General features: G+C 58.8%; 58 protein-coding genes and 1 pseudogene (1 of these 59 only partly in view). 31 read left to right on the top strand and 28 right to left on the bottom strand.

Annotated elements, in window-relative coordinates:
• Window positions 1–84: 84 nt before the first annotated feature.
• Complete coding sequence (locus KGB14_RS12610; RefSeq protein WP_223487048.1) at window positions 85–354, bottom strand: hypothetical protein; 270 nt, start codon at window positions 352–354, stop codon at window positions 85–87.
• Entirely contained in the window at window positions 351–593 is a 243-nt protein-coding gene (locus KGB14_RS12615; RefSeq protein ID WP_223487050.1) for a hypothetical protein, read from the bottom strand. Before KGB14_RS12615 ends, KGB14_RS12610 begins: the two co-directional genes overlap by 4 nt.
• A gap of 267 nt (window positions 594–860) precedes the next feature.
• On the opposite strand from KGB14_RS12615, the gene KGB14_RS12620 reads away from it, so the two are divergent.
• On the top strand, window positions 861–1,925 hold the full coding sequence (locus KGB14_RS12620; RefSeq protein ID WP_223487052.1) for a hypothetical protein: 1,065 nt from the start codon (window positions 861–863) through the stop codon (window positions 1,923–1,925).
• Window positions 1,926–1,941: 16 nt separating this feature from the next.
• Window positions 1,942–2,295 (top strand): DUF1428 domain-containing protein, encoded by a 354-nt coding sequence (locus tag KGB14_RS12625; protein ID WP_223487054.1) that lies wholly within the window; start codon window positions 1,942–1,944, stop codon window positions 2,293–2,295.
• Between the two features lie 14 nt (window positions 2,296–2,309).
• On the opposite strand, the gene KGB14_RS12630 is transcribed toward KGB14_RS12625, so the two are convergent.
• Window positions 2,310–2,504, bottom strand: a complete 195-nt coding sequence (locus KGB14_RS12630; protein ID WP_007938782.1) for a hypothetical protein — start codon at window positions 2,502–2,504, stop codon at window positions 2,310–2,312.
• 124 nt (window positions 2,505–2,628) lie between these two features.
• On the opposite strand from KGB14_RS12630, the gene thpR reads away from it, so the two are divergent.
• A complete protein-coding gene (gene thpR, locus KGB14_RS12635; RefSeq protein ID WP_223487057.1) occupies window positions 2,629–3,168 on the top strand; it encodes an RNA 2',3'-cyclic phosphodiesterase in 540 nt (179 codons plus the stop codon).
• A 271-nt stretch (window positions 3,169–3,439) separates the two neighbouring features.
• Here thpR and KGB14_RS12640 read toward each other — a convergent pair whose 3' ends face one another.
• From KGB14_RS12640 to KGB14_RS12660, 5 genes are all read right to left on the bottom strand, one after another.
• On the bottom strand, window positions 3,440–4,537 hold the full coding sequence (locus tag KGB14_RS12640; protein ID WP_223487059.1) for a polyamine ABC transporter substrate-binding protein: 1,098 nt from the start codon (window positions 4,535–4,537) through the stop codon (window positions 3,440–3,442).
• Window positions 4,538–4,733: 196 nt separating this feature from the next.
• Complete coding sequence (locus KGB14_RS12645) at window positions 4,734–5,618, bottom strand: ABC transporter permease subunit (protein WP_223487061.1); 885 nt, start codon at window positions 5,616–5,618, stop codon at window positions 4,734–4,736.
• The gene (locus tag KGB14_RS12650) at window positions 5,615–6,496 is read right to left on the bottom strand and encodes an ABC transporter permease subunit (RefSeq protein WP_223487257.1); all 882 of its coding nucleotides are present in this window, start codon (window positions 6,494–6,496) and stop codon (window positions 5,615–5,617) included. The genes KGB14_RS12645 and KGB14_RS12650 overlap by 4 nt, the downstream gene beginning before the upstream one ends.
• 29 nt (window positions 6,497–6,525) lie before the next feature.
• Window positions 6,526–7,668, bottom strand: coding sequence for a polyamine ABC transporter ATP-binding protein (gene potA / locus KGB14_RS12655; protein ID WP_223487063.1), 1,143 nt, complete (start codon window positions 7,666–7,668; stop codon window positions 6,526–6,528).
• A 350-nt stretch (window positions 7,669–8,018) separates the two neighbouring features.
• Window positions 8,019–8,780 carry a gamma-glutamyl-gamma-aminobutyrate hydrolase family protein gene (locus KGB14_RS12660; RefSeq protein WP_223487065.1) on the bottom strand — a complete coding sequence of 254 codons (762 nt, stop codon included), beginning with the start codon at window positions 8,778–8,780 and terminating at the stop codon, window positions 8,019–8,021.
• Between the two features lie 280 nt (window positions 8,781–9,060).
• Between KGB14_RS12660 and KGB14_RS12665 the strand changes: the two genes are divergently transcribed.
• From KGB14_RS12665 to KGB14_RS12685, 5 genes are all read left to right on the top strand, one after another.
• Entirely contained in the window at window positions 9,061–10,437 is a 1,377-nt protein-coding gene (locus tag KGB14_RS12665) for a glutamine synthetase family protein (protein ID WP_050681361.1), read from the top strand.
• A 300-nt stretch (window positions 10,438–10,737) separates the two neighbouring features.
• Window positions 10,738–12,228 carry an aldehyde dehydrogenase gene (locus tag KGB14_RS12670; RefSeq protein ID WP_223487067.1) on the top strand — a complete coding sequence of 497 codons (1,491 nt, stop codon included), beginning with the start codon at window positions 10,738–10,740 and terminating at the stop codon, window positions 12,226–12,228.
• Window positions 12,229–12,280: 52 nt separating this feature from the next.
• Entirely contained in the window at window positions 12,281–13,564 is a 1,284-nt protein-coding gene (locus tag KGB14_RS12675) for an NAD(P)/FAD-dependent oxidoreductase (RefSeq protein ID WP_223487070.1), read from the top strand.
• 304 nt (window positions 13,565–13,868) lie between these two features.
• The gene (locus KGB14_RS12680; protein WP_008068184.1) at window positions 13,869–14,417 is read left to right on the top strand and encodes a cupin domain-containing protein; all 549 of its coding nucleotides are present in this window, start codon (window positions 13,869–13,871) and stop codon (window positions 14,415–14,417) included.
• A 300-nt stretch (window positions 14,418–14,717) separates the two neighbouring features.
• The gene (locus KGB14_RS12685) at window positions 14,718–15,209 is read left to right on the top strand and encodes a GNAT family N-acetyltransferase (RefSeq protein WP_223487072.1); all 492 of its coding nucleotides are present in this window, start codon (window positions 14,718–14,720) and stop codon (window positions 15,207–15,209) included.
• 169 nt (window positions 15,210–15,378) lie between these two features.
• Here the strand turns inward: KGB14_RS12685 and KGB14_RS12690 are convergent.
• Window positions 15,379–15,831 (bottom strand): annotated as a pseudogene (locus tag KGB14_RS12690) (alpha/beta fold hydrolase); the annotation flags it as partial.
• Between the two features lie 156 nt (window positions 15,832–15,987).
• On the opposite strand from KGB14_RS12690, the gene KGB14_RS12695 reads away from it, so the two are divergent.
• On the top strand, window positions 15,988–16,356 hold the full coding sequence (locus tag KGB14_RS12695; RefSeq protein WP_223487076.1) for a hypothetical protein: 369 nt from the start codon (window positions 15,988–15,990) through the stop codon (window positions 16,354–16,356).
• Between the two features lie 85 nt (window positions 16,357–16,441).
• Here KGB14_RS12695 and KGB14_RS12700 read toward each other — a convergent pair whose 3' ends face one another.
• Complete coding sequence (locus KGB14_RS12700; protein ID WP_223487078.1) at window positions 16,442–16,726, bottom strand: fructose-bisphosphate aldolase; 285 nt, start codon at window positions 16,724–16,726, stop codon at window positions 16,442–16,444.
• Window positions 16,727–17,329: 603 nt separating this feature from the next.
• Here KGB14_RS12700 and KGB14_RS12705 point away from each other — a divergent pair.
• From KGB14_RS12705 to KGB14_RS12730, 6 genes are all read left to right on the top strand, one after another.
• Window positions 17,330–17,719, top strand: coding sequence for a hypothetical protein (locus KGB14_RS12705; RefSeq protein ID WP_223487080.1), 390 nt, complete (start codon window positions 17,330–17,332; stop codon window positions 17,717–17,719).
• A gap of 15 nt (window positions 17,720–17,734) precedes the next feature.
• Window positions 17,735–18,157 carry an HD domain-containing protein gene (locus tag KGB14_RS12710; protein WP_223487082.1) on the top strand — a complete coding sequence of 141 codons (423 nt, stop codon included), beginning with the start codon at window positions 17,735–17,737 and terminating at the stop codon, window positions 18,155–18,157.
• A gap of 652 nt (window positions 18,158–18,809) precedes the next feature.
• Window positions 18,810–19,598, top strand: coding sequence for a DeoR/GlpR family DNA-binding transcription regulator (locus KGB14_RS12715; protein WP_223487085.1), 789 nt, complete (start codon window positions 18,810–18,812; stop codon window positions 19,596–19,598).
• Window positions 19,599–19,661: 63 nt separating this feature from the next.
• The gene (locus KGB14_RS12720; protein ID WP_223487087.1) at window positions 19,662–19,898 is read left to right on the top strand and encodes a hypothetical protein; all 237 of its coding nucleotides are present in this window, start codon (window positions 19,662–19,664) and stop codon (window positions 19,896–19,898) included.
• A gap of 124 nt (window positions 19,899–20,022) precedes the next feature.
• Window positions 20,023–20,244, top strand: a complete 222-nt coding sequence (locus KGB14_RS12725) for a hypothetical protein (protein WP_223487090.1) — start codon at window positions 20,023–20,025, stop codon at window positions 20,242–20,244.
• Window positions 20,245–20,316: 72 nt separating this feature from the next.
• On the top strand, window positions 20,317–20,715 hold the full coding sequence (locus tag KGB14_RS12730) for a DUF5329 domain-containing protein (protein WP_223487092.1): 399 nt from the start codon (window positions 20,317–20,319) through the stop codon (window positions 20,713–20,715).
• 15 nt (window positions 20,716–20,730) lie between these two features.
• Here the strand turns inward: KGB14_RS12730 and chrA are convergent, their stop codons facing one another.
• On the bottom strand, window positions 20,731–22,089 hold the full coding sequence (gene chrA / locus KGB14_RS12735; protein ID WP_223487094.1) for a chromate efflux transporter: 1,359 nt from the start codon (window positions 22,087–22,089) through the stop codon (window positions 20,731–20,733).
• A gap of 35 nt (window positions 22,090–22,124) precedes the next feature.
• On the bottom strand, window positions 22,125–22,976 hold the full coding sequence (locus KGB14_RS12740; RefSeq protein ID WP_223487096.1) for a CAP domain-containing protein: 852 nt from the start codon (window positions 22,974–22,976) through the stop codon (window positions 22,125–22,127).
• Between the two features lie 190 nt (window positions 22,977–23,166).
• On the opposite strand from KGB14_RS12740, the gene KGB14_RS12745 reads away from it, so the two are divergent.
• On the top strand, window positions 23,167–23,787 hold the full coding sequence (locus KGB14_RS12745; protein ID WP_223487098.1) for a cell wall hydrolase: 621 nt from the start codon (window positions 23,167–23,169) through the stop codon (window positions 23,785–23,787).
• Here the strand turns inward: KGB14_RS12745 and mug are convergent.
• Window positions 23,757–24,317 (bottom strand): G/U mismatch-specific DNA glycosylase, encoded by a 561-nt coding sequence (gene mug, locus KGB14_RS12750; protein WP_223487258.1) that lies wholly within the window; start codon window positions 24,315–24,317, stop codon window positions 23,757–23,759. The genes KGB14_RS12745 and mug overlap by 31 nt on opposite strands.
• An 11-nt stretch (window positions 24,318–24,328) precedes the next feature.
• The gene (locus KGB14_RS12755; RefSeq protein ID WP_223487100.1) at window positions 24,329–24,952 is read right to left on the bottom strand and encodes a TetR/AcrR family transcriptional regulator; all 624 of its coding nucleotides are present in this window, start codon (window positions 24,950–24,952) and stop codon (window positions 24,329–24,331) included.
• Window positions 24,953–25,200: 248 nt separating this feature from the next.
• Between KGB14_RS12755 and KGB14_RS12760 the strand changes: the two genes are divergently transcribed.
• The 5 genes from KGB14_RS12760 to KGB14_RS12780 all read left to right on the top strand — a co-directional run bounded on the left by KGB14_RS12760 (window position 25,201) and on the right by KGB14_RS12780 (window position 31,317).
• Window positions 25,201–26,337: an HlyD family secretion protein gene (locus KGB14_RS12760; RefSeq protein ID WP_223487102.1), complete on the top strand. Its 1,137-nt coding sequence runs from the start codon at window positions 25,201–25,203 to the stop codon at window positions 26,335–26,337.
• Window positions 26,337–27,830 carry a DHA2 family efflux MFS transporter permease subunit gene (locus KGB14_RS12765; protein ID WP_223487104.1) on the top strand — a complete coding sequence of 498 codons (1,494 nt, stop codon included), beginning with the start codon at window positions 26,337–26,339 and terminating at the stop codon, window positions 27,828–27,830. The genes KGB14_RS12760 and KGB14_RS12765 overlap by 1 nt, the downstream gene beginning before the upstream one ends.
• Window positions 27,831–27,849: 19 nt before the next feature.
• The gene (locus KGB14_RS12770) at window positions 27,850–29,340 is read left to right on the top strand and encodes an efflux transporter outer membrane subunit (RefSeq protein ID WP_223487107.1); all 1,491 of its coding nucleotides are present in this window, start codon (window positions 27,850–27,852) and stop codon (window positions 29,338–29,340) included.
• A gap of 23 nt (window positions 29,341–29,363) precedes the next feature.
• Window positions 29,364–30,314: an aldo/keto reductase gene (locus KGB14_RS12775; protein ID WP_223487110.1), complete on the top strand. Its 951-nt coding sequence runs from the start codon at window positions 29,364–29,366 to the stop codon at window positions 30,312–30,314.
• An 82-nt stretch (window positions 30,315–30,396) separates the two neighbouring features.
• On the top strand, window positions 30,397–31,317 hold the full coding sequence (locus KGB14_RS12780) for a LysR family transcriptional regulator (RefSeq protein WP_223487112.1): 921 nt from the start codon (window positions 30,397–30,399) through the stop codon (window positions 31,315–31,317).
• A gap of 61 nt (window positions 31,318–31,378) precedes the next feature.
• On the opposite strand, the gene KGB14_RS12785 is transcribed toward KGB14_RS12780, so the two are convergent.
• Window positions 31,379–31,651 (bottom strand): DUF2790 domain-containing protein, encoded by a 273-nt coding sequence (locus KGB14_RS12785; protein WP_223487114.1) that lies wholly within the window; start codon window positions 31,649–31,651, stop codon window positions 31,379–31,381.
• Window positions 31,652–32,042: 391 nt separating this feature from the next.
• Between KGB14_RS12785 and KGB14_RS12790 the strand changes: the two genes are divergently transcribed.
• A complete protein-coding gene (locus tag KGB14_RS12790; RefSeq protein WP_223487116.1) occupies window positions 32,043–33,323 on the top strand; it encodes a flavohemoglobin expression-modulating QEGLA motif protein in 1,281 nt (426 codons plus the stop codon).
• A gap of 130 nt (window positions 33,324–33,453) precedes the next feature.
• Here the strand turns inward: KGB14_RS12790 and KGB14_RS12795 are convergent, their stop codons facing one another.
• Entirely contained in the window at window positions 33,454–34,377 is a 924-nt protein-coding gene (locus KGB14_RS12795; RefSeq protein ID WP_223487118.1) for a LysR family transcriptional regulator, read from the bottom strand.
• A 137-nt stretch (window positions 34,378–34,514) separates the two neighbouring features.
• On the opposite strand from KGB14_RS12795, the gene KGB14_RS12800 reads away from it, so the two are divergent.
• Entirely contained in the window at window positions 34,515–35,570 is a 1,056-nt protein-coding gene (locus KGB14_RS12800; protein WP_223487121.1) for a tartrate dehydrogenase, read from the top strand.
• 103 nt (window positions 35,571–35,673) lie between these two features.
• Window positions 35,674–37,026, top strand: coding sequence for a dicarboxylate/amino acid:cation symporter (locus KGB14_RS12805; RefSeq protein WP_223487123.1), 1,353 nt, complete (start codon window positions 35,674–35,676; stop codon window positions 37,024–37,026).
• A gap of 18 nt (window positions 37,027–37,044) precedes the next feature.
• Here the strand turns inward: KGB14_RS12805 and KGB14_RS12810 are convergent, their stop codons facing one another.
• On the bottom strand, window positions 37,045–37,527 hold the full coding sequence (locus tag KGB14_RS12810) for a cupin domain-containing protein (protein WP_223487259.1): 483 nt from the start codon (window positions 37,525–37,527) through the stop codon (window positions 37,045–37,047).
• Between the two features lie 184 nt (window positions 37,528–37,711).
• Between KGB14_RS12810 and KGB14_RS12815 the strand changes: the two genes are divergently transcribed.
• Entirely contained in the window at window positions 37,712–38,110 is a 399-nt protein-coding gene (locus KGB14_RS12815; RefSeq protein WP_223487124.1) for a DUF1801 domain-containing protein, read from the top strand.
• A gap of 161 nt (window positions 38,111–38,271) precedes the next feature.
• Complete coding sequence (locus KGB14_RS12820) at window positions 38,272–39,240, top strand: helix-turn-helix domain-containing GNAT family N-acetyltransferase (protein WP_263294604.1); 969 nt, start codon at window positions 38,272–38,274, stop codon at window positions 39,238–39,240.
• Here the strand turns inward: KGB14_RS12820 and KGB14_RS12825 are convergent.
• The 3 genes from KGB14_RS12825 to KGB14_RS12835 all read right to left on the bottom strand — a co-directional run bounded on the left by KGB14_RS12825 (window position 39,237) and on the right by KGB14_RS12835 (window position 41,747).
• On the bottom strand, window positions 39,237–40,424 hold the full coding sequence (locus KGB14_RS12825; protein WP_223487128.1) for an MFS transporter: 1,188 nt from the start codon (window positions 40,422–40,424) through the stop codon (window positions 39,237–39,239). The genes KGB14_RS12820 and KGB14_RS12825 overlap by 4 nt on opposite strands.
• 61 nt (window positions 40,425–40,485) lie before the next feature.
• Window positions 40,486–41,184 carry a dienelactone hydrolase family protein gene (locus tag KGB14_RS12830; protein WP_223487130.1) on the bottom strand — a complete coding sequence of 233 codons (699 nt, stop codon included), beginning with the start codon at window positions 41,182–41,184 and terminating at the stop codon, window positions 40,486–40,488.
• 47 nt (window positions 41,185–41,231) lie between these two features.
• Window positions 41,232–41,747, bottom strand: coding sequence for a DoxX family protein (locus tag KGB14_RS12835; RefSeq protein ID WP_223487132.1), 516 nt, complete (start codon window positions 41,745–41,747; stop codon window positions 41,232–41,234).
• A 412-nt stretch (window positions 41,748–42,159) separates the two neighbouring features.
• Here KGB14_RS12835 and glsB point away from each other — a divergent pair, with 412 nt between their 5' ends.
• The 3 genes from glsB (at window position 42,160) to KGB14_RS12850 (ending at window position 45,268) form a co-directional block, all read left to right on the top strand.
• Window positions 42,160–43,068: a glutaminase B gene (gene glsB, locus KGB14_RS12840; protein WP_223487134.1), complete on the top strand. Its 909-nt coding sequence runs from the start codon at window positions 42,160–42,162 to the stop codon at window positions 43,066–43,068.
• Window positions 43,069–43,156: 88 nt separating this feature from the next.
• Window positions 43,157–44,659: an aldehyde dehydrogenase family protein gene (locus KGB14_RS12845; RefSeq protein WP_223487136.1), complete on the top strand. Its 1,503-nt coding sequence runs from the start codon at window positions 43,157–43,159 to the stop codon at window positions 44,657–44,659.
• Window positions 44,660–44,917: 258 nt separating this feature from the next.
• On the top strand, window positions 44,918–45,268 hold the full coding sequence (locus KGB14_RS12850) for a BON domain-containing protein (RefSeq protein ID WP_223487138.1): 351 nt from the start codon (window positions 44,918–44,920) through the stop codon (window positions 45,266–45,268).
• A gap of 112 nt (window positions 45,269–45,380) precedes the next feature.
• On the opposite strand, the gene KGB14_RS12855 is transcribed toward KGB14_RS12850, so the two are convergent.
• Entirely contained in the window at window positions 45,381–46,040 is a 660-nt protein-coding gene (locus tag KGB14_RS12855; protein WP_223487140.1) for a carbonic anhydrase, read from the bottom strand.
• A 194-nt stretch (window positions 46,041–46,234) separates the two neighbouring features.
• Window positions 46,235–46,702, bottom strand: coding sequence for a cyanase (cynS, locus tag KGB14_RS12860; RefSeq protein WP_223487142.1), 468 nt, complete (start codon window positions 46,700–46,702; stop codon window positions 46,235–46,237).
• 118 nt (window positions 46,703–46,820) lie between these two features.
• Between cynS and cynR the strand changes: the two genes are divergently transcribed.
• Complete coding sequence (cynR, locus tag KGB14_RS12865) at window positions 46,821–47,705, top strand: transcriptional regulator CynR (RefSeq protein WP_223487144.1); 885 nt, start codon at window positions 46,821–46,823, stop codon at window positions 47,703–47,705.
• A gap of 1 nt (window position 47,706) precedes the next feature.
• Here cynR and KGB14_RS12870 read toward each other — a convergent pair whose 3' ends face one another.
• The 4 genes from KGB14_RS12870 to KGB14_RS12885 form a co-directional block, all read right to left on the bottom strand.
• The gene (locus KGB14_RS12870) at window positions 47,707–48,009 is read right to left on the bottom strand and encodes a hypothetical protein (protein WP_223487146.1); all 303 of its coding nucleotides are present in this window, start codon (window positions 48,007–48,009) and stop codon (window positions 47,707–47,709) included.
• Between the two features lie 161 nt (window positions 48,010–48,170).
• Window positions 48,171–48,500 carry a hypothetical protein gene (locus tag KGB14_RS12875; protein ID WP_008072022.1) on the bottom strand — a complete coding sequence of 110 codons (330 nt, stop codon included), beginning with the start codon at window positions 48,498–48,500 and terminating at the stop codon, window positions 48,171–48,173.
• 575 nt (window positions 48,501–49,075) lie between these two features.
• Window positions 49,076–49,609 (bottom strand): GNAT family N-acetyltransferase, encoded by a 534-nt coding sequence (locus KGB14_RS12880; RefSeq protein WP_223487148.1) that lies wholly within the window; start codon window positions 49,607–49,609, stop codon window positions 49,076–49,078.
• 166 nt (window positions 49,610–49,775) lie between these two features.
• Window positions 49,776–51,716: a DNA topoisomerase III gene (locus KGB14_RS12885; protein WP_223487260.1), complete on the bottom strand. Its 1,941-nt coding sequence runs from the start codon at window positions 51,714–51,716 to the stop codon at window positions 49,776–49,778.
• Between the two features lie 393 nt (window positions 51,717–52,109).
• Between KGB14_RS12885 and KGB14_RS12890 the strand changes: the two genes are divergently transcribed.
• On the top strand, window positions 52,110–52,472 hold the full coding sequence (locus KGB14_RS12890) for a DUF427 domain-containing protein (protein WP_223487150.1): 363 nt from the start codon (window positions 52,110–52,112) through the stop codon (window positions 52,470–52,472).
• 160 nt (window positions 52,473–52,632) lie between these two features.
• Here KGB14_RS12890 and KGB14_RS12895 read toward each other — a convergent pair whose 3' ends face one another.
• Window positions 52,633–54,255 carry an MFS transporter gene (locus KGB14_RS12895; protein WP_223487152.1) on the bottom strand — a complete coding sequence of 541 codons (1,623 nt, stop codon included), beginning with the start codon at window positions 54,253–54,255 and terminating at the stop codon, window positions 52,633–52,635.
• A gap of 340 nt (window positions 54,256–54,595) precedes the next feature.
• A protein-coding gene (locus KGB14_RS12900; RefSeq protein ID WP_223487154.1) for a GMC family oxidoreductase crosses the window boundary here: on the bottom strand, window positions 54,596–55,476 show its 3' portion. 766 nt of this gene lie beyond the right edge of the window; 881 of the gene's 1,647 nt are visible here — the last part of the coding sequence; its start codon lies off the right edge, out of view; its stop codon occupies window positions 54,596–54,598.

A 55,476-nucleotide genomic window follows, 5' to 3' on the forward strand; every position in this document is an offset into this window, starting at 1 on the left:
GTGGTGGTGGTGGTGGTCAGCATGGAGGTTTCGGTGGTGGTCCCGGTGGTGGCGGCCCACGCTGACCCGTCATCCGCCAGCGTGTCAGAAGGTGAACGTTTGCGCCGACCGTGACGGATGCTGAGTCATTTCAGTCTCCAGCAGATGCTCGACCAGCACATCATTCAAAAACCGGAACTGATCGTTGAGCCCAACCACTTCATTACTGAAGTGGTTGGCCGCCGCCGGCATCAGCAAGGCTTCGAAGTGCTTGTCGAATACCAGCGCGACTGTTTTGCGAGAGATAACCTGCTGCGAATAGTAGTTGCTGCCGAACACCGGAAAACTCACGGCGAGGCTGACGGAATAAATCATGATTTCGGCTCCTCGGTTTGACCACTCTCCAGCACGAAGCGGGAAAACAGGGTCAGGGTGACGGCTGTCAGGGCCAGGCAGGTCAGGAGATGGATCAACATGGAGCGCCCCTCCGGTGTGGGGTTTGAATGGGGATGAGATTGATCCTGCACCTGGCGGTTTTTTTGCGGAAGGCGTTCGCGGCGATGGTGAATATCGACGTGAATGATGGTGATAACGGAAATCGGGAATCCAGCCATCCATTGTGGCGAGGGAGCTTGCTCCCGTTCGGCTGCGAAGCAGTCGTCAAACAGACGCCGACGTCCTGTCTGAACCACTGCGGTGGCAGTTTTCAGGGCCGCTACGCGCCCCAGCGGGAGCAAGCTCCCTCGCCACAAAAACAACCCGGTCTTTGACGGCGATATCACTCATCAGACGGACGGACCCCGCCCCCGACCTATACTCAAATCAGCATGCTCTTTAGCGTCGAACACTCCGTTCGGCGAAGACTGAAGGACGCCGCGATCTTGAACCTGCGTTCGCTGATCGTCGCTGTGTTGGTGATTCTGGCGGGATGCGCCACGCCCACGCGTGCCCCGGTAATCGTGGTGCCAGTGGTGGTTTCCCAGAGCACCTGGCAGCAAGTGGATCGGGAAATTATCGCCGCTTCGCAGCAGGCCACCGAACAGGCCAGAGTTTACGCCCGTGGATCCATGGAGCACTGGCGCACGCGGGTTTACCAGCAGACCGAAGAAGTCTTCATTCCGTGGTTCAGCAGCTACTGGACCCAGGAATGGATATCGATGAAGGTCAGCTGGTACTCCATCAATGCCGGGGACGAACAGGATGCGGCGGCCAAACGCCTGGCGGCTTATTTGCTGGAGCAATATCGCCAACGCGTGCTGGAACCGGTGGCGGTGGAGATCGCTCCCGACGAGATCCTCGGCCAGGCGACGGCGTTTTACGTGCAGTTGCTGGGTCAGCAACTCGAGGTTATTTCCAAACGTTATGGCGTGCCCATGGCGCAGCTCAACGGCCGTATCCAGAAAATTCCGGCGATTTCACTGGGCCCGCCGCCAGCCCGTGACGCTTCGCTGTATCAGGTGGTGCACACCGAGCAGCTGAGCGCACTGCCGGCTTATCTGGCACTCATCGACAAGATCCACACGGCGGGCGGCGAGAAGGGCATCGCCTCGACTGACGCTGGTATGACGCCGGTGGCCAAGCGTGCCAGCAAGCGCATAGAAGCCGAAATGGCCCCGCGAGGGGCGGCCGGTGCCGTGGCGGCAACCGTAGGGAAGGTGGCTGGGGCGTTGATTTCCGTGGGGGTGGCGGGAGTGCGCGCGATTATTCAGGCCAACGACCGACCCGATAGCGAGGCGCTGATCCGCAGCAGCCTGGGTAACTCGTTCGACAAGGCGTGGCTGAAGTTGGTGGAGAACCCCACCACCGGCGTCATGGCCGGAACGCTGTACATGGCCAGGCAGATCGAAGGCAGCCTGGAGGAGACCGTCGCGCCGTCGGTCGCTCCGGACGCGGGAACTGTCGATTGGAGCCACGCCGATTCGACTATCCAGCGAATCAACCCATAACCCGAGGAGAATGTTCATGGCTTACGTTGATGGCTGCGTCTTTGCAGTACCTACCGCTAACCGCGAAAAATTCAAGCAACACGCAGAATCCGCCGCCGCGATTTTCAAGGAAAACGGCGCGCTCAGCCTCGCCGAATGCTGGGGCAACGATGTCCCCGATGGCAAAGTGACCTCGTTTCCCATGGCGGTAAAACTCAAGGAAGACGAAACCGTGGTGTTTTCCTGGATCATCTGGCCCGACAAGGCCACCCGTGACGCCGGGATGGCGAAACTCATGTCCGATCCGCGAATGCAACCAGACGTCAATCCAATGCCGTTTGACGGCCAACGCATGATTTTTGGCGGTTTCGAAATGATGGTGAAAGCCTGACGGGAGCGGCAGGATCACTCCGGCGTCGGGGTAGTCCTGCAGCTTTTACGGTTACGAATCTCGCTGTCCGACGGCCGCTCTTTGATGAACTCGAAACGCGGCTCGCCTTCGTTGTAATGAACCAGCCAGCCCCATTCCAGCTCGGACTCATCCTGGCCGGGCTTCGGTGGCACGGCCCACCATGGTTCTTTGCTGATGACCTGTCGCATGACCCCCTCCCATCGATTCGGTTGCTTCAACTATAACGCGCATGCCGGCAGGTGCCAGAAATGGACTTGCTGGTGTGGTATCCCTTTGTAAAATCAAACGGTCCCCAGCCTTGAGGTGCCAGACATGAGCGATGAAACCCGTGAGCCGTTCAAGCGGCTGTTCTTCGCCCTGAACTGCGCCCCCGAACAACGTCGGGCCATCGCCCAATGGCGCGCCGCGCTGGGGCTTAACGTCGGGCGCCCGGTGCCGGCGGAAAACTTTCATCTGACACTGCTGTTTCTCGGTACGGTGGGCATGGCGCAGATAGCGGGTGTCTGCAAGGCCGCCGCCAACATCCGAACGCCCGGCGAGCCGTTGACGGTTGTGCTTGATCGACTGGAAGTCTGGCGTCGCTCCGGGGTTTTGCTGCTGGCGCCCTCGCAGGCAGCACCACCGTTGCTGCGGTTGGTGTATGCGCTGGAGCAGGCCATGCTGCCGTTCGGCTTTGAAGACGCCCGCCGGGAATTTCGTCCGCATTTGACCCTGATGCGCGACTACCGGGCGCCGGTCCCCGAATCCGTTACGCCGCCAGAGTTTTTCCTGCGTGCTGACCGCTTCACGCTGTTCGAATCCCATAAAGGCCGGTACCGGGCGCTGGCCGAATGGCCGCTGGTCTCTGCATAAAAAAAGGCGCCCGAGGGCGCCCGAAATTCACCTTGACCGAGGAAGCCAGGTGAGGCCGTTCTTCTTCAGAGGAGTGCAGCGGTGGTAAGGCGCTGCGTGAACGGAAAACAAGAAAGCGGTAATTGATGTTGGATGTGATGGCCTCATCGCGAGCAGGCTCGCTCCCACAGGGGATCGGCGCCATCAACAAATCCGTGCTCCACCACGGACTACTGTGGGAGCGAGCCTGCTCGCGATAGCAATATCAGGTTCAACAGTGATGTCGAGTGAATCACTTACCGAGCTTCACCCGCGTCCAGCCCCGGGTCATCACCCGTTGTGTAGCAATCGGCATGTCAGGAATGGCATACAGCGTCGCCATCACCGCTTGCGGCGGGTAGGAACCCGGGTCGTCGCGGATCGCTTCATCCACCAGTGGCGTGGCCGCCGAGTTGGCGTTGCTGTAGCCGACACTGTTGGTGACTTCGGCGATGATGTCCGGGCGCATCAGAAAGTTCATGAACAGGTAGGCATTGTCGACGTTGGCCGCGTCCCGTGGGATGGCGACCATGTCGTAAAAGCTGCCAGCGCCTTCTTTCGGGATGCTGTATTCGATCTTGACCGTGTCGCCGGCTTCCTTGGCGCGAGCCTTGGCTTGCAGCACGTCGCCTGAATAACCGACGGCGACGCAAATGTTGCCGTTGGCCAGGTCGGAGATGTATTTCGATGAATGGAAGTAAGCCACCGACGGGCGAATCTTCATGAACAACGCTTCGGCTTCAGCGATCTGCGCCTTGTCCCGGGAATTTACCGGGTAGCCCAGATAGTGCAGGGCGGCCGGGAGCATTTCCGTCGGCGAATCCAGGAAACTGATGCCGCAGGCTTTGAGCCTGGCGGCGTTTTCCGGTTTGAACAGCAAGTCCCAGGAGTTCACCGGCGCATCAGTGCCCAGCACTTCCTTGACCTTGGCCGGGTTGTAACCGATGCCGATCGAACCCCACATGTATGGGAAGGCATGGCCATTGTCAGGGTCGCTGGCAGAGGCGTTTTTCAGCAGCACCGGGTTGAGGTTTTTCCAGTTCGGCAGCTTCGATTTGTCCAGCGGCTGATAGACCCCAGCCTTGATCTGCTTGGCCAGGAAACTGTTGGACGGCACCACAATGTCGTAGCCGGACTTTCCGGCTAGCAAGCGTGCCTCAAGGGTTTCGTTACTGTCGAACACATCGTAGGTCACGCGGATACCGGTCTCGCCTTCGAACTTTTTAACGGTGTCCGGGGCGATGTAATCCGACCAGTTGTAGACGCGCAGTACCTTGTCATTGGCCTGGGCACCGGTAGCCATTGCGCCCAATAAGGACAGTGTCAGCAGAGTCCTGCCAAACATTTTCATCGGTACAACTCCATTTTCTTTTTATAGAACACAAAGTCTGTGGCGAGGGGGCAAGCCCTAATGCCGGTTGTAGGAGCGAGCGATGCGGCGATCCGACTTGCCCGCGAAGAACGATGACGCGTAATACCTGAAAAAACGCGGTGCATTCTTCGCAGGCAAGCCTCGCCCCCACAGGTTCTTCGTCTTTACCAAGGCACTAGGCCGTCGCTTCGACTCGTTGGTTTTTCGGTTGCTGCCAGGATTCGCTGGCGGTCTGGTCCATGGCTTCCTGGATCGCTCGTTTGCGCGTGGCTTCGGCCTTTCGGCTGAAGTACCAGACCATGAATGTGACGATCGACACCGCCAACAGAATCAGACTGGCCACGGCATTGATCTCAGGCTTCACGCCCAGACGCACCGCCGAGAACACTTCCATCGGCAGCGTCGTCGAGCCCGGGCCCGAGACGAAACTCGCCAACACCAGGTCATCCAGCGACAGGGCAAACGACATCATGCCGCCGGCCGCCAATGACGGCGCGATCATCGGAATGGTGATCAGAAAAAACACCTTGAGCGGACGCGCGCCGAGGTCCATGGCCGCTTCCTCAATTGACAGGTCCAGCTCACGCAAACGCGCCGAAACCACCACCGCCACATACGCTGCACAGAACGTGGTATGAGCAATCCAGATGGTGATGATGCCGCGCTCCTGCGGCCAGCCGATCAACTGCGCCATGGCCACGAACAGCAGCAACAGCGACAGACCGGTGATCACTTCGGGCATCACCAGTGGCGCCGTCACCAAACCACCGAACAGCGTACGGCCCTTGAAGCGCGTCACGCGGGTCAGCACAAACGCTGCCAAGGTGCCCAACACCACTGCCGCAATCGCGGTGTAGCAGGCGATTTCCAGCGAGCGCACCACCGAGCCCATCAGTTGCGTGTTGTCGAGCAGGCCCACGTACCACTTCACCGACCAGCCGCCCCATACCGTCACCAGTTTCGAGGCGTTGAACGAGTAAATCACCAGAATCAGCATCGGCAGGTAGATAAATGACAGGCCGAAAATCAGCATGAACTTTGAAAATCCGAAGCGTTTCATCCCCGTCCCTCCATCTCTTTGGCCTGGCTGCGGTTGAACAGCAGAATTGGCACAATCAGGATCGCCAGCATCACCACCGCCAGGGCGGATGCCACCGGCCAGTCGCGGTTGTTGAAGAACTCCTGCCACAACACGCGGCCGATCATCAATGTTTCCGGGCCGCCCAACAGTTCCGGAATCACGAACTCACCGACCACCGGAATGAACACCAGCATGCAGCCGGCAATGATCCCGTTCTTGGCCAGCGGCACGGTGATTTTCCAGAAGTTGTTGAAGTTGCTCGAACCCAGGTCCGACGCGGCTTCCAGCAAGCTGTGATCGTGCTTCACCAGGTTGGCGTATAGCGGCAACACCATGAACGGCAGGTAGGCATAGACCACACCGATGTACACCGCGGTGTTGGTATTGAGGATCTCGATCGGCTGCGACGTGAGCCCGGTCCACATCAGGAACGCGTTGAGCAAACCGTTGTTGCTGAGGATGCCCATCCACGCATAGACGCGGATCAGGATCGCAGTCCAGGTCGGCATCATGATCAACAGCAGCAAGACGTTTTGCGCTTCCTTGCTCGCCTTGGTAATTGCGTAGGCCATCGGGAAACCGATCACCAGGCACATCAGCGTGCTTAAAAACGCGACCTTCAACGAACCGAAGTAGGCCGAGATGTACAACTCATCTTCGGTCAGCAACCCGTAGTTGCCGATGTTCAGCAACAGCTGAAATTTCTGTTCGGCGAAGGTGTATATCTCGGAGTAGGGCGGAATGGCCAGGGCCGCTTCCGAGAAGCTGATCTTCATCACCAGGAAGAACGGCAACAGGAAAAACAGGCACAACCACAGGAACGGAATGCCGATGACCAGTTTGCGGCCGCTGGGCACCAGGCGCAGGAATTGCTGATTGAAGGTTCTCATGAGCGCAGTACCACGCCGCTGTCGTCTTCCCACCACACGTAGACCTGATCGTCCCAGGTCGGTCGGGCGCCACGGCGTTCGGCGTTGGCCATGAACGACTGGACGATCTTGCCGCCGGGCAGCTCCACGTAAAACACCGAGTGGCCACCGAGGTAGGCAATGTCATGCACCTTGCCTTCGGACCAGTTGTAACGGGTCTCGGGCTTGAGGGTGCTGACCAGCATTTTTTCCGGGCGGATGGCGTAGGTGATCGACTTGTCCTGCACCGACGTACTCACGCCGTGGCCGACGTAGATCTTCTGTTGCAGATCGGGACTGTGAATGATCGCGTGACCTTCCAGATCCTCGACCACGGTGCCGTCGAAGACGTTCACGTTGCCGATGAACTCGCAGACCATGCGGCTGACCGGCGCTTCATAGATGTCGACCGGGCTGCCGATCTGGGCGATCCAGCCCAGGTGCATGATCGCGATGCGTTCGGCCATGGTCATGGCTTCTTCCTGGTCGTGGGTCACCATCACGCAGGTCACGCCGACGCGCTCGATGATTTGCACCAACTCCAGTTGCATCTGCGAGCGCAGTTTTTTATCCAGCGCGCCCATCGGTTCGTCGAGCAACAGCAGCTTCGGTCGCTTGGCCAAGGAACGAGCGAGGGCGACACGCTGGCGCTGACCACCGGACAACTGATGAGGTTTGCGTTTGGCATATTGGGTCATGTGCACCAGCCGCAGCATCTCTTCGACGCGGGCGTCGATTTCGCTGGCGGGCAAACGGTCCTGCTTGAGGCCGAAGGCGATGTTCTGCGCCACCGTCATGTGCGGGAACAGGGCGTAGGACTGGAACATCATGTTGATCGGCCGTTCGTACGGCGGCATGTCGGTGATGTCGACACCGTCGAGCAGAATCCGCCCTTCGGTCGGGCGCTCGAAGCCCGCCAGCATGCGCAGCAGCGTCGATTTACCCGAGCCGGAACCGCCGAGCAGGGCGAAGATTTCGCCTTGATGGATCTCCAGGGACACATCGTCCACGGCGGTGGTTTCGTCGAATTTCTTGGTGACTCGGTCGACTTTCACCAACACCTTTTTCGGTGCCTGGTGACCTTCAAGAGCCTTCCTGTAGATGCTGGAGGCGTTTGCCATATGAAACTCCCAACAGGTTTCAGTCGTCGGGCCAACGCGGCCTGACTTAAGAGTGGATTGCAACCCGGGCCGGGCGATGCCAACGCGACCCCTGTAGGAGCGAGGCTTGCCCGCGAAGACGGTGTATCAGTCGACATCATCGTTGCCTGACACACCGCCTTCGCGGGCAAGCCTCGCTCCTACAGGGATTTGCGTTTACCCGTACCGGAGGGCTTATTCGGCGCCGCCGTCCTGGCTGCCTGGTCGTACTTGTTGTTATTGCGGTTCATCTATTACGTGAGCGACCGGCGCGCAAAGGCACGCCCGCCAGACTCACGGGGGCAGTTAAATCGTTGAATGCTTTTTTGAAGTCAGCGCGTATTACGCAGCGCCACCCGTTGCCGGCACGCTTGGCCAAACGCCTGGAAAATACTCAAGTAAGGGGGATTCGAAAGCACCTGCCATTCCGGATGCCATTGCACGCCAACAGCAAAGGCCTTGCTATGCTCGACGGAAATCGCCTCGATCAAACCATCCGGCGCGACAGCTTCAGCGCGCAGGCCGGGAGCGAGCCGGTCGATGCCCTGGCTGTGAATCGAATTGACCTGAAACACCTGCGGCAGGTCCAGCGCTTCGAACACGCCGCCCGGTTGCACATTCACCGCATGGGCCGGTGCGTATTGCACGGCCAGGTCCGGGTGATCCGCTTCGCGGTGATCGAGGTAGCCGGGCAGCTCATGCACCTTCTGATGCAGGCTGCCACCGAACGCCACGTTCATTTCCTGAAAGCCCCGGCAGATGCCAAGCACCGGAACACCGGCGGCAATGGCTGCGCGCAATAAGGGCAGGGTGGTGGCGTCCCGCGCCGGATCGTGATCCGTGCCGGGGGCACTGGCCGGGCCTTGATAGTGGAAGGGTTCCACATTCGACGGCGAGCCGGTCAGCAACAGACCGTCGAGCTGCGCGAGCAGGTCATCGATTTCGGTCAGATCGCCTAAGGAAGGAATGACCACTGGCAACCCCAAAGCCGCGACGCTGACAGCACGCAAATACTTGTCGCCGCTGACGTGGTAGGGGTGCAGGCCAATCTGTTTGATGCACGCAGTAACGCCGATCAATGGCTTGAATGCCATTTTTATCACCTCGAAGTTTCACACTTGAACGAGCTTTTCCGGAGCTTAGCCTTGTTGATTTTAATTAACAACTCTCATGTAAAAAATTCTAAACGCCGCACATCCTATCTTCAGGATTTACGCGGTGCGCAAGACTGATATGGCACTCTCGCTCCCAAAAAAGGCCAGAAAATAAAGGTTGAAAGGCCAAGTGTTCGCTATTGACTTCACTTTGCCTTTCGGATTGACTGGGCTCGTGAAAGGGTAGTGAACATAATAATTAACAGCTAATAGGTGCATCATGTCGGTCCCTCTGCGTGCCGTTCAACTCAACGAAGCAAACGCATTCCTTAAGAAATATCCTGAGGTTTTGTACGTCGACCTTCTGATTGCGGATATGAACGGTGTGGTGCGCGGCAAGCGCATCGAGCGCACCAGTCTTCATAAGGTTTACGAGAAAGGCATCAACCTCCCGGCGTCTCTGTTTGCCCTGGACATCAACGGTTCTACGGTGGAAAGCACCGGCCTGGGTCTGGACATCGGCGACTCGGATCGCATCTGCTTTCCCATCCCCAATACCCTCAGCATCGAACCCTGGCAGAAGCGCCCGACCGCGCAGCTGTTAATGACCATGCACGAACTCGAAGGCCAGCCGTTCTTCGCCGACCCGCGCGAAGTCCTGCGTCAAGTGGTGAGCAAGTTCGATGACATGGGCCTGACCATTTGTGCAGCCTTCGAACTCGAGTTCTATCTGATCGACCAGGACAACGTGAACGGTCGTCCGCAATCGCCACGCTCGCCAGTGTCCGGCAAACGTCCGCACTCGACTCAGGTGTATCTGATCGATGATCTGGACGAATACGTCGACTGCCTGCAAGACATCCTCGAAGGCGCGAAAGAGCAGGGCATTCCTGCGGACGCCATCGTCAAGGAAAGCGCCCCGGCGCAATTCGAAGTGAACCTGCATCACGTCTCCGACCCTATAAAGGCCTGCGACTACGCGGTGTTGCTCAAGCGTCTGGTGAAGAACATCGCCTACGACCACGAGATGGACACCACCTTCATGGCCAAGCCGTATCCGGGCCAGGCAGGCAACGGTTTGCACGTGCACATTTCGATTCTCGACAAAGAAGGCAACAACATCTTTGCCAGCGAGGATCCCGAGCAGAACGCCGCACTGCGTCACGCGATCGGCGGTGTGCTCGAGACCCTGCCGGCGCAGATGGCGTTCCTCTGCCCGAACGTCAACTCGTACCGCCGTTTCGGCGCGCAGTTCTACGTACCGAACTCGCCAAGCTGGGGCATCGACAACCGTACCGTGGCAGTGCGCGTGCCCACCGGTTCGGCGGATGCCGTGCGCATCGAGCATCGTGTAGCCGGCGCCGATGCCAACCCGTACCTGCTGATGGCCTCGGTGCTGGCCGGTATTCACCACGGCCTGACCAACGAAATCGAACCGGGCGCCCCGGTGGAAGGCAACAGCTACGAGCAGAACGAGCAAAGCCTGCCAAACAACCTGCGCGATGCCTTGCGTGAGCTGGACGACAGCGAAGTCATGGCGCGCTACATCGACCCGCTGTACATCGACGTGTTCGTGGCGTGCAAGGAAAGCGAGCTGGCCGAGTTCGAAAACTCCATCTCCGACCTTGAGTACAACTGGTATTTGCATACGGTTTGATGGGCCAGGCACCTGTCAATCGAGGATGTGGATATCGGCACCTCTTTGATGACGGGTGAATAACCCCGTAGGAGCTGCCGAAGGCTGCGATCTTTTGATTTTGGCTTTTGACATCCATGAAGCTCCCCGAAGATCAGGATCAAAAGATCGCAGCCTTCGGCAGCTCCTACAGGGGATTTGTATGGTTCATGAAAGCAGCGACAACACCCATCAACTGTGGGAGCGGGATTGCATTTCAAATCTTTAACTGACTGTCCGTCAGTCCAACGACCACCTATTCCTCTGCGTAGAGTCACAACCATGACAAACACTCGCAGCGATTGGGAGCAACGCTTCCAGTCCCTCACACTAGAAGGCCGCGCATTCATCGACGGCCAATATCGCCCGGCACTCAGCGGCGATACCTTCGAATGCATCAGCCCGGTCGACGGCCGCTTCCTGGCGAACATCGCCAGCACCGACGAAGCCGACGCCAATGCCGCCGTGCAGGTTGCACGCCGCACATTCGAATCCGGCATCTGGGCCAAGCTGCCCCCGGCCGAGCGCAAGCGCATCCTGATTCGTTTCGCCGATCTGATTCTGCAACACCAGGAAGAACTGGCGCTGCTCGAAACCCTCGATATGGGCAAACCGATCAGCGACTCGATGAGCATCGACATCCCGGCGACCGCCAATGCGATCCGCTGGAGCGCCGAAGCCATCGACAAAATCTACGACGAAGTCGCCGCCACGCCGCACGATCAATTGGGCCTCATCACCCGCGAACCGGCAGGCGTCGTCGCCGCCATCGTGCCGTGGAATTTCCCGCTGATCATGGCCAGCTGGAAGTTCGCCCCAGCCCTGGCGGCGGGCAACTCGTTCATCCTCAAGCCTTCGGAAAAGTCACCGCTGACGGCGATCCGCATCGCGCAATTGGCCCTCGACGCCGGCATCCCCAAAGGCGTGTTCAACGTCTTGCCAGGCTTCGGTCACACCGTCGGCAAGGCGCTGGCGTTGCACATGGACGTCGACGTGCTGGCCTTCACCGGCTCGACCGCGATTGCCAAGCAACTGCTGATCTACGCCGGTCAAAGCAACATGAAACGCGTCTGGCTCGAAGCGGGGGGGAAGAGCCCGAACGTGGTGTTCGCCGACGCGCCGGATTTGCGCGCGGCAGCACAAGCGGCGGCCGGTGCGATTGCCTTCAATCAGGGCGAAGTCTGCACCGCCGGCTCGCGCTTGCTGGTGGAACGTTCGATCCGCGAGCAGTTCATTCCGCTGCTGGTGGAAGCACTGCAAGCGTGGAAACCGGGGCATGCCCTCGATCCTGAAACCACCGTTGGCGCGGTCGTCGATCAGCGCCAACTGGACAACGTGCTGCGCTACATCCAGGTCGGCAAAGACCAGGGCGCGCAACTGATCGCTGGCGGCAGCCGCACCCTCGAAGCCACCGGTGGCCTGTACGTGGAACCGGCGATTTTCGACGGCGTGACCAACGCCATGACCATCGCCCGGGAAGAAATCTTCGGCCCGGTGCTGTCGCTGATCACCTTCGACACCGCTGAAGAAGCCCTGGCGATTGCCAACGACAGCATCTTCGGTCTGGCCGCCGGTGTCTGGACCAGCAACCTGAGCAAGGCCCACACCTTCGCTCGCGGCTTGCGCGCCGGCAGTGTCTGGGTCAACCAGTACGACGGCGGCGACATGACCGCGCCGTTCGGCGGGTTCAAACAGTCGGGTAACGGTCGGGACAAATCGCTGCACGCGTTCGACAAATACACCGAACTCAAAGCGACCTGGATCAAGCTCTAACACTTTTACAGCGGCGGTGGCCGGCACATGCCGGCGGCCCTCGGAGAAATGTATGAAACAAGCACATGTAAACAGCTACTACGCCGCGACCCGCAATCAGATCGGTGATTACCCGATTCTTGAAGACCTGGTGGAGTGCGACGTCTGTGTGATCGGCGCCGGCTACACCGGCCTGTCCTCGGCGCTGTTCCTCAGCGAAGCGGGCTACAGCGTCACCGTACTGGAAGCCGCCAAAGTCGGCTTTGGTGCCAGCGGTCGCAACGGCGGCCAACTGGTCAACTCCTACAGCCGCGACGTCGATGTGATCGAAGAACGCTACGGCGACAAAACCGCCGAAGTCCTCGGCAGCATGATCTTCGAAGGCGCCGACATCATCCGTTCGCGCATCAAGGAGTACGACATCAAATGCGACTACCGCCCCGGCGGTATCTTCGCAGCGCTGAACAAGAAACAACTCAATGGCCTGGCTGAGCAAAAGAGCAGCTGGGAGCGCTACGGCAACAAAAACCTGAGAATGCTCGACGCGGCTGACATCAAGCGCGAAGTCGGTTGCGACAACTACGTCGGCGGCCTGCTCGACATGCAGGGCGGCCACATCCACCCGCTGAACCTGGCCTTGGGCGAAGCCGCCGCGATCATCAGCCTGGGCGGCAAGATCTACGAACAATCCGCCGCCGTGGACATCACCTACGGCGAACCGATCACCGTGCGCACCGCCAAAGGCGTGGTGCGGGCCAAGTACCTGCTGATCGCCGGCAACGCCTACCTGCCTCAAGACCTCGACAACCGCGTTACGCGCAAAAGCATGCCCTGCGGTTCGCAAATCGTTGTCACCGAGCCGTTGTCCGAAAAAGTCGCCCGCAGCCTGATCACCCACAACTACTGCGTCGAAGACTGCAACTACCTGCTCGACTACTACCGCCTCACCGCCGACAACCGTCTTTTGTACGGCGGCGGCGTGGTCTACGGCGCCCGCGAGCCCGACGACATCGAACAACTGATCAAACCAAAAATCCTCAAAACCTTCCCGCAACTCAAAGACGTGAAAATCGACTACCGCTGGACCGGCAACTTCCTGCTGACCATGTCCCGCATGCCGCAATTCGGCCGCATCGAAAAGAACGCCTACTACATGCAAGGCTACAGTGGCCACGGCGTGACCTGTTCGCACCTGGCCGGCAAACTGATCTCGGAAATGATCCGCGGCGACGCCGAACGCTTCGACGCCTTCGCATCGTTACCGCACATGCCCATGCTCGGCGGCCGCACCTTCCAGGCCCCACTCACCGCCATGGGCGCCGCGTATTACGCACTGCGTGACCGATTCGGTATCTAAGCCAGGCGCAATCCCTGTGGGAGCGGGCTTGCCCGCGATGAGGGCGGTACAGTCAACATTGATGGCGCCTGACACACCGCCATCGCGGGCAAGCCCGCTCCCACAGGTTTCGTACATGGACGGACAACTATCGTTCGCCTATTCGATTTATCTGCCGTTTATCGAACCTGCTGAGCAACACCAACAAACGTGATTTAATAGCCGCCTTTCACGGTTCCGGGACGGGAAACGGCGTAATCCGCGGCCACCAGTCGCCCGCCACCCACCCCCATTACCCCTTAAGTATTCTTCGCATAAGGCTGTCATGGACACGGGCTCACGACTCAAATTAGTACGCGAAAGCTACAAACTGTCCCAGCGCGAGCTGGCCCGGCGTAGCGGCGTCACCAATGCCACCATCTCCCTGATCGAACAGAATCGCGTCAGTCCTTCCGTCAGCTCCCTGAAAAAACTGCTCGAAGGCATCCCCATGTCCTTGGCGGACTTCTTCACCTTCGACCAACCGCCGCGTGAGCACCAATACGTGTTCCGCGCCAATGAACAGCCGGATCTCGGGCGTCATGGGTTACGGTTGTTGCTGATCGGGGCCTCGGTGCCGAGTCGGCAGATGCGGCTGTTGCGCGAGCAGTACGCGCCTGGGGCGAGTTCTGGCGAAGAACCCATCGTGCATGCTGAAGGGGAGGAGTGTGGGCTCGTAACCCGTGGCACGGTTGAATTGACTGTTGATGGGCAGATTAGTGTGTTGAATGCCGGGGATGGGTATTACTTTCCGACGACGCTGCCGCATCGGTTTCGGAATATTGGCCAAGACGAAGCGGAAATCATCAGCGCCAACACCCCGGCTAACTTCTGATACCGATAGCGAACATCAAACCTGTAGCAGCTGCCGTAGGTTGCGTTCGGCTGCGAAGCAGTCGTAAATCCGGGTACTGTTCCTAATCATTCCGCTCCACGATTGACAACCCGGATCATCCAAAACACTATCGGCCCATGACCTACACACGCCACATGAACATGATGTGCACGTCCATGACCGCTTCCGGCGAGCCATGAGGTCATGCGTTCACAGGATTTGACGTAATTACCCAAGGCCCCGCCAGAAATGGACGGGGCTTTTTAGTTCTCCGTCCACCGATGGCTAACGGAGAATGAAATGTTCGAGATTAGACGCGCCACGCACAGCGATGCCCAAACGGCATTCGACATTCGCCTTCAAGCGATACGGCATCAATGCATCGGTGCCTATACCATGGAGCAAATGCTGGTCTGGACGGCAGGAGCAGCCAGGGACGGGTATAGCGACCTGATGGATAAACACTTTTATCTGGGCTGTATTCAGGGTGAGCCGGTGGCGACAGGAATGCTTGATCTGGAGAATTGCGAAATCGGCGCGATCTTTGTCCTCCCGAGTTTTATGCAACAAGGCATCGGCTTGAGAATCCTGAACCACCTGGAATACCTGTCGCGGGAGCTGGGGCTGAAAGAAGTCAAATTGGACGCTACGTTGAACGCAGCTGATTTTTACCGGCGATGCGGTTTCGTCGGTGACGAACGTGCTATTTACCATTCACCTTCCGGGCTTCAGTTGGCTTGTGTGCCTATGGTGAAGGGGCTTTTGCCTTTAACTGGGGAAGCGAGAGGTTAAAAACAGATCATGAAAAACCCGCAGTGATGTGGGTTTTTTGCTTGAAATTTGCTTATGGCTCTTTCCGGGGGATCCGTTCAATCAGTGCTTGAAGGATTCACATTAGTCGCGCAGGTCGCAGTTGTTGATATTCCCGCAACCGGCATAGGCCTACTCGCTAAGCCCCCTGTCACTGCGCAATAAAGTCCCGAATCACTCGAATAGTCTCTGTCGGCGCTTCTTCCATCAACCAATGTCCCGCCCCCGGAATCACCACTTCCGTGACCTTATCCGCAGCATTACGCATCACGATCGCTTCATTGCTGCCAAAGGATTTCTCACCCCCGATGGCCAGCACCGGCATCGTCAGCCGCGTCGCCATCGAAGCCTTGTTGTCCACCTCATCCTGACGAATGCTGCGGAACTGAGCGAAGGCTGCGCGCATGGCACCGGGGCGGGCATAGAGTGAGGCGTAGGGCTGACGGGTTTCTTCATCCACCTTACTTGGATCGCCCGCGAATTCGTTCCAGAACCGGTTCAGATAGATGCGCTCACGACCGGCGACCAGGCGCTCTGCATCCGCCCCGCCAAAGTCGAAGTGCCAAAGCATCGGTGAGCGGACAATGTCGTTCCAGGGCGCTACCCTCGACGAATAGTCAAATCTTTCGCTTTGTTCAAAACGGCACAGCGATTGCGGCCTGACCCCGTACCCGCTCTTTGAGAATATCGCGCATCAATGATGGCATTTTGGGTTTCAGGCGGCTTATGCTGTTTGAAACCACTTCATCAGGGATGAACCATGAAAAAGGCGACACTGGCGCTGGTACTGGCCCTCATGCTTAACGGTTGCGCGACCTCGCACTACACGAGCGGTAGAGACTTTCCATCAGCGAACGTCCCTAGCATTGTCAAAGGAAAAACTACGGCAAACGATCTCAAAGTGCTTTTTGGCGAGCCCTTCGCCAAGAGCCCGGTCAACGAGACTGACGAAAAGTGGGTCTACACCTACGCTAATGGCTCTGCTCATGCTCAGAGCTATGTCGTTACCATGAAAGTTACCACCACAGGTACGCAGAAAACTTTGGACGTGCTGATGCGTAACGATACTGTAATCAACTATACCTTCACTGAAGGGCCTGCTCCTGGCAGCACCACGGCTACAGAATAGTTTCCGAGGTGAATGGGCTGCCAAGTAAGTGATAAAAAACCCGCAACAGTGCGGGTTTTTTACGGCTGAAATATGGTCGCAGGCCTTAAGGCGTATCAAACCCACGCTGCTCAATCACCCGAAACACATCGCTTACATCCTGAACCATGATCCTAGCAATATTGGTGACGGTGTTGATGTCGTGCTCGGCGTAGTCCGGCAGGCTGGTGCAGGCCATGAGGTTGAGGTATTTGAGGACGGCGCTGAGGCGTTCGCTGAGGCAGTTGTGGAGTTCGCGCAGTGGGGCGTCGGCGTCGATGAGGAGGACGGGATGGTCGGTGGCGAAGTGGGACATTGGGGCGTAATGGCGGAGCGGGGTATTCGTACTCATAAGTAAATCTTCCTCGAATCTGTAAGAAGAGCTACTCCCGTTCGCTGCGAAACGAATGGGTGGTAGCTATGTGCGGGTTCGCAGACCGAGGATACGAGGAACCCGGCAGACCCGAAGATCTCCCACACACAGCCACCATAAAACGGAGTACGGGCGCGTTTGTGCGACCGTTGCTGGTTATGGGGTGCAAGGTTACTACACGTATCGTCAGGGCTGCGAAACCCTATCGCTGAATTCGCTCAGTGACAGACCCACTCTAGGCAGCGATTTTGATAGCCGCAACCGGGCTGTAGGACCACGCGCGGTCACTGTGGCGAGGGGGCTTGCCCCCGTTCGGTGGCGCAGCCGCCGCAAAACCGGGCGTTGCGGTGTGTCTGAGGAAACGGGCTAACAGGGTTTGGGGCTGCTTCACTGCCCAGCGGGAGCAAGCTCCCTCGCCACAATCGGTTATTTCCTACGAGATTTTCGGACTTCAAAATCCTCGCCGCGTGTTCATCGAACGATCAGGCGCGGGTTATTCGGTGGTGAGGACGCTTGCTTCCGTTCAGCATCACCACCGTCGTAGACTGAAAGCCAACGGCAAATCAAGGATGGAACGCGCCCATGATCGAAATCGGCAACCGCAACAACGCCCCCACGCCGCAGCACAAAACCCAGGACATCTACCTCTTCCACATCGACCTTTCCCGCCCCGACAAGCCTTTTGGCTTCGAGCAGTCCATCGGTGGCGGTCATTGCAAGCAGGGTGGGGCGGCGTGGTTGGCGCGGTCGGAGCTTGAGGCCTGGCCGGGTGAGTGGCGTCTGCATTTGCAGAAGTCCGGTTGTAGCTGGGTCGCTGAGCTGGTTGAGGGGCATCCGGGTGTCGATCAGGCGACGCTGGTGTCGTTGATTCTCGAACGCCACGCCGAGGGCGCGAAGCCTGTGGGGCGGTGGAAAGCGATTGCAGGGTGGTTCAAGCGCAACATTCATTTCACCGGCCGTTACGGCGTTTAACCCAAGGAGAATCCCATGAGTCAGACACTGGAACGCGCCATTGCCATCGCCGCCGCGGCGCATGAAGGGCAGGTGGACAAGGGCGGCGCGCCTTACATCCTGCATCCGCTGAAAGTCATGCTGCGGGTGAACACGCTGGAAGAGCGCATCGTCGCGGTGTTGCATGACGTGGTCGAGGACTGCGGCATCAGCTTCGACGATCTGCGTAATGAAGGTTTCAGCGAAACGGTGCTGACGGCGATTGCGTCGGTGACCAAGGTGCCGGGCGAGTCCTACGAGGCGTTCGTCGAGCGCGCGGCGCAGAACCCGATCGGGCGGGTGGTGAAACTGGCGGATCTGGAAGAGAACAGCGACTTGTCGCGGATTGCCCAGCCGTCCTGGGAGGATCTGGAACGCGTTGAGAAGTATCGGCGGGCGATGGGTGTGTTGCGCTCGTAGAGTGAGCGTGGGTTCGAGTGCCGATCGCTACGGGATTTTCGGACGTCAGGGTCAAAGGATCGCAGCCTTCGGCAGCTCCTGCACCGGAGCAGTGGAAGTCCATCCCGCGGCGTTAGTATTTTTCCGTTCTGCTGTCATTCCCCTTGAAGAGAATCGGTCTAAAAAGCCCGGCCCGGGCATCGAACGGTTTGCTATTATGAACATGTAGGTGAAGACGCAGACTGATGCGCAAAGGGATAACGAGGAGGCGTGGGGCGCGCTCCCAAGGGTACACGGTTAGAAAGATCTCCGCGCTGAGATCCAGCCCTTATGCCGTGTGAGGCAGAACAGCCTAAAGCAAAAAATTCTGTTCTGTGAGAGGCCCGATAAACCTTGCAAGCCAGAGACCAGCACTGGCCACCTACTCGATTTCCAAAGCCCGCCTTGTGCGGGCTTTTTCGTGCTTGCGGTTTGGTGTGATGCCAGTCAGTCAAGCACAATCCATGTGGGAGCGAGCCTGCTCGCGAAAGCGGTGTGTCAATCGACATCAGTGCTGGATAGGCCGCCGCCTTCGCGAGCAGGCTCGCTCCCACAGGTTCTGCACTGCCATGCCGGTTGTGTTCATTGAGGTGATTGACTAATCTCGCACAAACACGCAAAAACAGGCATAACCATGCACGCCGAGCACTCCTCAATCGAACTCCCACAGCTGCGCCGTCAGAAAATCCTGCTGATCCTCGAACGCGACGGCAAGGTCATGGCCTCCGAATTGAGCCAGCACTTCGCCGTGTCTGAAGACACTATTCGCCGGGATCTGTCGGAGCTGGCCAGCGCCGGGCTGGTTCAGCGGGTGCACGGTGGGGCGTTGCCGCGGCCCAAGGACACAGGCAAGGATTATTTCACCCGGGTCGGCGAAACCGATGAGGTGAAAACCCGGCTGGCCCAACTCGCCGCGCTGCGGGTCAAAAACGGCCAGATCGTGATTTTCGATTCCGGGAGCACCACGCTGCAGATCGCGCGCTCGCTGCCTTCTGACATCTCCATCACGGCCGTCACCGCATCGCCGATGATCGCGATCACCCTGGCCGAATACGTTGGCATCACGGTGATCGTCGCCGGTGGTCAGCTCAATCCCGCGACGATGTCTTCCAGCGGGCATGAAACCCTGCGATTGATCGAGAGCATCAAGGCCGACCTGGTGTTCACCGGGGTCTGCGCCATTCATCCGGAAGTCGGTATCAGCTCGCTGCATTTTGATGAAGTGCCGGTGAAGCAGGCGATGCTCGCCAGCGCCTCTCATGTGATTGCCGTCACCACCGCGGACAAGTTGGGGGCCGTGGAGCCCTTCGTTGTCGCGCCTTGCAACCGTGTGCATACGCTGATCACCGAGCGTCATGTGGCCTCGGGCGATATCAAGGATTATCAGAAATGGGGGATCGAAGTGGTGCAGGTGGACGCTTGAAGAGCGTCATGCGCTCAGCGCTGCATGGGTTACGCTGATAGCAACGACGGGAGGAATGCAGCCATGACTGAGCGCCATATGATCCACTCGGAAACACTGTCGAACGGATGCAGCATCGAGGTTAAAGCCGAGATTTTGAGAGACGGCTCACTGAAGATGTTCATCGGTGTTTACCGACCGGACGGCTCGGCCATCGTTGAGGACAACCACCCGTCACCGCATCTGCTGGACATGGAAGCCGCGCAGGAGTGGGCCATCGAAAAAGCCAAAACCATCGGCAACAGCCAAAGAACGCTATAAGGCCCGGCGACAACTGAATCATTGATGGGCTGGAAGGTCGTATCTGTGGGTTTGAACGCACTGCGATTGAATTCGCGGGTAGCGTCACCTCATCCCCGCAGCTCTGACCTTTTAGGATGTTCAAATGAAGCGCACCGCGATAATGACCCTGGCCATTGCAAGTACCCTCCTGCTGGGAGGTTGCTTTCCTCACTGGGAAGATGAAGACAGGTACGATCGGGACCACCGCCGTGAATACCGTCGCGACCATGATCGAGGCTATGACCAACGTGATGATCGAGGGTATGACCGCGATTACGACCGTCGTGATGATCGCCGTCGTTACCGCGATCGGGACGACGATTGATACGTACCCGCCAGCCTTCAGAGCAGTGGGCAACACTGCTCTGATCTCCTGTTGGTCATGCGAGGTATCACCATGCTGATTCTGACTCGGCGCATCGCGTGGCCCCTTAGCCAATGGCTGCTCGCGATGGGCATCGGTCTGATCGCCATGATGCTTGATGCACAGGCGCAAACCCCACCTCAAGCCACTCAGGAAATAAACAGCTTGCTGGACTTTGTCGAGCACAGCGAATGCCGGTTTGTGCGTAACGGAAGCGAATACGCAGGCCCTCAGGCCCGGGCGCATTTGCAGAAAAAGCTGACGTACCTCGAAGACAGAAACAAGATAAACAGCGCAGAAGATTTCATCGAGCTGGCGGCCAGCCAAAGCAGTATGAGTGGCCGCGCCTATGAAGTGCGTTGCCCGGCAGGCGTACAACCGGCGAGCCTCTGGCTGAAGATCGAGCTACAGAGGCAGCGGCAACTTCATTGATTGTGTATTGATCCACTAGCGCAGCAGATGCACCGCCAGCCCGATCAACGCGCACCCCATCAGCACCTCGATCACACCCCGCTTGAAGCGGAACAAGGCGATGGCCGCTGCAATGGCGATCAGCGCCGAAGGCCAGTCCAGATGGCCGCCGAAACCGTTGGGCCAGAGCACGTGGTAGCCGAAAAAACACGCCAGATTAAGAATCACGCCGACCACCGCCGCGGTAATTGCGGTCAGCGGGGCGGTGAACTTGAGTTCGTTGTGCGTCGACTCCACCAGCGGACCGCCAGCCAGGATGAACAGGAATGAAGGCAAAAAGGTAAACCAGGTCACCAGCGTGGCGGCGAGGGCGCCGGCCAGGAACAGATGATCGGGACCGAATACCGGGTGAACATAGGCGCCGATAAAACCGACGAACGCCACCACCATGATCAGCGGCCCAGGCGTGGTTTCGCCGAGCGCCAGGCCATCGATCATCTGCGTGGGTGTCAGCCAGCCATAGTGGCCGACAGCGCCCTGATACACATAAGGCAGCACCGCATAAGCCCCGCCGAAGGTCAGCAATGCCGCTTTGGTAAAGAACCAGCCCATTTGGGTCAGGGTGCCTCCCCAGCCGAACAGTGCGATGAGAATCCCCATCGGCAACGCCCACAAAGCCGCACCCACCAGTAACAGGCGCAGCAATTTAAAACTGTTGAAGCGGGCATGTTCGGGAGGCGGTGTGTCGTCGTCGATCAACGCCGGGCCGAAGGATTTTTTCTCAGGGCCGTGGCCCCTGGTCTGGAACCCTTCAGGCGCCAGACGTCCGCCGACATAACCGATGATCGCGGCGCCCAGCACAATCAACGGGAAGGGCACATTGAACACGAAGATGGCGGTGAATGACGCCGCGGCGATTCCCCACAGCCAGTTGTTTTTCAATGCCCGCGAGCCGATCCGGTGGGCCGCCTGCACCACAATGGCGGTCACAGCCGGCTTGATCCCATAAAAAAGACCGGCCACCACCGGCACTTCGCCAAAGGCGATGTACACCCAGGACAACGCGATCAGGATGAACAGCGAAGGCAGCACAAACAGCCCGCCGGCAATCAGGCCGCCCCACGTCCGGTGCATCAGCCAACCGATGTAGGTCGCCAGCTGTTGAGCTTCCGGCCCAGGCAGCAACATGCAGTAGTTGAGGGCATGCAGAAAGCGCCGTTCCGAGATCCAGCGTCGGCGCTCCACCAACTCCTGGTGCATGATCGAGATCTGTCCGGCCGGCCCGCCGAAGCTGATGAAGCCGAGCTTCAGCCAGAACAGAAACGCTTCCCGCAGGCTGATGGCCTCAGGCTTCGACAGGTCCTGTTCGACGGTCGAAGAGGGGGCTTTATTCAAATGACGATTCCTTTTTCAACGGTCGATTCAAACCTTCACGGCGTCCCGAACATCGCCGTCCAGTAAATGCCCGCGTCACTCTTCGGGTCCACTGCATAAGCCGCACCCAACTCGCGAAATTGCGGGTTCATCAAATTGGCGCAATGGCCCGAGCTCGCCAGCCAGCCATCGACCACCTTGCGCACCGTGTCTTGCCCGGCGGCGATGTTCTCACCGACCTGCTGGCCGGCATAACCCGCCAGTTCAGCCCGATCACCCGGTGTGCGGCCGTCGCGGTCCTTGTGATCGAAAAAGTTATTGTTGGCCATGGCCCGGCTGTGGCTCTCGGCTGCTGAGCCCAGTGTGGCGTTCCAGGTCAGCGGCGTCGTGGCGGCAAAGGCTTGGGTGCCGCATTGGCGCGCTTGCGTGCGGGCGCTATTCATCGCTTCGAGCAGCTTCTGCCCCTGCGCCTGCCAATCGCCCAGACGCCCGCTCAACAGAGGCCGCGCCAGCACGATGCGCCATTCACGGCCATCGCGACTGACGCCAATGTCGACGAATTGCGGGTCCAGCACCACCCGGCAAAAGCTCTCCTGAATCGCCTTCATGGCGGACGGCGCATCACGCGGGCCGGACAAGCTGATCGCCTGCGCGTTGGCCATCTGATAAGCCGTGCGGGCCAGCGCCTGCTGCAGGTCGCCGATGCTGTTGGCGGGTAGCACCAGTCGCGGATCGCTTGCCAGTGGTGGCAGCTCCAAAGACGCCTGGCCGCCGCAGCGCTGTACCTGACTGCGGTAAACGTTGATCGATTCGACCAGTTGCGTTTCATCGGTCGCCGCTGCGGTGACGCTGAACACCAACCCCAATGACAACACGGCAAGATGCAAAACGGATGACAGGTTGCGCATGAAAATCTCCCTTGAGCGGACTGCGCCCATGATGCGCGATTTCCCCCCTCTCGACGCAATGCCTTTTCGCCTCGACATGCAGTTTATTGTCAGGCGACTGAAATGATTTGTGGCGACTACAATCAAGCCAGATCAGTGCTGCAACATTGCTGTTTCATTGCTCAAGCCAGTTTCATCGGAAGGATCGATCATGCGATTAAAATGGGTACTCACCTGCTTCGCAATCATCCTTGTGCACGGACAGGTGTTGGCAACTGACCAGGAGCAAAAAAAGGAAGTGGCTGAAGACAAGGCGCAGGTCCTGGAACAGAAGGCAGCAGAGAAGGGCAGCGAACTTCCGGTGCCCAAGTCCGAGGTCATCACCCCCTCCGAAGTGCAGGCGGTCGATCCGGCAGGCGCAGCCCCTCTGGAGGATGCAATCACCTGCCTGGCACGCAGCATCTATTGGGAGGCCAAAGGTGTGGCAGGTGCGGACATGGAAGCCGTCGCCAGCGTGGTCATGAACCGGCTGGGCCATGAGGGATTTCCAGACACCATATGCGCGGTGGTCAAGCAAGGTTCTGAAAAGCATGCCTGCCAGTTTTCGTGGTGGTGTGACGGGCGTCCGGATCAGGTAAAGGAGGACGACGAATATACCATCGCCAAGGAAATCGCACGCAAGGCGCTCAACAAGCAACTCACGGACCGCACCCACGGCGCTTTGTATTTCCACGACAGAACGGTGAAGCCCGACTGGGCGAAGAAATACACCAGGACGGCCGAGACTCGGAAGTTTCTGTTCTATAAGCCAGGTGGCGACACGGCGCGGTAGGTGGGGCTGTCTGTTGGCGGATGCTCGCCGGCTGCTAAACAGAGTTGACGGTATGCGCTAACGAGTTGATCAAGCGTGAACGCGCGATTTCGCCCACTCGGATTGGGCAGGACCCATACCGAGGCATTACCGAAGGTTTTTGACTGAAGCCCCCACATCACTTCTCGTTGGCCGGATAACGCGCAATACGCCGCTTTACCGAGAAACGCCACGAAGCGTGGCGCATAGCGCGTGATCTTTTGTTCAAAATCCGCGGCGGCAGCGATGAACTCATCTGAAGACAGCTGATCTGCACGCGCCGTAGGCCGTTCAACCACTGCCGTTAATCCACAGTGATGCAGCAAGATCGTCCGATCATTTTCCGGGCGCACCTCTTGCGGCGTAAAACCGGCGAGATGGAGCGTTCGCCAGAAGCGATTGCCCCTGCCCGCAAAATGATGCCCTTGGGTGGCAGCCGTCATGCCCGGGTTGATGCCACAAAAAATCACGTCTAGATGCTCGGCAAGAATGTCTTCGAGTCTTTCGCCCACCATAAAGCCTCTCAACCGCAGATCACGTTGACCGCATTGCGTGCAAGTTCGGTCAATTCAGCGCGGGATTTGCCTGCCCGCGCACGTATCGAAATGCTGTGCAGCAAGGAGGACGCAAGTACAGCCAGGGCAGCCGGGTCGGCATCGCTGTTCAACTCACCGGAATCGATGGCCGCTCGCAGACGCGTTTCGAGATCGGCGTCGAGCCTGCTGAGTCGATCCGAAAGAACCTCGCGTATTTCAGAATCCTCAACGGCTTCGGTCGTCGCCGTGCCGATCGCAAAGCAGCCACGCGGTTGGCCCTCACCCGAGAAGTAGATCGACAACTGCCCCTCGTAGAAGCGCATCAACGCCTCACGCAATGTCAGAGCGTTGTCTGTCAGCGCCTCATGCATGGCCGCCGCGGCAAACGCCCAATACTGCTCAAGCGCCTTGATATAGAGCGCGTGCTTGTCACCGAATGCGGCATAGAGGCTGGGGCGATTCATGCCGGCCGCCGTGGCGATGCTATCCAGAGACGCGCCGGAATATCCGGTGTTCCAGAAAACACCCAGTGCCTGCTGCAGCGCTGTCTGCGGGTCATAGGCGCGAGGGCGGCCGCGGCTTTTCGCGGCGGTAATCTTTTTTTGTGCCATGTCGTACAAAATCCTTGATGAAAGGAGGGCTGGTCGATATTCTTACATCATCGCACAAAAATAAGGAACCAAAAATTCCTTGGCTTGCAGGTTTGTTGTAGCGGAGCTCGAACTGGGTATTGCGGCGACGAAACAGAGGCGGCGGAGCGATCCTCCAACCGCGCACGGGCTTGACTTCTCACAGCAATGACATCTGGGTCGCAGGCGGTTTTGCAGGCCCGATTTCCCGGTTAAAGGTGTATTCGATCATGACCAAGCAGTTCGACATCTCAGCGACACAGACCTTCGAGCACCCAGGGCCGAACCAGGCTGTCACGCCCCCAAAGAAGCCGTTCAAAGAGAAATTGCGGCCACTCCTTATGGTGGGTGTTCCGCTCCTCTTTACTGCGGTTGGGTACGCACACTATGTGGCGGGCGAGCCCTATGTTTCGACCGATAACGCCTACGCCCGGGTGGCGAAGGCATCGATCAACGCGCGCATTTCCGGACAAGTCGTCGAAATCGCGGTCGAGGATAATCAGCCTGTTCGCAAGGGGCAGGTTCTGTTTCGGGTCAACCCGGAGCCGTTCCAGATCGCGGTTAACCGTGCAGAAGCACAGTTGAGCGTCGCGCGGCTTCGCATCGATGGGCTCAAGGCAAGCTACCGGCAGCAGCAGGCTGAACTGCAATCGGCCAAAGAGTCGGCCGATTTCGACCAAAGGGAGTTTGCCCGCAAGAAAGCGCTGGTCGCCAGTGAGTTTGTCTCGCGCGCCATTTACGAGCGTGCAGACACAGACCTTAAAGTTGCCCGGCAACGAATAGCATCGGTCGAACAGCAGATCGCCAGTACGGTCGTTGCCTTGAACGGTAATCCCGACATCGAAGCCGATAAACATCCGACGGTTCGTGAGGCCAAGGCTCAGCTCGACGAGGCTCAGCTTTATTTCTCGTACACGACGGTGTATGCGCCGGACGATGGCATCGTGACCAAGGTCGACGATTTGCAGGTGGGCAACTACCTCAACAGCGGTGCGCCAGCCTTCGCTCTGCTGTCTGATCGGCAGATTTGGGTTGAGGCCAACTTCCGCGAAACGGAGGTGACCCACATGCATCCTGGCCAGGAAGCGACCGTCAGTATCGACACTTATCCTGATCACGTATTCAAAGCCCACGTGACCAGCATGAGCCCGGGTGCCGGATCGGACTTCGCACTGCTGCCGCCCGAAAATGCGACTGGTAACTGGGTCAAGGTCGTCCAGCGGGTACCGGTTCGCCTCGAGCTCGATGAGGTGGATGCTGCTCTGCCTGTTTTCTCGGGTACCAGTGCGACGGTCAGGGTCGATACCGGGTATCGCACGCCGTGGTGGCATCCGCTCAAGGCGCTGTTGACCGCAGGTAACTTCTGATGAACGCCAACGCTGCTGGAACCCCGGGAGCGGAGGGTGCGCGTACGCTGAGGTACGCCGCGCTGTTCGTGGCCTATATGCAGTCTGCGAACCTGCCTCTGCCGAATTCGGTACTCAGGTTTATTCAGGGCAGTTTGTCGATGACCGACGATCAAGCGGGTTGGGTATTTACCTCGTACCTCGCTGCGAGCGCCATCACCCTGCCGATTGCGCAGTGGCTCGCCGGGCGCTATGGCTTGAAGCTTGTTTATCAAGCGGCACTGGCATTCTTTGTCCTTGGCTTGCTGCTCGCTACACAGGCAACGACCCCGCTGGAGTTCGTAGGTGCGCGCATTATTCAAGGTGCGGCGAGTGGCGTGCTGGCGCCTCTCTCGATGGCGATTGCCATGGAGACATTGCCACCTGCGCGGCGTGGAACATTGGGTTCGGTGTTCACCGCCATTGTGCTCTTTGGCATCGCCAGCGCCCCGAGCATCGGTGGTTGGGTCAGCGAGCATTATGGATGGCGCTCGATGTTCGACATCAGCCTTGCGCCGTCGGCGTTTGTCTTCCTCGTAGTGACGCTGTTGCTTGCCGAGAAAAAGGCCGAGAAAAGTCCTCCTTTTGACTTCTTCGGTGTCGGCACCTTCACGCTGGGAATGATCGGGTTGCAGATGCTCCTCGACCGCGGTGAACGCCTGGACTGGTTTGCCTCGCCCGAGATCTGGCTGGAAGCGGTCGCCTGTGCCGTGGGTCTCTACCTGTTCGTTGTGCATGTGCTGACCGCGAAGGTGCATTTTCTCAACAAGAGCTTGTTCAGAGACCGCAACTTCGTGCTGTCGACGATCATCTTTTTCGCACTCGGTTTCGTGCTGTTGCCGACGATGGCACTGACGTCCCCGATGCTGGATGAAATTCTCGGCTACCCACCTGCCACCACGGGCTACATGACGATACCGCGAGGTGTGGGACTGGTAGGTGCATTCCTCCTGATGGGCCGTGTTCCCGCGCGTATCGACTCGCGACTCTTCGTTGCGGCGGGCGTGGCGCTGGTGGTGTATGCCAACTGGCTGATGGTCGGCTATTCGCCGTTGATGGACGGGTGGCCCGTGGCGGTGGCCGGTGCACTCCAGGGGATTGGCCTGGGTGTGTTGATGCCGGCGATCAGTAAGGTGGCGTTCAGCACGCTTGATCCCAGGTTCCGCCCGGAAGGCACCGGGTTTTTCAATCTGGCCCGTGTTTACGGAAGCACCATCGGCGTTGCGGTCGTGCAAATTTTCTTCTTCAACAATACGCAAGCGATGCACATGGCGCTGGGCAGCCATCTGACGCCGTATCGCGCCGCCGGGCATGCCGTGCCGACGTCCCTGCAAGCACTGGCGGGACTCAACGAAATGATCACCGGCCAGGCCGCTTTTATCGCAGTGATCGACCAGTTCAAGGTTCTGATGGTGGCGATGCTGGTGGTGAGTCCACTGGTTGTTTTTCTTCGCAAGCCCGTTCCGGCCAATTAGTTTTCGTGGAGTGTGCCAAATGAAATCCAATGCGCTTGTATTCTTCAGACAGCTGTTCCAATCGAAGGCCGGTATGGTGTCGGCGCTGATGTTCCTGTCCGCCTGCACCGTCGGCCCTGACTTTAAAACGCCCGCGGCAAGCTCGTCGCAGCACTATGACCAACAGGCCGAGCAGCGTCTCGGCCAGAGCGGCAACAAGCCTGGTGAGCAACACATTGACCTCGGCAAGAAGGTCAACGGTGACTGGTGGTCTGCCTTTCGCTCGCGCAAGCTCGATGAGGTTGTACGTCGGGCAATCGACGGCAATCTTGAGCTCGTGGCTGCGGATGCCACGATCCGGCAAGCGGCGTCCTCGGTCGCTGCGGCGGAGGGTGCGTTTTATCCGCAGGTCGATTTTGGCGCTCAGGCTGGACGCCAACGTACACACAACACGCCCGAGCCATCCGTCTCCAATTTCTATGCGATTGGGCCACGGGTCGGCTTCGACCTTGACGCTTTCGGCGGTAACAAGCGACGGGTCGAACAGCAGCAAGCGTTTACGGATCTTCAGAAACATCGATACGAAGCGGCGTACCTGACCCTGACCGGCGATGTCGCCAGCCAGGCGTTGTTGGTTGCCTCTGCAAACGCGCAGATGCAAGCCGTCGAGAAGCTGCTCGCCAATGACGCAAAGAACCTCGAACTCGTGCGGATGGCGCACGCCAATGGCAGCACCACGCAGATCGATGTTTCGCTGGCCGAGACGCGCCTCGCTCAGGACCGCACGCTGTTGCCACCCCTGGCTCAGCAGCGTGATTCGGCGCGTCATGCTTTGTCGATTCTGACGGGCAAAGGCCCTGGCGACTGGATCGCGCCTGAGTTCGATCTTGCCGAGTTTGTATTGCCGGCAAACGTGCCAGTCAGTCTGCCTTCTGAAATGGCCCACGATCGGCCGGATGTGCTGCAAGCAGAGGCTGAACTGCACATGGCGAGTGCCGCCGTGGGAGTAGCCACAGCGAACCTCTATCCCCATGTAACGCTGTCCGCGTCTCTCGCCCAGGCCGCTTCCGGTAATGGCGGTGCCGCACTTTGGGGCTTCGCTGCGGGGCTGGCGGGTCCGATCTTCGATGGCGGCACACTCAAAGCTGAACGTCAGGCCGCAGTCGACGGCTACAAGGCAACGCTTGCTGGCTACCAGCAGACCGTTATCAATTCGTTCGGTCAGGTCGCAGACACGTTGCAGGCAATCAATCATGACGCCGAGGCAAACCTGGCGCAGGAGGACGCGTTACGAGCGGCCGAAACGAGTTTTCGGTTGAACCAGCAAGCCTACGCGCAAGGCGAGAACAGCATTCTCCAGGTGCTGGAAGCGGAACGTGCCTATGAGCAGGCGTTGCTGGGTCAAATCAGAGTGAAGACGGCGCAGTATCTCGACACGGTGCGGCTGTATGTGGCACTCGGCGGTAATTCCATTGGCGTTTTTGAGCAACGAGTTGCCAGTCGCGAAGAACAGAAACCTTCGTATCAATAGAGCCAGACATTGGAGTAAACGATATGCCTTACGAATCATTTCACGATTCACTTCGCGATACCCGATTCCCTTTAATACATGGGGCAGGTGAGATGCCGGCCGTTGGATTCGGCACCTTGTTCCGGGACCTGAGCGTCACGATGCAAGCGGTTAAGGAGGCGCTGGGAGCGGGCTTTCGCCATTTCGACTGTGCAGAACGCTATCGAAATGAGGAAGAGGTTGGCGTTGCCATAAGAGAAGTTCTGGAGGCAGGCAAGATACGGCGAGAGGACGTGTTCATTACGACGAAACTATGGAATACCAACCATCGTCCCGAGCGGGTCAGGCCGGCGTTCGAAGCAAGCTGTCGACGACTTCAAGTTGATTACATCGATTGCTATTTGATTCATACCCCCTTTGCCTTCCAGCCTGGCGATAACCAGGACCCAAGAGACGAGCAGGGGCAAGTCATCTACGACTCGGGCGTGACATTAATGGAGACTTGGAGGGCGCTTGAGCGCCTGGTGGATGAAGGCCGGTGCAAGTCCATCGGCTTGTCTGATATCACGTTGGAGACTTTAAAAGAGATTGTGGCTGTAGCCCGGATAAAACCTGCCGTGGTGCAGGTCGAATCCCATCCTTATTTACCTGAATGGGAACTGCTTGAGTTTTGTCAGCAGCATGGGATTATCCTCCTTGCGTTCGCGCCACTCGGGCACGGCATGGAACCGAACGTGCTGGAAGACTCCGTGATTACCGGGGTCGCCAAGCGCTTGCAGAAGACTCCGGCTCAAGTTGCATTGGCCTGGTCTGTACAGCGAGGCGTCGCTTTCCTGACCACTTCTGCGACGCCGGGCCACATCAAGGAAAACTTTGATATTTCGACTCTGCCTCAAAGGGCCATGCATGAAATCAAGGACGATATTACGACCCGGGTGCGATTCAACTCGGTAGTGGAAACCGGCGTACCTGGATTTATTCCGCGAAAGAAGTGACCCATGACGAGGGGCGGTCTTATGCAAGGCCGCCCCTTTTATCCATCCCCCCTTGAGATGAAACGATGGACATTTTCAAACCATGCGTTTTTTCATTGCTGTCGCTCAGAGCGGCAGCTTTACGGCGGCGGCTGAGATATTGGACACCACGACAACTAACGTTTCCAAAGCTGTTTCCAGTCTGGAGGCCAGGCTTCAGACGCGTCTGATCAACCGGACGACCCGACGCCTGGTGTTGACCGAAGCAGGTGCGCGTTATTTGCAACGATGCGAGAAGATTCTGGACGAGGTACGTGAAGCCGATGAGGAAGCGGGTACCGCTCATACCCTGCCAGTTGGCAGGCTCAAGATTCATGCGATGGCAGCCATCGGCACTCATTACGTCATCGATGCCATTGCCCGGTATCGGGAGATTCATCCCTCGGTCATGTTTGATTTGACACTGACCAATCGGCTACCTGACTTGCTCGAGGAAGGGTACGACATGTCGATTGTTCTAGCGCGGGATCTATCCGATTCGGGGTTTGTCGCTCAGCGGCTCGGCATCACCTACAGCATTCTCTGCGCCTCGCCGGCGTACTTGAAGAAACGCGGAGTCCCCGATTCTCCAGGTTCCCTTGGTTCACATGATTGTTTGAGAATTGTTAATACGGTAATGCCCGTTAAAAACTGGGTATTCGAGGGGCCTGATGGTGTGGAGACCGTCAACATTCCATTGTCTCCCTTTCACGTCAATACGGCCGATGCCATGACCATCGCCATAAAAAACGGGATGGGCATCGGTATTCAGCCTATTGCGTCTGCCGTCAGTGGCCTCAGGGAGGGCACATTGGTACGTGTATTGCCAGAGTATCATTTTGAGGGATTTAATTTATTTGCAATATACCCATCACGAAAGTTCGTGGATGCAAAAATCAAGACGTGGGTAGATTTTCTTAAAAGTTATATTCCAGAATTATTGGCGTGCGATGAAGAAATCGCAGCTTCAGCAAAGAAACTATAACAACGTTAGTAAGTGGGTGTTGCAGGTATGGAGTGTCGACCCTCCATCATCCACACAGCGTTCAACCGTTTGAACATCCAGTTCCCATGACTTGATACTGAAGGATATGTTGCTGGCCATGAGAGTCTTCATACGTCATTTGCGCTGGAACCGGCCCGCACTGGTCCGCAATGTCTGTAACGTTAATGACTTTTTTGATGTCAAGTTTCGTTTCGTAAGTATAGGTCTCAACAGGTATCGAGCGGGTCGCGGTAGTTGAATGGCTCTCGTCTGCAAATGCCTGTGCGCCTGCACTGCCAAGAGCAACAATAACTGCAATTTTTAAAATATTCATTATCTTCACCGTATTGTCTAAGGTTTACGCTGCGTCCGAGATGATCGTAAAACTCACATCGAGTTTTCAGGTTTTTACCTCATGAGCTAGTTGATATTTAATCCATTTGCTCACTGGGTAGAGACGATGCTAAGTGTTTATCTCTGCCCCATATAGCGGCTCTCTGGACAAACACTGTTGACGGATTTCGCATGAATGGAGGGCTTCAAAAAACTGACGATTCATTTAGTGGGCGTTTGCAGCCAATCGCATCAGGGCCGTGCCAGGATGGCCAAGACCGTGCATCCCGAAGAACACAGAGAAGCCTGGTTCAGACTCAACCTGTCGCAACGCCGTGCTTGGACAACGACTAGACTTTTTGCACTGACCCTCGTCTCCCAAGGAGGTTTCTGTGAGCGCCGCCGCCCTGTCCGAACTCGATGCCGCTCTGCCAGGTTTGGCCCGCAAGATTCGCGTGCTGGATGCCCTGGCCTGGCCGGATGGGGTCGAGGAAGTATTCCTGACACGTTGGCGCACCGGGCATGCAGAACTGCCCAGGGTCGAGCTGCGCCCGCGCGAGCACGGCGCGGACATCGCCGCCCTGGAAGCCTTTACCGACCGCTGCGATGAGGGGCATCCGGCCGGGCGCTACCTCGCCATGACAGCGCGTAGCTATGCCACGGCCGGGCGCATGCTGGGTGCCATTGGCACACCCGCTTTCACTCAGTACTCGTCAGCGCTGTACCGGCGCCCGGACTTCTACTACCCAAGCCAGAAACTGAGCATGCTGGACGCGGCCAGTTTCTTCCTCAAGACCACCGACGCCCTGCTGGGCGGTGCCCGGATTCCACCGAGCCCGGCCGAGATCCCGGCCGAGGCCTTCGCCGCCTGGATGCAGCCGGAACTGGATGGCTTCTTCGGCCCGGGCCGGATCACGGTCGTGCTTGATCCCACCCTGGCCGCCAAGGCCATCGCCGGGTCGAGCCGTATCCGCTTGCGTACCAGCGCCCTGTTCTCGGAACTCGACAAGAGCCAGTTATTGCAACATGAGGCCTTCGTGCATGTCGCCACGGCACAAAACGGCGCGCTCCAGCCCAACCTGAAAAGCCTGGGTCTGGGAGCGCCACGCACCACCCAGACTCAGGAGGGCATCGCGACCCTGGCCGAGCTGTTCACCGGCAGCATGGACATCAACCGCCTGCGCCGCCTCGCCCTGCGCGTGCTCGCGGTCCAGCAGGCGCTGGATGGCGCCGATTTCATCCAGGTATTCGAAGGTTTTCTGGCGGCCGGTCAGTCGCAAGAGGAGTCCTTCCGCTCGACCCAACGGGTCTTCCGCGGCACCGACCTGCGCGGTGGTTCGGCGTTCACCAAGGATGCCGCCTACCTGACCGGTTTGCTCGGCGTCCATACCCTGCTGCGCATCGCAATCCGCGACAACCGGCCGGAACTGGTGGGCCATCTGTTTGCCGGGCGCCTCAGTCTGGGTGATACCGTCCTCCTGGCCCCGCTTTTCGAGTCCGGCTGGCTCCAGGGGCCGATTCATATCCCGGCCTGGGCCGCCGATCTGCGCCGGCTCGCCGCCAACCTGGCCTTCTCGGCCTTTATCTCCCAGATCAAACTGGATGTGCTCGATCTGGAGGTGCTCATGGCCTTCGCAGACGAGCATGAAGCCGATGCCAGTGCCTTGGCTTGAAGCTAAGGCGGCGTAATGACCTCCACCGCCCGCGGTGGACTTGTATACCGACGGGAAGGTGCTTTTGGCTATTTACAAAACAGGCAGGTGTGTCCGCTCCAGGCCGAACGCTACCCTCAGCCAACACTATTCAGTCGAGCGAAGATTCCGGTTCGTCCAGATGATCGATGTGCTTGAAGCGCTCGACCAGAAAATCGATCAGGCTGCGCACTCGCGCCGACAGGTGCAATTGTTGCGGGTAAACGGCATAGACATCGGCGCGGGTCGGTGTCTGATCCTCCAGTACCAGGCGTAAGCGCCCACTGCGCACGTAACGGGCGATGTCCCATTCGGCTCGAAGCAGAATCCCGTAACCTTCCAGCGCCCAATTCAGGGCCACTTCACCGTCGTTGCAGCCTAACGCGCCGCGCACTTTGATGTTTTGCGTGCGCCCGCCGTTGGTGAAGCTCCACACGCCGTAGGGCGTTTCGTTTTGTCTCAGGAAGATGCAGTTGTGTTGTTGTAAATCCGCCAAACGTTGCGGCACGCCATGCTTTTCCAGGTACAGCGGCGAGGCACATAGCAGGCGGCGATTAGATGCGATCTTGCGTGCATGGAAGGCCGCGTCCGGCAGGGTGCCGAAACGAATGCCCAGGTCAAACCCGTGAGTCGCCAGGTCGAGCGGGTGATCGCTGATTTCCAGCTGTATTTCCACCTCCGGGTACTGCGCGAAGAATGCGCCCAATGCGGGGCCGATGTAGCGCCGACCGAAGCCCAGCGACGCGTTGACGCGAATCAGGCCTTTAGGGGTTGCCCGGCTGCTGCTGATCAACTGCTCGACCTCATCGATCTGCGTCAGGATGCGGGCGGCATGGGAAAAATACAGTTCACCTTCCGAGGTCAGGCTCATTGAGCGCGTGGTGCGGTTGACCAGACGGATGCCGAGTCGTGCTTCCAGCGCGGTCAGGCGTTTGCTCACCGCCGGCGGTGTGACGCCCAGCTCTCGAGCCGTCGCCGCGAGGCTGCCCTTGTTGGCCAGCAGGTAGAAAAAAGACAAATCCAGTGTCTGACTCATTGGTAACTCAAATTCATCTATGTAGTGATTTGGAGTAACTCACGCTCATTTGCTCACTACATATACTCCGCTCACACCCTGATTGAACACCCCCGTTCGACAGGCACAACAAGAACGTGACGAGAGTGGAGTTAACGATGAGTGCATACAAAATTGCTGCAGTTCCCGGTGATGGTATCGGTGTTGAAGTGATCGCTGCTGGCGTCGAGGTACTGCAAGCCTTGTCGAAAAAATCCGGCTTCGAGCTGGATTTCAAACACTTCGACTGGAACTCGGATAACTACCTGAAAAACGGTTACTACATCCCGGAAGGCGGGCTGGAAGAACTGAAAACCTTCGACGCCATTTTCTTCGGCGCTGTAGGTGCACTCAACGTACCGGATCACATTTCGCTGTGGGGCCTGCGTCTGCCGATCTGTCAGGGCTTCGACCAGTACGCCAACGTGCGTCCGGCTCGCGTGCTGCCAGGGGTTAAAAGCCCGCTGCTCAATGGTGATCAGATCGATTGGGTCGTCGTGCGTGAAAACTCCGAAGGCGAGTACTCCGGCAATGGCGGTCGAGTCCACCGGGGCCTGCCTGAAGAAGTCGCCACCGAAGTGTCCGTGTTCACCCGCGCCGGGGTCGAGCGCATCCACCGCTTCGCCTTCGAACTGGCGCAGAGCCGGCCTCGCAAGCACCTGACCATGGTCACCAAATCCAACGCTCAGCGTCACGGCATGGTGTTGTGGGACGAGATTTTCTACGAAATCGCCAAGGACTTTCCGGACGTCAGAATCGACAAGGAACTGGTCGACGCCGTGACCACGCGCATGGTGCTTAAACCGTCGACGCTGGACGTGATCGTTGCCACCAACCTGCACGCCGACATTCTGTCCGATCTGGCCGCCGCATTGTCCGGCAGCCTGGGCATTGCGCCGACCGCCAACCTGAACCCCTCGCGAAAATTCCCTTCGATGTTCGAACCGATCCATGGTTCGGCTTTCGACATCACCGGCAAAGGCGTCGCCAACCCGATTGCGACGTTCTGGACGGCGGCGATGATGCTCGAACACCTGGGCGAAGCGGCCGCGGCGAAACACCTGATGTCGGCCATCGAGGCGGTGACCGAGAGCGGTCTGCATACCCCTGATCTCGGCGGCAACGCCACCACCCGCCAGATCACCGATGCGGTCATCGAGTTGATCAATCGCTGATGTTTATCGATTCAAAGTAGTACTGCGGCACAACACCGAGGGGCTGATCACCGATCAGACCCCTTGGCATTTCCTGACAACAATAAAAAATCAGGGCCCTGTCATGAAAAGAATATTTGGCAAACTCTACGTACAAGTGCTCATCGCCGTCATCCTCGGCGCCATCGTCGGAGTGCTCGTGCCCGAAACCGGAACAGCGCTCAAGCCCTTGGGCGACGCGTTTATCAAGCTGATCAAAATGCTCCTTGCCCCGGTGATCTTCCTGACGGTAGTCACGGGTATTGCGCGCATGGAGAACATGAAAGAGCTGGGTCGCGTCGGCTTTCGTGCGCTGATCTATTTCGAAGTGGTATCCACCCTGGCGCTGGTCGTCGGGCTGGTCGTTGTCGATGTGTTCAAGCCCGGTGCTGGCATGAACATCGATGTCGCCACGCTGGATACGTCCAGCCTGGCCACCTACACCTCCGCCGTGAAGCATGCGTCGTTCATGGACTTTGTGATGAACATCATCCCCGACACCATCGTGGATGCCTTCGCCAAAGGCAACGTGCTGCAAATATTGCTGTTCTCCATTCTGCTGGGCATTGCCCTGGCGCATGTCGGACCTCGTGCCAAGGCGTTCGTCGACACGCTGGACAGCCTGATGCAGGGTATGTTTCGCATCGTCAACATGGTCATGCGTCTGGCCCCCATTGGTGCCTTTGGGGCGATTGCCTTCACCATCGGAAAATACGGCTTTGGTTCGCTGTTCTCACTCGGCAAGCTGATGGCCTGTGTTTACCTGACTTGTGCTGTATTCGTGATTTTTGTACTGGGCCCAATCTGTCGCTACAGCGGCTTCAGCCTGTGGAAGTTTCTGAAATTCATCAAGGAGGAACTGTTCACCGTGCTCGGCACCAGCTCTTCGGAGTCGGTACTACCGCAGATGATTTCCAAGATGGAAAAGGCCGGTGTTTCCAAACCCGTCGCCGGCCTGATTATTCCTTCGGGCCTGACCTTCAACCCGGACGGGCAGGCGATTTATTACACCATCGCTGCCATCTTCATCGCGCAGGCAACGAACACCCCGCTGACCCTGATGGATCAGTTGATCGTACTGGCGGTGCTGATGTTCACATCCAAGGGATCTGCCGGTGTCACCGGTTCTGGATTCATCATTCTGGCGGCAACGTTATCGTCCCTCGGCACCATTCCGGTGGCGGGCATGGTGCTGCTCTTGGGCGTCGACCGGTTCATGTCGGAAGCGCGCGCGATCACCAACACCATCGGCAACGGCGTCGGGACAATGGCCATTGCCAAATGGGTGGGGGCGCTGGACACGGTAAAGATGCACAAAGCGCTTGACGGGGAGGGCGTAGAAGAGAAGCGCGAGAGGGTCCAAGCGGACATTATTGCTGTCCCTTCATCGACGGACAGTACCCGGTTGCCGGATTTCAAAAGCGTTTCTCAGGGGTGATATTTCTGGGGCGGGACGCTACATTTTGCTGTTCCTGGGGTCGTCCGCCGGGTTGACGTAGGTGATCCCCCAAGGCCCCGTGCCGTGGAGTTGGAGTACGGTTTCCTGTTCTCGACTGGCGCCGTACATCGACATTCCGACGGGAATGATCAGGGTGTCACCCGGTTGATAGGCCTTGGCACGTGCCGGATCGAATTTATCTCCGGTGGCGAAGTAGAAGATGCCCGAGATAACGGTTACGCGTTCGGTCACGGGATGGGTATGCACGCCGATTTTTGTATTTGCTGGCAGCTTCAAGCGCAGGGTGAAGGGCTCGGCGGCTTTCAGGTCACCTTCAATCACTGCGATCATTGCGCCAGGCCCTATCGACGGCGCGGCTTTCCATTTGAGTTCGGATGAGGTGGCGGCAATGAAACCTGCTTCCTCGGCCAGGGCGGTAGGTGCCAGGAAGGCTACGCTGACCAAGGTCAACAGAGCAGCGATGGCTTTATGGGAACTCATCATGGTTTCCTCATGTTGGGGGCATATCGCAGCAAAGTCAGCAGAGCTTGCGCGATCACGTCATATACGATGACGGTAGCCGAATGCTGGAGTGCGGATATATCCATTGTGAACAGCGCTATAACGCACAGATATGAACTATGGGCTGTACGTTTGATGACCACCCTGAGGAGTGACAACCATCATGAAGAAGATCGACACAAAGGAAGATGAGGAGGGAGGCACTGTCTCTGAGTTGATAGACGCAAAAATCCAGACGCTGAGTGACTGGCGGGGCGAGACACTCGCGCGGGTTCGGATGCTCATCAAGCAGGCCGACCCCGACGTGGTCGAGGAGTGGAAGTGGCGAGGGGTTCCGGTGTGGTCGCACGCCGGCATCATTTGCACTGGCGAGACGTACAAGAGCGTCGTGAAGATGACCTTCGCCAAGGGCGCCTCGCTGGAGGACCCTTCAGGCCTGTTCAACGCCAGCCTCGACGGCAACACCCGACGCGCCATCGATCTCCATGAGGGCGAGAGAATTGATGAAGACGCCTTGAAGACGCTGATTCGCGCCGCGGTGGCGCTTAACTCATCGACATAAACAGACCCGTCGGCGAGCCCGTTTCGATCAGCGGCAGCAATCGCTCAATTGACGATTATTTGGTTGTGCTATACAACTAACTGATCGTTTCGTTCGAGGTGCTTGCCGTGACCCATTCCCAATCAGACCTGATTAACCAAGTCCGCTCGGCGTCACGTCTCATGGTACGAGAGTTGGGGTTCATGCAAGCCACCCTGGCCGCGACGGACTATCCGCCCTCATCCGTTCACACGATCGTGGAAATTGGGGCGCGGGATTCGCTGACGGCAGGGGAGCTTGTGGAGCTGCTCGGCCTGGAAAAATCCAGCGTCAGCCGTATGGTGCGCAAGCTCATTGAGGCCGGCGAGATCGAAGAAATCCCGCACGAGGATGACGCGCGCTCCAAGAAGCTGCGACTCACGGCGCAGGGCCAGAAGACCCTGCGAGCCATTGATTCATTCGCCAGGGAACAGGTGAGCGCCGCCATGACTCACTTGACCGGTGAGCAACAGCGGGTGGTGAGTGAGGGCATCGCCAACTATGCCGTTGCTCTGCAAGCCCGGCGACTGGGTACAGAGCCGCGGCCCACGGCGCCGCTGGACATCGCTCGGGGCTACCGACCCGGAATAATCGGTCGAATTGTGGAAATGCATGCCGATTACTACGCAAGGCATGCGAACTTCGGCCAGCCGTTTGAAAGTCTGGTTGCGTCAGACATGGCGGAGTTGATGGGGCGTTTGCACAATCCGCGCAACGAGGTCTGGGTGGCCTTGGATGGTCAGCGAATTGTCGGCTCCATCGCGATAGACGGCGAAGGAGAGGGCGGCGAAGCGATTCTGCGCTGCTTCATTCTTGATGACTCGGCGCGAGGCAAGGGCGCAGGCAAACGCTTATTGGCTGAAGCAATGAAGTTCTGTGATGAATGGGGCTTTTGTGCCACGCGGCTCTGGACGTTCAAAGGTCTTGATGCGGCTCGCAAACTGTATGAAGACGTTGGTTTCACGTTGGAGCAGGAGCAAGAGGGGCAGCAATGGGGGGTGAAGGTTATCGAGCAGTGTTTTGTCCGGCCTGCCCCTGCAAGTGCAAGGCCCACACATGGCAGCATGCCGATTGAGGATTTGCAGCATGGCTTCGCAGCGGATGAGGACTAGGGCTTACGTACAAGAAGCAACACCAACGCCACGGCCGCCAGCCCCGCCCCGACGATGAAGGTGCTGGCCGAGCCCGAGGTCTCCCACAGCGCGCCGGCGAGCACACTGGCAATCAACAGGCACACACCGCTGATTAGATTGAACAGGCCGAACGCCGTACCCCTGAGATGTTCGGGGGCGGTATCGGCAACCAGCGTCGCGAGAATGCCCTGGCTGAAGCCCATGTGCAGCCCCCACAGGGCCACGCCCAGCAGCATGCTCATGATCGAGTTCGCTTGCGCCAGTAACAGGTCTGCCAGGATCAGCAATCCCATGCCGACACACAGCAATTTGGTGCGGCTGATCCGGTCGGACAACCAGCCGGCAGGGTAGGCGGATACGGCATAAAGCAGCGACATGACCACCATCACCAGCGGCACCCAGGTGGCCGTCAGGCCGACTTGCTGCGCTTTCAATACCAGAAAGGCCTCGCTGAAACGGGCCAGCGTGAAGAGCCCGCCAACGATCACGACCCACCAATAACTGCGTGAAAAATCCCGCAGAACCTTCCAGTGAATCGGCGAGCGAAAGGTGTGGTCGCCAGCGACAGTGGTCGGCTCTTTGACCCCGCCGACAATCAGCGCCACCGATATCACCGCCGGGATCACGGCAAACCACAACACCAGATGGATCTGCCCGAGCCAGAGCATCAGCACGATAGCCATGACCGGGCCAAGAATGGCCCCCACGGTGTCCATCGACTGGCGCAAGCCAAAGCAGGCGCCGCGGATTTCGGCAGGTGCCACGTCGGCAACCAGCGCATCTCGCGGCGCGCCACGAATGCCTTTGCCGATGCGATCAAGAAAGCGCGCGGTGAACACCACATCCACCGAGTGCGCGAGGGGGAAGAGCGGTTTCGACAAGGCTGCCAGACCATAGCCCATCAACAGCAGGCCTTTGCGCCGGCCGATGAAGTCGCTGATGGCGCCGGAGAATATCTTGGTCACCATCGCGGTGGCCTCGGCGATGCCCTCGATCACGCCGACGGTCAACGCGCTGGCGCCCAAGGTGGTGACCAGAAACACCGGCAGCAGGCTGTGCACCAGTTCTGAAGACAGGTCCATGAACAGGCTGACGAACCCCAGGGCCCAGACCGTGGAAGGGATGCGCAGTGAGGCTGGTCTGGGTGTCGAGAGGTTGTCCATATTGGGTTCTGCAATTGAATGCTCGCCGATGGTTTATGTCGCAAATCCCGACTTTCAGCCCTTACAGGTTCTGACTCAAGAACAGCAACGTATTGCTATGGGCCTCAACCGCCGCCCGCTGGTTGTAGCTGTCACGGTGCGAGCAGTTGAAGCCATGTTCGGCTCCGGGATAAACCTGGATATCGACGTCGTCGTTGAACTCGAAACGCTCGGCGATTTGCTTCACCGCCTCGATGGGGATATGGCTGTCCTTTTCGCCGAAGTGCATCAGCATCGGAATCTTGATTTCACCGGCGCGATCCAGTTGGTTCTGAATACCGCCGCCGTAGTAGACGATCGCTACATCCACGAAACCATTGGCCGCGGTGTTGTACGACAGCATGCCGCCGAAGCAGAAACCGATCGAAGCGATTCTGCCGTCCAGCCCTGGCTGCGCCTTCAGGGTGTCGATGGCCAGTTTGATGTCGGCCTGCGCTTTGGTAACGTCGGTGGCGTTCATCAGCTCGACGGCGCGTTTCCAGCCAGCTTCGTCGTAGCCCAGTTCGATACGGTGGCCGTTGCGCCAGAACAGATCCGGAGCGATGACCAGGTAACCATCGGCGGCGTACTGCTCGGCGACCGAGCGGATGTGCTCGTTGACGCCGAAGATTTCCTGAATCAGTACGATTCCCGGACCTTTACGGGTGTGAGGGATGGCCAGGTAAGCGCCGAATGTGCCTTCGGCGCTGGTGATCTCGATCCATTGGGTGGTCACGCTCATGATGGCTCCTTTACATAAGTTGTGTAGGTTATCGAGACGCTGGCGTATCAGCGGTGACTGCGCCGCCAGAAGTATCGAGCCAACAACGCATCCACGCTGAGCTTGCCGGCTCCCGAGAGCAACAACGGCATGAGGGCGGCGAGGTAGATCAGCGGCAGTTTGAAATTGCCGTGGCCTTTATTGCTGATGGCATAACCCTGGGCAAGTTCACTCAATGTAGACCAATCGGCTGGCCAGTGAACGGCCGCGGTCGCGACGACCGTGACCACGATCAGGCTGATTGCCGAAATGCGTGTTCCCAGGCCCACCAGCAGGGCGAGGGCGCCGATCAGTTCGGCCCACATTGCCAGTTCCCAGTTCAGCGTGGCCGGCACATGGTTGAAGGGAAACGGCAAGTTGTTCTGGATGTCGGCGAACCAGTTCTGGCCGTTCCACTTCTCCAGGCCTGACTCGAAAAATTCCCAGGCCAGAAACACCCGTAAGGTCAGGGGCGCGATCCAGCTGCCGGTACGGTCGAGATTCAGGTGCAGGCCTTTGACGGCCGATGAGAGAGAGGTGTTCATGGGCGTTATCTCCGGGATTTGATCGGCGGGGGGCCAATCGACAGGTGCATTTCATCGAACCGGTGTATCTGCGGTGTGTCGCTGGCGCGGTGTTTCGGGCGGTTGGTGTGTCGGGAGCGGGGCTGTACACACTCTGATACGTGGCTTCGAGCCGAACGCAAGATCAATGTGGGAGCGACCTTGCCCTGCAGTTGAACGACGATCGCCGAAAACTCTTGCCGGTGGTCGGCAGACGGCAGGAGTGTTTCAATCGGGTGTGTGGGCGGTATGTCCGAAAGGTCACCCGGCGCAAGTTCATGTATCCCGGGCCGCGACAGATACATTCCCATATAAAACTGTGATCCGGCGTCGACCTGCGGCGTCTAGCGACAGTGTCCCCGCAATCCCATGGGGCGAGACTTCGGAACCCGGCATGCAAGCGCTGTTGAACGAGATCCTTGACGCAGTCCGACCGTTGATCGGTCAGGGCAAAGTGGCTGACTACATTCCCGCCCTCGGCACGGTGCCGGCCAATCAGTTGGGCATTGCCGTGTATGGCAACGACGGCGAGCTGTTCTGCGCGGGCGATGCCGATACGCCGTTCTCGGTGCAGAGTATTTCCAAGGTGTTCAGCCTGGTGCAGGCCATCGAGCATTCCGGCGAAGCGATTTGGGAGCGCCTGGGCCATGAGCCGTCCGGCCAGCCGTTCAACTCGCTGGTACAGCTGGAGTTCGAGCGCGGGCGCCCACGCAATCCCTTCATCAATGCCGGTGCGTTGGTGATCTGCGATATCAACCAGTCACGCTTTGCCGCGCCGGCGTTGTCGATGCGTGATTTCGTGCGCCGTCTGTCCGGCAACCCGAATGTCATGGTGGACGGCAAGGTTGCCGAGTCGGAATACCAGCACCGCGCGCGCAACGCGGCCATGGCTTATCTGATGCAATCGTTCGGCAACTTCCATAACGACGTCGAAGCCGTGCTGCGCAGCTACTTCAGCCACTGCGCACTGCGCATGAGTTGCGTGGATCTGGCCCGGGCGTTCTGCTTCCTGGCCAATGACGGTTTCTGCAAACACAGCGGTGCACAGATCCTCAGCGCCCGCCAGACCCAGCAAGTCAACTCGATCATGGCCACCAGCGGGCTGTACGACGAAGCAGGCAACTTTGCCTATCGCGTCGGGCTGCCGGGCAAGAGCGGCGTGGGCGGGGGCATTGTCGCGGTGGTGCCGGGGCAGTTCACCGTGTGCGTCTGGTCCCCGGAATTGAATACCGCCGGCAACTCCCTGGCCGGGATGGCGGCGCTGGAACTGTTGAGTCAGCGGATTGGCTGGTCGGTGTTCTAAGGCGGTGTGGGCGGGCGTTGATAATGACGCTCCGGGAAATTTGCTATACATTTTCCGACCGCCCCCCCCTGCATGGTGAAACCGATTCATGTCTCTTGCGCTCGAACGTCTAGTCGCTGGCACGCCGATCCCTTTTGCCGGTAATCGTGTCACAGTCGTCAGCCCCGAACTGGCGGCGCGCTTTCAGCCCGGTGACCATCTGCTGGTGGAGCAGGTCAGCGGCGAATTGTTGCTGATCCCGGTGGCGGACCAGCAAGCGGCGGCGGTCGCCATCGAGCGCGCCGAAGTGGCGTTCGCTGCGATGTCCAGCGTTTCGGATCACGCCATCAGCGAGTTCTTCGATCGCTTTGCGCAACGCCTGGAAACCCCGGAATGCTGGGCCTTGATTGCGGCCGCTAACCTGGCCGATATCGAGCGCGCCAAGGCGCGCGGGCGTTCCACCACGCGATTGCTGGCCGATGAGCGCATGCGCGGCGACATGATCGCAGGCCTCAGGGCCTGGCGCGATGCACCGGCCACGCGGGGCAAGGTGGTGAGTTGCGTCGAGCACGACGGCTGGAAAGTCGAGCAAGTGGTCTCGCCGCTGGGCATCGTCGCGTTCGTGTTCGAAGGCCGGCCGAATGTCTTTGCCGATGCCGCCGGTGTATTGCGCACCGGTAACACGGCGGTACTGCGCATTGGCAGCGATGCATTGGGCACCGCCCAGGCCATCGTCACCCATGCATTGAATCCGGCATTGAGCGATGCCGGGTTGCCAACCGGCGCGGTGTCATTGGTCGAAAGCGTCAATCACGCCGCCGGTTGGGCAATGTTCGCCGACCGACGCTTGTCGCTGGCCGTGGCCCGTGGTTCGGGGCGTGCGGTCAGCCAGCTGGGCAGTATCGCCCAACAGGCCGGCACCGCCGTCAGCCTGCACGGCACCGGTGGCGCATGGCTGATCGCCGACAAACACGCCGATGCCCAACGCTTTGCCGCCGTGGTGCGCAACTCGCTGGACCGCAAAGTCTGCAACACCCTGAATGTTTGCCTGATCCACCGCGACCGCGTCGCCGAACTGGTGCCGTTGTTTCTCAATGCGCTGCAACAGGCCGGCACGGCTCGGGGCCAGGGCTGCAAGTTGCATATCGTCGAGGGTAGCGAGCAGCATTTGCCAACTGATTGGCAGACCGCGAGCGTCGAGGTGTACCGCGCTGATGGCTACCGGACCGAAGCGTTGGCCGAGCCGTTGCCCGAGGATCAATTGGGTCGCGAGTGGGAATGGGAAGAAACCCCGGAAGTCAGCCTGAAGATCGTCGACGACCTGGACCAGGCCATCGCCTTGTTCAATCGCTACAGCCCGCAATTCACCGTGTCGTTGATCAGTGAAGATGCACAAGCGCAGGAGCGTTTCTACAACGCGGTCAACGCGCCTTTTGTCGGCAACGGGATTACTCGCTGGGTCGACGGGCAGTACGCGCTGAACAAGCCGGAACTGGGGCTTTCGAACTGGGAGAGCGGCCGCCTGTTCGCGCGCAGCGCGATTCTCTCGGGGGATGGCGTGTTCACCATCCGCAGTCGCATGACCCAGACGGATCTGTCGGTCAAACGCTGAGACGGCACTCCAGAACAGCCGCGTAAACCTGTGGGAGCGGGCTTGCTCGCGAAAGCGGTGTGTCAGGCGACATCATAGTTGAATGTGCCGCCGTCTTCGCGAGCAAGCCCACTCCCACAGGGTATTTATCGCTCTTAGATCTTATCGGCATCAGGGACAGTCCCCCGACCGCAGGCAACGGCCGCACTATACTTAATGTGTGTCCGTGTCTGCGTGGGGACGGGCAGTGCATCTGATTACGTGAAAGAGGGTTGCGCCATGAAACTTAACTCCTTTCAACATTACTCTCATGATCTGGAATCGGTCGTTCACGACGCGTGGATTACCACCAGAGTGAAGTCGGCCCTGGCATTGGCCGACTCAACCCTTGGCCTGCATGTTCATGTCAAAACCCATGCAGGCAGGGTCGCATTGAGCGGTCGCGTCAACACCCATAGACAGTGTGAGCATGCTGTTACTCTGGCCCGTTCGGTTCAGGGTGTCGTTGACATCGACGCCAGCGAATTGCTCACTCACGTGTTCACGCCGGGCAGTTTTCCAGAAGCGCCCAATGCCGAAGAGTCTTCCGAGCGTCGGTCACAATCGTCTACAAAGATTGACGATAAATGACAGTGGCGATCATGTGAGTGTCACCTTCCCGGTCGGGAACTGAAGACGGGCGTAGTCGCGCGCGTGCCCACTTTGTAACGCTGCGCCAAGCCTGGTCGGGCGGGTGAAGCCTTCAGGCGGCTTCGACCGCCTGACCATACACCGCACAGGTGTCCGGGTGCTCGGCCAGCGACACGAAGTTGCGACGGCTGGCATCCAGAGCATCAACCGAACCGGTCTCGATGTCATAAACCCAACCATGCAGATTCAGCAGGCCCTTTTCCTGGGCCAGACGCACGCTCGGGTGGGTCTGGATATTCGCCAGTTGGGCGATGACATTTTCCCGGACCATCGAATTCACCTTGGCTGCAGCGCTGGCGTGCGGGCGGGATTCGTTGATCACCTTGGCCGACTCGGCGTGCTGCAACCAGCCACTGACGGCGGGCAAGTGATCCATGCATTTGCACTGGGCGATGGCGGTCATGGCGCCACAGTCCGAATGCCCGCAGATCACGATGTCCGTCACGCCCAGTACCGCGACCGCATATTCGACCGTGGCCGACACACCGCCGGGATGCGGGCTGTAAGAGGGCACGATATTGCCGGCATTACGCACCACGAACAGTTCGCCGGGCTCTTGCTGGGTCAGCAGTTCCGGCACTACGCGGCTGTCGGAACAGGTGATGAACAAGGTGCCGGGATGCTGGGTGGTGGCCAGGTGCTTGAACAGATCGGTACGTTGTACAAAGGCTTCGTTCTGAAACTTCAATAAACCTTCGATGAGCGCTTTCATGGCTGATTTCCTTGCAACGAATGAGGGGGGCTAATGCCAGTTAGCTAGGCACAATCCATGTGGGAGCGAGCCTGCTCGCGATGACGGCGGTACATTCGGAATCAATGTTGGCTGACCCTCCGCCATCGCGAGCAGGCTCGCTCCCACAGGGGGGCAAATTCTTAACTGACTGGCATTAGTCGGTGCGGGCTATTTCAGAAAGGACGCAGCGGCAGGAATTTACCGTCCAGGGTAATCACCGCGCGGGAACCACCTTCCGGGTCTTCAACTTTCTTCATGTCCAGCTTGAAGTTGATCGCGCTGATGATGCCGTCGCCGAATTGCTCGTGCACCAGGGCTTTGAGCGTGGTGCCGTAGATCTGGATCATTTCGTAGAAGCGGTAGATGGTCGGGTCGGTCGGGACACCCGAGAGGCTGCCGCGCAGCGGAATGATTTGGAGGCGGGCGACGGCGTCGGCGTCCAGCTCGAGCTTCTCGCCTATCACCTTGGCGGCGGCTTCCGGCAGCGGATGTTGGCCGAGCAGGGCAGCGGTGACATAGGCCAGGCCCAGACCGGTGCCGTCAGTCAAATCCTGCCAGGACAGATTCTTGCGCGCCTTGGCATCGAGAATCGAAGTGGTCAGGGCCAGACTGAGGTCCTGGTAAGCGTGGGACTGTTGCATGGTGTGACTCCTATCGGTTGTGGCTGGAAAGTGGAGCCATCTTCGGTCGAGTAATCCATAGCGTCCAAGACCGATATACAATGCTTTACATAAGTCCTGCCTATAGATGGTGTACCCCATGCTGCTCCGACATCTGCGCTACTTGCTGGCGGTCGCCGACCACGGCGGCTTTACCCGTGCGGCCGAAGCGTTGCACGTCTCCCAGCCGACGCTGTCCCAGCAGATCCGGCAACTGGAGGAAACGCTGGGCGTGAGCCTGTTCGACCGTACTTCGCGCACGGTCAAACCGACCGACGCAGGGCAGGCCTACATCGAATGCGCCCGTCGGGTGCTGGTGGAACTTGAAGCGGGGAAACGCGCGCTGCATGACGTGAAGGACTTGTCTCGCGGCACTTTGCGGCTGGCCATGACACCGACATTCATGGCGTACCTGGTTGGGCCGCTGGTGCGCGATTACGTGGCGAAGTTTCCGAACATCCATCTGCAGATTTTCGAGTTATCGATGGATGACATCGAGGCGGGGCTGGTCGATGACTCGCTGGACATCGCCATCGCCTTTACACCGGTGAGAAGTCCCGACATCGAGTGCCTGCCGGCGTTTGTCGAGACCTTGGGCGTGATGGTCGGGCACAGTCATCCGTTATACGAGCGCCGGAGCCCGCTATCGCCAAAGGAGGTGGCGCAACTGGAGTTCGCGTTGCTGACGCCGGACTTCATCACCCGATCCTCCATCGACGGGTATTTTCGGCAACAGAACATCACGCCCAAGGTGGCGATCGAGGTGAACTCGGTGAGTACGCTGTTGGAGGTCATTCGCCACACGCCAATGGCCACCATCCTCCCGGAACCCATCGCCACTGCGGAACGGGCATTGCGCCGGATTGAATTACAAGGCGAAGCGCCCCGGCGCGACGCGGCGTTGTTGCGCAGGAAGAACAACTATCACAGTGCCGCGTCGGTGGCGTTCGCAAACCTGGTGATGGCCGGCAACGCCATCGCGTAGATCAATCATCCACGGACTGGCAGATGCCATTGCCGCCTTTCTTGCTGGTGTAGGTCACGGCAACCGAGTCGTCATCGGCGATGCTGATCGAGATCGTTATGTCCGGCCCCTTGGCCTCGAAAAGGCGATCATTGATCATTTTGATCTCGGCTTCTTTGCTGTTGATCATGACCGGACCATCCTGGTCGGCGTGGACCATGATTTTCCCGGGGCAGTCCACATCGAAGGCAGGAACGCCGGGCACGCTGTTCGCATGAACTGCACTCGCCAACGCCAGTAGCATGAATGTCAGGATTCTTTTCATCGCAAGCCTCCATTGAATAAACCGATCTCCAGCGCTCTGTTAACCATAGCTCTGTTCCTTTGACTGAGTGGTGTCGCAGGTGTCGCAGGCAAATAAAAAAGGCCCCGCTCGATGACACGAGCGGGGCCTTTTATTGATGGCGGTAAATCTTTTGTGGGGAATCAGTACAACCGATCAATCACCCGAACTTCATTCTGGTTCTGCATCGATGCCCACGCCTGTTTCAGCGTTTGCAGCACATTACCAATGAAGTCCTTGTCGGCCGCGGCTTTCTTGCCGACATAACCCTGGCCACGACGGTACATCTTCAGTCGGGCGAGCAGGTTCTGGTTGTTCCGGTCGAACTCTTCTTCGTGGGCATGGGGCGACAGGCAGTCGATATGAACCTGGCCCGATTTGCTGATCCACAGAATGTGGCTGTCCTGGCTGTCTTTTTGCGCAGCGAACAAGCGAGCCAGTTCATCGATAGTAGGTTGATTGTTCAGATTCATTGTAAGCCCCTTGACCATTTGGTGATCTTTCAAAGTTGATTCGCTAATACAGGTAGCCCATCGGTTAGTTGATCCCTGGCACCGAAACCAGGACGTCAGCGGTCAGCCGTCAATACGACGGGGTCCCGCATCTGTTGCATGTAGTCGTGTTGAATAACTGCTACGCAATAGCGTCACAACGAAGAGAAGCAGCGAAAACCTGGAGGCCACTGCCGACATTTTCAGGGTCGGCCACAAGCTTCATGAGGATTGATCGCCAGCGCTTCTCGCCCTTGTACTGGACGTTCAGGCCAGGTCAGCTTCTTCAATCTGCCTTGTGGGCAGCGTGTATCCGGGAAAAACAGCTCGGCGGTCAGACGAGCTTGCTCAAACGTGTTGCCTGTACTCCCGATCGGGGAGACGTCTGCATCATGCAAGGGCAAATCGGAGGCGTCAACGGTTTTGTAGTGATTATTTTTGTTCACTACATATTGTCGGACAAAGTGGTTTTGGAATTAGAAAGTCAGGTGTGGCTGGCTGTGGCGTCGTTGAAATCGTCAAGATCGCCGCATCGCTCGCTCCTACGGGACTTACGCTTACCCCGCAGGAGCTGCCGAAGGCTGCGATCTTTCAAAGTGGTAAACGGTGCATGGATAACCGTCGATCGGCAGGTGATGCAGGGTGAACTCGCCACCCGTGAAATCAGGTATCACCTTGGCCCAGAACAGTCGCGCAGGCTGGTTGGCATCGATGTGGAAAATCTGCCATTGACCGAGGAAGCGACTCAAGAGGGCAGAGACGACAAACTTCGCGACGCCTTGGCCACGAAAGCGTCGACTGACAAAAAAGTAGCCGATGTTGTGCTCGGCGCCGACGATATGGGTTTCATTATCCACGGTCACGAAACCGGCAAGCTCCCCGTCAACCTTGATCAGAAAAGGCCGGGTTGCCGGGTTGCGCCAGTAATCCAGTTTGGGCTGGATATTGAAGAGGCCATGTTCGCCGAGTTTCAGCGGCAGCCATTCGCTGAAGTCGTACATGTAGAACTGCATCAGGTTTTCGATGGTTTCCAGTTCGTCGCGATGAGCAACGTGCAGTTCTATCGAGGGTTGGCTCCTGATTGTCGTCATGGTCGTACCTTTTCAGGAAGCAGGGCTGTTGCCTGATGCCAATCAGTGTAGGAGCTGCCGAAGGCTGCGATCTTTTGATCTTGATCTTCCAGCGCCTTTCAAGACGCCAAAAGATCGCAGCCTTCGGCAGCTCCTACATGTCCTCTTCATGCCCTTAGCCTTTGTTTCAACTTGGTTTCGCCGCGCGTTTGGTGCCGGTCGAGGGCTTGCGTTTGGCGGGTTTGCGTTTGTTTTTCCACGGTGTGGCGCCTCGTCCGGCCGGGCTTGCCGGCCCACTGATGGTCAGGTTCAGGCCGGCGCAACGGGCCACCTGTTTGCTCATCCACGCGGCCTGTTTGGTGACGAATTCTTCCAGGCTCATTTCACCGCTCTGCACCATGTCCAGGGCCTGTTCCCAGATTGCCGTGGTGCCGGGGTCGGCAATGGCGCGCGGCACGGCATCGATCAGGCTGAACGCTGCCGGCGTCGCGGCCAGGGCCTTGCCGTTCTTGACCAGATAACCGCGGTCGAGCAGGCCCTGGATGATCGAGGCGCGGGTGGCTTCGGTGCCGATGCCGGTGGTGTCCTTGAGCTTTTGCTTGAGCAGCGGATCTTCCACCAGTTTGGCGACGTTCTTCATCGCCTTGATCAGATCGCCTTCGGTGAACGGCTTGGGCGGCTGGGTCCAGAGGTCCTTGAGCTTCACGTCGGCCACCGCGCAGTCACGCCCTTCGGCCAGTGCCGGCAGGGTTTGCGGTGCCGGTGCTTCGCGGCCCTTGGCAGGTGCGAGGGCTTCGGGCAGGGCGCGTTTCCAGCCGGGCTCGACAATCTGCTTGCCCACGGCACGCAAGGCTTCACCGGCACAGTCGAAGTCGGCCTGGGTCCGGTCGTACTCATGATTGGGCAGGAACTGCGCCAGGTATCGCGCACGAATCAGGGTGTAGACCGCCCGTTGTTTGCCCACCAACCGGTCGAGGTTTTTCGCCGCCGCCGTGGGGATAATTCCGTGGTGAGCGCTGACCTTGGCGTCGTTCCAGGCCCGTGAGCGGCGCTGGGGCTCCAGATAGTCGTGCAAGGCGTTCAGGGCCGGGTCGGCCTGCCGCAGCGCCGCCAGAATACCCGGGGCTTCGCTGTGCTGACTCAGAGGCAGATAACCGCAGTCGCTGCGCGGGTAGGTGATGACTTTGTGGGTTTCGTACAGCGCCTGGGCGATGTCGAGGGTTTCCTGAGCACCGAGCCCGAGCTTCTTCGAGCAGACTTCCTGCAGGGTGCCCAGATCGAACGGCAAAGGCGCGACTTCGCGCATCCGCTCGGTGCGCAGTTTAATCACCCGAGCGCTCGCCGCACCGCTAATGGCGGTCGCCGCTTTCTGAGCCAGGGCCTGATTCAGACAACGGTCCTGATCGTCGCAAGCGTCCGAAGCGGCACGCCACTGGGCGGTGAACGCGGTGCCGTCGTGCAGCAGTTGCACGTCGATAGCCCAATAAGCCACCGGGATGAAATCGGCGATGCTGCGGTCGCGATCCACCACCAGGCGCAGGGTCGGCGTCTGCACCCGACCGACCGGCAATACGCCCTGATAACCGGACTGGCGCCCCAGCAGGGTGAACAGCCGACTCATGTTCATCCCGATCAACCAGTCGGCCCGGGAGCGCCCCAATGCTGAATGATAAAGACTGAACGTCTCGGCCCCCGGCTTGAGCGCCGCCAGTGCCTTGCGGATCGATGCATCGTCCAGCGCCGACAGCCACAATCGCCGGATCGGCCCGCGATAACGGCAATGTTCCACCAGTTCCCGGGCGATCATCTCGCCTTCGCGATCGGCGTCGGTGGCAATCACCAGCTCACTGGCCTCGCCGAGCAAGCGCTTGACCGCCTTGTACTGGTTGGCCGTGCGCGGTTTGACGGTCATCTTCCATTTTTCGGGAATGATCGGCAGATCCGCCAGCACCCAGCGCTTGTAACGCGCGTCATAGGCATCCGGCGGTGCGGTTTCCAGCAGATGGCCGATGCACCAGGTCACCGTGACGTCCGTTCCCAGCCAGCAGCCATCGCCCCGGCGCCTGGCGCCGAGCACGGCCGCGATGTCTTTGGCCTGGGAAGGTTTTTCACAGAGGTACAGCCGCATAACCACCATCATCGATCAGTGTTCGAGAGGTGCACAGAATGGCGGTTGATGAGCGATGGAGCAATCATTATCTGTATGGATGTACAGCTTTAGCTGTTGCCGTTGATGACTGTGGTCAATCCACCACGATCAACCTGGCGCCAATGGCGGTGCCAACCTGGAGACTCGCGCCGACGACACGTCTATGGTTTCAACTCCAACGCCAAGCGGGATTTCGACAGCACTGGCTCTGCGAGCAAGCATGCACCCGTTCGGCTGCGAAACCGTCGCGTCGCCGGAACATGCGTTATACCTGATGGTTCCTGGTAAAGGTGTGTGAGGGCTATGCTGCCCATCGCGAGCAAGCCTGCGCTCCATATTGGATCTTCGCCGTTGTAACAGAGGAGCTATCCCATGAAAGTCCCAGGTCCCGGTAATCCCATCGCCATCACCCCTCAACCCGGCTGCGTGGTGGTGAAGTTCCATGGCATTCAAGTGGCGTCGTCCACTCGGGCGCTGGTCATGCATGAGGCCAATTATCCTCCGGTGTACTACATCCCGCGGGAGGACATCGCCGAGCAATATTTCGCCCGCACCGACCACACCAGCTATTGCCCGTACAAGGGCGATGCCAGCTATTTCAGTCTGCAAATCCCCGGGCATGAAGGTGCCAATGCGGTGTGGAGTTATGAGCACCCGAAGGTATCAGTCGCGCAGATTGGCGGGTATGTGGCGTTCTATCCCGAAGAGGTCACGTTTGAGGTGCTTGATACCTGAGGTGCGCAAAGCATTGTGGTGAAGGGGCTTGTTGCCTGAACGCAATCCATGTGGGAGCGGGCTTGCTCGCGAAGGCGGTGTGTCAGACAACATAAATGTCGACTGACACTCCCTATTCAGCCCGCTCCCGAAGATAAGCCTGCGCTAGAGTTACGTGTCGTCAGTTCTTGTCCAGATCCACATTCTTCGTCTCACGCAAACACATCATCCCCACCACCAGGCTCAACCCGGTAATCACCACCGGGTACCACAGCCCATAGAAGATATCCCCGGTATACACCACCAGGGCAAACGACACCGTTGGCAGGAAACCACCGAACCAGCCATTGCCGATGTGATAGGGCAGGGACATGGACGTGTAGCGGATGCGGGTCGGGAACAGTTCGACCATCAGCGCCGCCAGCGGGCCATAGCACATGGCGGAGATGATGATCAGCGCGACGATCAACGCCACGATCATCGGTTTGTTGATCAGTTGGGTATCGGCTTGTGACGGATACCCGGCCAGGGTCACCGCGCCGCGCAGGGCGGCCTCGTCGTAGCCATCGATTTTCACCTCGCCGATGCTGACCTGCACGCCGCTGCCGGCCGGGGCCGCTTCGCTGTTGTAGGGCAGGCCCTGTTTGACCAGGAAGGTTTTGACCTTGTCGCACGGGCTATCAAATTTGGCCTTGCCCACCGGGTCGAACTGGAAGGTGCAGGTGGCCGGGTCGGCCAGCACGGTGATCGGTGCCTGGCGGCTGGCCTGGTCGATAGCCGGGTTGGCGTAATGGGCCAGGGTCTTGAAGATTGGGAAGTACAGCGCGGTAGCCAGTAACAGGCCGATCATCAGCACCGGTTTGCGCCCGACCTTGTCCGACAGCCAGCCAAAAAAGATGAAGAACGGTGCGCCGATGATCACACTGACAATCAACAGGCTGTTGGCCAGGGCCGGGTCCATTTTCAGGAACTGGGTGAGGAAGAACAGCACGTAGAACTGCGCCGCGTAGAAGGTCACCGCTTGCCCGGCATTGATGCTGAATAGTGCAATCAGCACCACTTTGAGGTTTTCCCACTTGCCGAAGGAATCGCGCAGCGGCGACTTGCAGAGTTTGCCTTCCTCTTTCATTTTCACGAACGCAGGCGACTCATGCAGGCTCAAGCGAATCCAGGTCGAGATGCCCAGCAGCACGATCGAAAACAGAAACGGAATGCGCCAGCCCCAGACTTCGAACTGATCACCGGTGAAGTAACGGCAGCCGAGCACCACCAGCAGCGACAGCAGCAGGCCGAGGGTGGCGGTGGACTGAATCCAGCTGGTATGGAAACCGCGTTTGCCGATCGGTGCGTGTTCGGCGACGTAAGTGGCCGCGCCACCGTACTCACCGCCCAGCGCCAGGCCCTGAAGCATGCGCAGCACCACAAGAATGATCGGCGCGGCGATGCCGATACTCGCGTAGGTTGGCAGCAAGCCGACGCAGAAGGTCGCCAGGCCCATGAGGACGATGGTCGCGAGGAAGGTGTATTTACGCCCGATCATGTCCCCCAACCGTCCGAACACCAGTGCACCGAACGGCCGCACGATGAAGCCGGCGGCAAACGCCATCAGCGCGAAGATGAACGCCGTGGTGTCGTTGACCCCGGCGAAAAACTGTTTACTGATGACCGCCGCGAGGGCGCCGTAGAGAAAAAAGTCGTACCACTCGAACACCGTCCCGAGGGACGAGGCAAAGATGACTTTCTGGGTTTCCTGAGTGGTGCCGGCGCTGCGGACAGCTTCTAAAGATTGAACATGTTCTGACATATCGGTATCCCTCACAGTGATTGTTTTTGTTGTTCCACTGTCGGCGCCAGCCTTGTGGGCGGGTGCCGCTACTATCGATGTATCGGGTGTACCCCTTCCCCGTAGGAGCTGCCGAAGGCTGCGATCTTTTGATCTTGACCTTCCAGCGCCTTCAGACGCCAAAAGATCGCAGGCTCCGCCAGCTCCTACATGGACTGTGTTCGGCTCGATCAATCGGATGTACTCCTTCCCCCGTAGGAGCTGCCGAAGGCTGCGATCTTTTGATCTTGACCTTCCAGCACCTTCAAGGACGCCAAAAGATCGCAGGCCGCACCAGCTCCTACATTGATTGCGCGTTGCTTCAGGCCGGTGTGGTCTGTTGTTTTTCGGGGGGCACGCTCCTTGTGTTGGGGTTGAGGATCAATTGCGCGGCTTTCTCGGCAATCATCAACGTCGGCGAGCAGGTGTTGCCCGAGGTGATGCGCGGCATGATCGAGGCGTCGGCGATGCGCAGGCCGGGGATGCCATGGACGCGCAACTCGGCGTCGACCACCGCGTCCGCATCGTTGCCCATCCGACAGGTGCCCACCGGGTGGAAAATCGTTGTGCCGATCCGGGCGGCGGCTTCGTGCAATTGTTCTTCGCTCTGCAAGCTGTCGCCGGGCAGGTACTCGACCGGTTTGAACGCTTGCAAGGCAGGCGCGGAGACGATGCGACGGGTCAGGCGAATGGCATCGGCTGCCACTCGCAAGTCTTCGGGATGGCTCAGGTAGTTGGGCTGAATCAGCGGCGCCTCCCGTGGGTCGGCGGAGCGAATGTCTATCCGGCCACGGCTTTGCGGGCGCAGATCGCAGACCGACGCAGTGAAGGCAGGGAAGGCGTGCAACGGCTCGCCGAAACGCTCCAGCGACAGTGGTTGCACGTGATATTCGAGATTCGCCGATGTCTGCTCCGGCCCCGAACGCGCGAAGGCACCGAGCTGGCTGGGCGCCATGGACAGCGGGCCGCTGCGGTCATACAGGTAACGCAGGCCCATGCCCATCTTGCCCCACAGCGTGCCGGCGATCTGGTTCAGGGTGCGGGCGTTTTCCAGTTTGTAGATCAGCCGCAGTTGCAGATGATCCTGCAGGTTGCCGCCCACGCCGGGCAGTTCATGGGCTACGCCGATGCCCAGTTTTTGCAGCAGCGGGCGAGGGCCGATGCCGGAACGCTGGAGGATGCCCGGTGAGCCGACGGAACCGG

Origin of the sequence: Pseudomonas sp. A-RE-19, from assembly GCF_019956555.1 — a bacterium.
Classification (GTDB): domain Bacteria; phylum Pseudomonadota; class Gammaproteobacteria; order Pseudomonadales; family Pseudomonadaceae; genus Aquipseudomonas.

What these genes read in the sequence shown, in the direction of transcription:
- KGB14_RS12670 (WP_223487067.1), top strand. Translation starts at nt 10,738, where the DNA reads ATGACAAACACTCGCAGCGATTGGGAGCAACGCTTCCAGTCCCTCACA.
- KGB14_RS12640 (WP_223487059.1), bottom strand. Translation starts at nt 4,537, where the DNA reads ATGAAAATGTTTGGCAGGACTCTGCTGACACTGTCCTTATTGGGCGCA.
- KGB14_RS12895 (WP_223487152.1), bottom strand. Translation starts at nt 54,255, where the DNA reads ATGTCAGAACATGTTCAATCTTTAGAAGCTGTCCGCAGCGCCGGCACC.
- KGB14_RS12740 (WP_223487096.1), bottom strand. Translation starts at nt 22,976, where the DNA reads ATGCGCAACCTGTCATCCGTTTTGCATCTTGCCGTGTTGTCATTGGGG.
- KGB14_RS12710 (WP_223487082.1), top strand. Translation starts at nt 17,735, where the DNA reads ATGAGTCAGACACTGGAACGCGCCATTGCCATCGCCGCCGCGGCGCAT.
- KGB14_RS12870 (WP_223487146.1), bottom strand. Translation starts at nt 48,009, where the DNA reads ATGAAAAGAATCCTGACATTCATGCTACTGGCGTTGGCGAGTGCAGTT.
- potA (WP_223487063.1), bottom strand. Translation starts at nt 7,668, where the DNA reads ATGGCAAACGCCTCCAGCATCTACAGGAAGGCTCTTGAAGGTCACCAG.
- KGB14_RS12880 (WP_223487148.1), bottom strand. Translation starts at nt 49,609, where the DNA reads ATGACGACAATCAGGAGCCAACCCTCGATAGAACTGCACGTTGCTCAT.
- KGB14_RS12760 (WP_223487102.1), top strand. Translation starts at nt 25,201, where the DNA reads ATGACCAAGCAGTTCGACATCTCAGCGACACAGACCTTCGAGCACCCA.
- KGB14_RS12615 (WP_223487050.1), bottom strand. Translation starts at nt 593, where the DNA reads ATGGCTGGATTCCCGATTTCCGTTATCACCATCATTCACGTCGATATT.
- KGB14_RS12885 (WP_223487260.1), bottom strand. Translation starts at nt 51,716, where the DNA reads ATGCGGCTGTACCTCTGTGAAAAACCTTCCCAGGCCAAAGACATCGCG.
- KGB14_RS12805 (WP_223487123.1), top strand. Translation starts at nt 35,674, where the DNA reads ATGAAAAGAATATTTGGCAAACTCTACGTACAAGTGCTCATCGCCGTC.
- KGB14_RS12785 (WP_223487114.1), bottom strand. Translation starts at nt 31,651, where the DNA reads ATGAATATTTTAAAAATTGCAGTTATTGTTGCTCTTGGCAGTGCAGGC.
- KGB14_RS12680 (WP_008068184.1), top strand. Translation starts at nt 13,869, where the DNA reads ATGGACACGGGCTCACGACTCAAATTAGTACGCGAAAGCTACAAACTG.
- KGB14_RS12630 (WP_007938782.1), bottom strand. Translation starts at nt 2,504, where the DNA reads ATGCGACAGGTCATCAGCAAAGAACCATGGTGGGCCGTGCCACCGAAG.
- KGB14_RS12770 (WP_223487107.1), top strand. Translation starts at nt 27,850, where the DNA reads ATGAAATCCAATGCGCTTGTATTCTTCAGACAGCTGTTCCAATCGAAG.
- KGB14_RS12665 (WP_050681361.1), top strand. Translation starts at nt 9,061, where the DNA reads ATGTCGGTCCCTCTGCGTGCCGTTCAACTCAACGAAGCAAACGCATTC.
- KGB14_RS12810 (WP_223487259.1), bottom strand. Translation starts at nt 37,527, where the DNA reads ATGAGTTCCCATAAAGCCATCGCTGCTCTGTTGACCTTGGTCAGCGTA.
- KGB14_RS12845 (WP_223487136.1), top strand. Translation starts at nt 43,157, where the DNA reads ATGTCTCTTGCGCTCGAACGTCTAGTCGCTGGCACGCCGATCCCTTTT.
- KGB14_RS12645 (WP_223487061.1), bottom strand. Translation starts at nt 5,618, where the DNA reads ATGAAACGCTTCGGATTTTCAAAGTTCATGCTGATTTTCGGCCTGTCA.
- KGB14_RS12890 (WP_223487150.1), top strand. Translation starts at nt 52,110, where the DNA reads ATGAAAGTCCCAGGTCCCGGTAATCCCATCGCCATCACCCCTCAACCC.
- KGB14_RS12695 (WP_223487076.1), top strand. Translation starts at nt 15,988, where the DNA reads ATGAAAAAGGCGACACTGGCGCTGGTACTGGCCCTCATGCTTAACGGT.
- KGB14_RS12755 (WP_223487100.1), bottom strand. Translation starts at nt 24,952, where the DNA reads ATGGCACAAAAAAAGATTACCGCCGCGAAAAGCCGCGGCCGCCCTCGC.
- KGB14_RS12795 (WP_223487118.1), bottom strand. Translation starts at nt 34,377, where the DNA reads ATGAGTCAGACACTGGATTTGTCTTTTTTCTACCTGCTGGCCAACAAG.
- KGB14_RS12850 (WP_223487138.1), top strand. Translation starts at nt 44,918, where the DNA reads ATGAAACTTAACTCCTTTCAACATTACTCTCATGATCTGGAATCGGTC.
- KGB14_RS12780 (WP_223487112.1), top strand. Translation starts at nt 30,397, where the DNA reads ATGCGTTTTTTCATTGCTGTCGCTCAGAGCGGCAGCTTTACGGCGGCG.
- KGB14_RS12765 (WP_223487104.1), top strand. Translation starts at nt 26,337, where the DNA reads ATGAACGCCAACGCTGCTGGAACCCCGGGAGCGGAGGGTGCGCGTACG.
- KGB14_RS12775 (WP_223487110.1), top strand. Translation starts at nt 29,364, where the DNA reads ATGCCTTACGAATCATTTCACGATTCACTTCGCGATACCCGATTCCCT.
- KGB14_RS12815 (WP_223487124.1), top strand. Translation starts at nt 37,712, where the DNA reads ATGAAGAAGATCGACACAAAGGAAGATGAGGAGGGAGGCACTGTCTCT.
- KGB14_RS12675 (WP_223487070.1), top strand. Translation starts at nt 12,281, where the DNA reads ATGAAACAAGCACATGTAAACAGCTACTACGCCGCGACCCGCAATCAG.
- cynR (WP_223487144.1), top strand. Translation starts at nt 46,821, where the DNA reads ATGCTGCTCCGACATCTGCGCTACTTGCTGGCGGTCGCCGACCACGGC.
- KGB14_RS12700 (WP_223487078.1), bottom strand. Translation starts at nt 16,726, where the DNA reads ATGAGTACGAATACCCCGCTCCGCCATTACGCCCCAATGTCCCACTTC.
- KGB14_RS12875 (WP_008072022.1), bottom strand. Translation starts at nt 48,500, where the DNA reads ATGAATCTGAACAATCAACCTACTATCGATGAACTGGCTCGCTTGTTC.
- KGB14_RS12625 (WP_223487054.1), top strand. Translation starts at nt 1,942, where the DNA reads ATGGCTTACGTTGATGGCTGCGTCTTTGCAGTACCTACCGCTAACCGC.
- KGB14_RS12835 (WP_223487132.1), bottom strand. Translation starts at nt 41,747, where the DNA reads ATGAACACCTCTCTCTCATCGGCCGTCAAAGGCCTGCACCTGAATCTC.
- KGB14_RS12720 (WP_223487087.1), top strand. Translation starts at nt 19,662, where the DNA reads ATGACTGAGCGCCATATGATCCACTCGGAAACACTGTCGAACGGATGC.
- KGB14_RS12855 (WP_223487140.1), bottom strand. Translation starts at nt 46,040, where the DNA reads ATGAAAGCGCTCATCGAAGGTTTATTGAAGTTTCAGAACGAAGCCTTT.
- KGB14_RS12825 (WP_223487128.1), bottom strand. Translation starts at nt 40,424, where the DNA reads ATGGACAACCTCTCGACACCCAGACCAGCCTCACTGCGCATCCCTTCC.
- KGB14_RS12715 (WP_223487085.1), top strand. Translation starts at nt 18,810, where the DNA reads ATGCACGCCGAGCACTCCTCAATCGAACTCCCACAGCTGCGCCGTCAG.
- KGB14_RS12660 (WP_223487065.1), bottom strand. Translation starts at nt 8,780, where the DNA reads ATGGCATTCAAGCCATTGATCGGCGTTACTGCGTGCATCAAACAGATT.
- KGB14_RS12830 (WP_223487130.1), bottom strand. Translation starts at nt 41,184, where the DNA reads ATGAGCGTGACCACCCAATGGATCGAGATCACCAGCGCCGAAGGCACA.
- KGB14_RS12610 (WP_223487048.1), bottom strand. Translation starts at nt 354, where the DNA reads ATGATTTATTCCGTCAGCCTCGCCGTGAGTTTTCCGGTGTTCGGCAGC.
- cynS (WP_223487142.1), bottom strand. Translation starts at nt 46,702, where the DNA reads ATGCAACAGTCCCACGCTTACCAGGACCTCAGTCTGGCCCTGACCACT.
- KGB14_RS12705 (WP_223487080.1), top strand. Translation starts at nt 17,330, where the DNA reads ATGATCGAAATCGGCAACCGCAACAACGCCCCCACGCCGCAGCACAAA.
- thpR (WP_223487057.1), top strand. Translation starts at nt 2,629, where the DNA reads ATGAGCGATGAAACCCGTGAGCCGTTCAAGCGGCTGTTCTTCGCCCTG.
- KGB14_RS12820 (WP_263294604.1), top strand. Translation starts at nt 38,272, where the DNA reads ATGGTACGAGAGTTGGGGTTCATGCAAGCCACCCTGGCCGCGACGGAC.
- KGB14_RS12685 (WP_223487072.1), top strand. Translation starts at nt 14,718, where the DNA reads ATGTTCGAGATTAGACGCGCCACGCACAGCGATGCCCAAACGGCATTC.
- KGB14_RS12730 (WP_223487092.1), top strand. Translation starts at nt 20,317, where the DNA reads ATGCTGATTCTGACTCGGCGCATCGCGTGGCCCCTTAGCCAATGGCTG.
- glsB (WP_223487134.1), top strand. Translation starts at nt 42,160, where the DNA reads ATGCAAGCGCTGTTGAACGAGATCCTTGACGCAGTCCGACCGTTGATC.
- KGB14_RS12800 (WP_223487121.1), top strand. Translation starts at nt 34,515, where the DNA reads ATGAGTGCATACAAAATTGCTGCAGTTCCCGGTGATGGTATCGGTGTT.
- KGB14_RS12745 (WP_223487098.1), top strand. Translation starts at nt 23,167, where the DNA reads ATGCGATTAAAATGGGTACTCACCTGCTTCGCAATCATCCTTGTGCAC.
- KGB14_RS12725 (WP_223487090.1), top strand. Translation starts at nt 20,023, where the DNA reads ATGAAGCGCACCGCGATAATGACCCTGGCCATTGCAAGTACCCTCCTG.